Consider the following 45051-nt stretch of genomic DNA (forward strand, 5'->3'; position numbering starts at 1 on the left):
ATGCTGACATTACCGGTAATCTGCGTATCCACTTCAGCTGTAAATTCCTTGATCGTTCCATTGGCTGTAATTTTAACATCTGCAGCGTGGTTCACGACTTTATTAAAGTTACCATCCAGTTTGATTTCCTGACCTGCTAAAATATTTGCTGGGATCTCAACCGTTTCGAAACCTCCACCCGTGAGGTTCTTCGTAACGACTAAAGCACCACTCTCAAGTACGGTTAAAGAAACAGACGTACTACCTGTAGCCAAAATGCGTACTTGGCCATTGTATTTATTCACTACAAGTGCACCCTGCACAGTTACGTTATTGAAGATAATGGAGTGTTCCCCGCCGCCTTGAACGTGAACGTTACCTTTAATCTTCACATTATCCAAAGTAACTTCGCCTTCCCCAACCCCTTGGGTCACGTACAGATCCCCGGAGATGGTCATATCCTTTAGAGTCACATCTGGCGTATTGACTACCACGTTTCCTTGCACATCTTGTGTGTAGGTCCCCTTTGTGGTAATTAGGGTTTGAATAAGGTGATCAAACAGCGTGACCGCTTCCGCACGGGTAAGACTGGCTTGTGGACCGAATGAACCATCTGGACGGCCACCAATGACGGATGCTGAAACCAGACTTTGTACGGATTCTTTTGCCCATTCAGCAATTTGATCACTATCACTAAACGTAACAGGATTTTGACTGTCACTTGTCTGGAAAGCTCCAGCTAGTAGTACTGACGCTTCCTGACGTGTAATCGTCTTGTCCGGTAACGCATTTCCGTTGACACCATTCAGTACGCCAGCTTTATTCAACTTAAGTATGGCGTCGGTATACCATTGCTCTGCATTTAAGTCTGAGAAATTATTACTACCTTGGTCTATGTATTTCATAATGTTATCAATCATCTTCGAGAATTCAGCTCTCGTTACAGGTGCGTTAGGTCTGAAATTACCGTTATACCCTTGAACAATTCCATAATCGTTCCACTCTTCAATGGCCTGCTGACCCCAGTGGCCTGAGATATCTTTTAACGTGCTTGTTGTTTCTTTAGTCAAACTAGTGGTTGTAGCACCGAAAACAGGTGCTGCACTTGTTAACATCATGGCAGCTGCTAGACCCGTGCTAACCATTTTCTTTGAAAATCTCTTCTTCATTCTACGTACTCCTTCTATCTGAATTTAAGTCAAGCTAGTATGTACTCCTCCAATCTATATGTCATAGTCCATATGTCTTAGTTCTATTTGCCTCAATATACTATAATGTAGTCTAAAAGACATGTGTAACTTTCATATTAGACCTTTACTCAACTAAAAACAATAGAAATGCATTAATATTTTTCATTCTTTGTACTTTGTTTCCAATAGTTATTTTTTAAATTTAAATATAATCAGTAAGTGAATCTTTAGCGACTCTATCTTAATTTCGAATCAGCTGAAAAGTTTCAAGGTTTGCTAATTATAATTGAATTATAATTTATAATGAACTGCTTATCTTGAATAAAGAATCTTATAAAAATCAATATTTTTTGTAGTTTAAAGCTGTTACTCTCGATTTGGGAATAAACACAAAAATCCACAATACGTGCTGAACGCGCGTGTTGTGGATTTTTCTATGAAGATCGTTTAAGTCTTAGGTACTGTTGATTTGGAGGAGTATACATCATTATTAATATGTATTTCGATTATACTAAGATAATTCAGAAATGGAGAACGGCCAGTGAGTACTTTGCTCTGAACAACTATATTGGATTATCGGGGTATTCTTTCAAGTACCTAGATAATACATTTTGGGCAGTTGTATCTTGAGGAGTCTCATTTAGATACTTGTAACTCCAAATGATAAGTTGGTCGTTAAAACTATAATTAGTATCAAACCATTTTGTATAATCAAAGTGAACTTTTAATTTTCCTGACCTTTCTAAACTTAAAGTAAAAGAATACCATAAATCTTGACCTTCTATTTTAAAGTTTTCTCTAACTTCTTCTGCAAATAATAGAAGCTTTCTTTTCTTTAATTTGAATTCCCTCTCATTCACTTGATACATTAAAGGGATCTCAAGACTGTATACATACCTATTCGGGTCCTCTTCTGATTGGTAAAAAAAATAGGTGCCTCCACCATCTTCAGAGATTTGAGCATAGAAATGAAACTTACCCCAAACCTCCGGTATCATTTCATTGACAGTGTCAGCTATCTGCCGGTATACATTATTAAGTGTTTTTTTCAATTAATGCTACCTCCTGAATCGCTTTAAATGCAGATCGCACTTCTTTTTTTGTTAGCAATGCTAGACAGAACTTTTAATAGCAAACTAGAATATTAATGAAACTTGGCTACGTGGTAGGATTCAATCTATTAATTCATAATAATAAACCCAAATATCACGGTCGTTATTGCTCCTCCATAACAAGTATAAGCTAAAGAACGCCAGAGGGGACCTCTGGATCCGGCTCTAAATCCAAGTACCGCAAAAGCTAAAGTGAAGCCCCAAAAAACTAAAGGTGCAAATCGTGAATGTGATATGGATACTCCCAGTACAGATCCGAGTACCAAAGATAACGGAAGAGCCCATAATAATTTTCTCTTTAACATTTAGTTAACCTCCGATAAGTTATTATATTACAGATTGGATGATTCTGAATTATAATAAGCACAGTAGTTTATTCCAAGAATTGAGAGTCTCGAGGTTTTTCATTGCCTATATACATAAGCCACTTCAATGATTATCAGTAAATAACGGTACAATATGTTTTACAATCAATTCAATTCTATTTTTCGCACGTGGCATAAAACGAGAGGCGATAGCAACCACCATATTATGCTTTGTAGATACAAAAATCGCGTTTCCACCATCGCCCAAAGCTGTATAACAACCTTCTTCCTTATTGCCAACAATCCACCATAGATATCCGTATGGTAACTCTCCCCATCGACTGTTTTCTTGGGTACTGTCTTTAATCCATTGAGAGGATAGAAGTTTCTTGCCGTTCCAATTCCCTCCGCTTAAGTATAGCTGACCGATTTTTGCCATATCCCGTGGTGATAAGGTAAGTCCCCAACCAGCAGTATTCGTGCCTTTGGGATCAACCACCCAACCTTGAACATGCCTATCCTTAAGAAGCGCAAAATACTCCTCTTTGCGATTTACATTCGTATTGTGAGGTGCTTTAATTCCAAGTGGGCTAAACAAATTCTCTGTGGCAAAATCAAGCACCGGTTGGTCTGTCGCATTTGTGAGTATTCCTGATAAAATCTGAATGCCGATGGTGGAATATTTAAACACTCCAATAGCGCTTTTACCGCCTAAGAAGTCCAGTGCAGCTTTTGTCCAATCCTTGCTTGTATAAACCTTTGTGTATGGCTCCGACTTGTACTTGTGTGGTGCTGTCATTGTGAGAATGTGTTTTATTGTGACATGCTGTATCGTTTTTTCACCGCGCTTGATCTTGTAATCAGGAAAAAATTCCAATACTTTTTGGTCTATGCTTTCGATATAGCCTTTATCTATGGCAATACCAATCAGTGTAGAAACAACACTCTTTGTCACGGATGCAATATGAATAGTATCTTCAGCGGTGTGGCCGTCGAAATAACCTTCATATACCTTTTCTCCGGCCTGCATTACGACAATACCAGTGATATTAGCATAGCCTGCTTTGATAATACTTTCGAAATCTGTAATTCCTACACTCATAGTTTTTCTCCTCTCAAATAATACATCCATGTCTAAGAAGAGCATATTATGAACTAAAATTTATTGCGATAGTCGCATCATCAATATTACGAGGAAATTCACTAAAGGACTGGATGAACGAAATTCTTGACTCTTCGTGTATTATTATTTCAGCAACGTTCAGTTAAGCCACAAAGAAAAGAGGACCAGAACTAAATGGCCCTCAGTAATAAGGTAAGAATATGATTCGTTCTCCAATAGTAAGAATTCTACACAGTCTATAAATCTGAAGAATGATCTATGTTTTCCAGCAATATTCGCTCTTTCCGGATCCAGTATGTCTTACTTTCCAATTGTTGCTTACGAGCAACCACGTCCCATTGCAGAACTAGCTTTGACTGCATCTTTAAATTTGTGAGTACCAAACAATGGTACTGTGACTGCACCAAGAAGCGAAGTCCTTTCCAAAAAACCTAGATGACTAAACTAGGTTAATGGCATCGTTACAACAGCTTGAGTTACACCCCCTACTGGAAAGGATCAGATATCTTTTCCCATTGGCCTGTAAATACGTCAACTTTGATCATAAATTTATGATTGGAACGTATAACCTCCCCCAATACGTGTCCATCACCTAGAAAGCCAGTAATCCAATCTTTGCTTGCTGGCTTCAGACCAGCGGCCTCAAGTATAGGCTTTCCCAGTCTGTAGAGTTCGGTCATATATTTTGTACCGTTGCTAATCTGAAAAAGGTCAGGTGCATCTACGTTAGCAAGACTTTTAAGCGGACTACCCGAAGTGGTATCATGTACCGTGCCTGTCATCGGGTTAATACTTATCATCATGGACTCGCCGTCTCTCGAATGATTGGGGTAACTAGTGACATATTGATTATCTTTACGATCAACAATCCAGTCTCCCTCGGGTAACCATTGATCCAGCATAGATCTCACATCCGCTTCGCTGAATGGAGGCTGAAGAAATCCGCTATAAAATAAAGTGAAGTTTTCAATGGTGAGATCGCTATTATAATCGACTACAACCCTCACTGGAAATTCACTCATCGAAGCCTGACCAGCTAGACTGGCTCTCAAACGTCCATTCTGAATCTCATAAGATACGATAGATCCGAAACTAACCCGCTCTCCCCATGATCCGATATCGTAGTCATACACTTTACTCAGATGCTTACCGTCCAATTCCGTATCTATATAAGTCTTACCCGTTTGGTGCTTTATGGATGAGTTTAGTTTGTTGTTTAACCTTTGCACTGGATCCTCGACATTCAGTTCCTCAAGAGAGTTTGGATCCAAGATGTGGACCTCATTGATAGCAACCCCGGTACCCGTTCCAGCATTCATACGGATAACAATTTCTTTGGTACCATCTGCATTCACATCGATTTCTTCAATGATAGGAGGACGTGAAGTATCCACCACGGTATTCCATAGAAACGATTTCTTCAATTTCCCTCGCATGTCTACGGTAATATTTCTTAGCAGTTTGTCTTCTTTTATTGATGAGATAGATATAACAATCCCATTTTTTTCGTTGAGTATTAAGCTCTTACTATCCTTTTTCTGTTTTTTGTTTGCATTCTTACTAATCCCTGACTCTTCTCCGTTAGGAGCGTCATTCGATTTAGAGTTAGACAATGTACAACCGCTACATAGCAAAGTAAAAGCGACTCCTAGTATTGTTGCTTTTACTATATTTTGTTTTATTATGAACGTAATGATCATCAACTCCCTTGTATAGATGCTGTAGGCCCTATCTTCAGTATTGCCTATAGTACAGAACGCAATAGGTAAAATAATGGTTGTTGAATTTTTCTTAGTAGATCAATTAAGAAACGATCTATACATATGTAGTAGGGCTTAAGAAGTCCTCGCAAATTGCCAAATACCACTAATGATGCTATCACTCTAAATGCGACTTTGATTTTGGTTCCTCAATAAATAAACTTTTATTATGACAACAAGCTAAGTCTGGTTACTTATAGTTTCTGTTCTGATATTGAATTCAGGTTCATATCTTTTAGGTGATGGAGTTGTTTTAAAACATGTTAAAACTTTTTCTAAACACCATCAATTAAGACCATAATTTAATATCTTTCTTTAACACTATAGGTCAAAACCTTTAGTTAATACCTTTTTAGGACCCTCCCAAAACCCCTTAAAACCCTTGTTACATAAGGATTCTTGCATAAGCATAATTTTGCAAAAAGATAAGAAATCCAATGTTACACTCCACTCAAACTTAAACCCACGACCGAGTACTATCTATCAACGACTACATAAACTATATCCCTATGCTAGTAAACGATACACCCTTTCAATTATACAATGTCAACAAAGAATATCTCTTTATCCAAGCTAATGAACACGTTATCCACAGACATTTTAGGGAGTTAATCTTAAATCAGATGAAATCTTAAGGATGGACAAATATACAAATTAAAATTCTTTTATGGGTTTTCAACCTGCTTTCAATTTATGACATGACAAATAGCAGTCACTCTACTGTCTATAGTAGCCACTGCATCAAAAGTTAAATGAGTAGAATAAAGAGCAATTCAAAGAAGCCTAACTTATCTTTAAAATTAGACAGCTTTACTCTTTTGATTCAAAATATACTTTTCAATTTCAAGTTTAATCTCCAGAATAGGCGCTGGTAATGTTTTTATTTGATAATGACGTTCAACAAACCATTCTGGGTTTTGTCTAAAACGAATGAGCCAGCAGTGATGTATGCGACGAAGCTTATCCCAAATTTCGCGCTGTTGTTCCTCAGCTCCCTCTATCAGTTCTTGATTTATCTCCAAGAGCGCATCATTAGCAAACAGCTGGGTTTCTGCCATTTGTTTCTTCTGGTGTACCACTTCAAGATCCATTGATAACTGTACCGCATAATTTAGCTCGGCTGATTCCATTACTGATCGGAAATAAGCACTGATTTCATCTAATTCATTTTTCTCATCTGTAACGATATACTCTGAATCCTCTCGGTAAATCATATTCAAGAAGGTTTGAGAGCGCATTTTATTGAGTTGAATGTTAAACAGAGCTGTATCAAAGATTTCAGTAGCATATTCATATCCAAATTTCGCATAGTAGTCTTCCATCACTTTGGCGATCTGCCACACTGCTTTACGTGATAAAAATTCACAACAAAAACGATGCTTCTTCAGCTGTTTAAAAACCCACAGCTCTGCACCCTCGGAGTAGATCTCCCCCATATCAATCCATTTTTGATGAACATGGAGTACTTGAAAGTTTTCGGTATGTATTTTAATGTTCAGATACTTGGAAGCCTTGATAAGAACGTTTCTCGCTTCCTTAGGCGTGCGAATATTAAGAAGGCCGGTTGGACCATAAAGATCATTAAGATAACCCCAGCGAAAGTTACCTGGGATGTAAATCAATTCTTTACCGACGTAATGAAGAACAAAACGTTGGACATTACGATCCTCTGCGAGGAATTCATCGCAAGTGAAAAATGCAAAGTTTTTCGCATAGAGGTTTTCTTTTGAAACCTCTGCTTGATCTTGAACAAAGACATATTGATTAAAGAACAGAGTTCCAGCGTCATTATAATGAATAACGCCCTCAAACTCTAATTTTTGAAGTAGGATTCGAATACGATACGTGGAGGTGCTCATTCGCTTAGCAAGTGCGGTTAAGGAAAGTGGAACTTCCCCGCCATATGCACAAACGGTACCGAGCAGCAATTTCAGTTTGAATAACAAACGAGTATCATTTTGGAGTGTGCGTGCGTCAAATAAATCAGGATGATGTTTCATGTTCTGCCGCTCCTTAAATCCAACCCGAAAATGGCATAGGAAATAAAGGGTTTTGGCTTTTTTTTCTGAAAAAGACATGCTATAATTGAGCCATATCAGTTAAAGAAGCAACACCAAGACCCGATCTCTCGAATTCTACTAAATGCCAGGTCGCCAAACTTAGCCATTTAGTAGAACCTGTGGTTGGGTTCTTTTTTGTTTTTATTTCGACGGTACATATCGAGTTTTCTTTATGTATTACACGGATCTTCTAAGCTTTAAGCCATTATAGCATTGAAAAATTTGATGGTAAATAGAGGTAGGTTGAGCGGAGATTTGGGGAATTTATGAAATATCCTATGAAATATAAGGCCCTAAAATAGAGCGGAGATTTGGAGAATAAATTCTAATCCCCTGTTCTGACAGTGTTTTTTCAGGATGATTGAATAGAGAAGTTTTTTTACTGTATTTACAGCGGAAATTTGGGGGAATTAATTTGAATTTCTAATATAGATGATCACATTTATATGCATAATGATAATACTAAGCGGAGATTTGGGGAATTATTAGTGGTTTTTCACTCTGACAACTCGTTTTCTTCCCCAAAACTATTAAAAATAAACATAGATTTATGAGATTTTCATAAGTTGAGCGGAGATTTTGATAAGAAATTTTAATCTAGCGGAGATATGGGGGATTTTCTCGATTATAGCGGAGATTTGGAGTACTTTTCGTTCTAATCTAAAAATTCCCCCACGTTTTGAGCGGAAATTTGGGGGAGAAATTGATAAGTAGTTCTGGAGAAGGTATAGATCCACTCTACTATTTTGCATTGCCCAAGACTGTACAAGCTGAAGATAGTTCGCCGCATGATCAGGAACTGTCCTCTATACTTAACAACATCCAGAATCCTCTAGTAAGCGATTCGACAAATCATTTAGACTAACTAGCGTCTCTTCAATTTCCTTGAATTCCACAGACTGACGCAACACCGTTACATCGACCGTGGAGGCCCTAGAGAGAATCGTCTCTACCTTCTCCCTTATGTGGCCAATGCGCAGTTCGGCTTGCTGTACCGCGTTCACACTATCGCCGGCCAGTTTGTGCACTTCGTTGGCTTCAACTTGGAACGCTCTGCCTGCACGTGTTACTTCAATATCAGCATGCAAACAAATCAACAGTAATGAAGTTGAGATTTCTATGATCGAAAAATATACAGGACAAAGCTACGAACAGTCACCACCACTCCCATTTAAAGTTCCCCGGGTACTTTTCGCTTTTGTAGATAACCACAAAAACGTTTTTACACATAAATGACACTAGTTCTTGATTCTAACGGTAGCAGTGACTTGAGGAGGATACGACTTTATAATTGATCCTTCCATACTTAATTCAACAATATCACCTATTGCTATGGTGTCATTCACATACTGACTGCCTGTTTTTAACTAACGTTGACCATAGGGATCGTTCCAGAAATGCTGACGATCCTTTTTTGTATAACTTTATGAAGGCAGAAATAAAAAAGAAGCTCAGTAGGTATGTGTAATTATTCATGCCTCGCAAACGCCATATTATAATTTTTTTATGTACATTATTAAGGCTACTTATGTGCAATGCTGTCATTATGTACATTTTACGTTAAGACGTTTTCTCCAGGGCAGACAGGGCTTTGGATCAATCTTATATTTATGTACATTTGATTTTATAGAGATACCTTTAATTCAAATATATAATTCAGATGGCTAAATGGACCGTCAGCAGTTTCTCATAACGTTGGATTGATTAACATAAAAACACCTCCCCTCGATTATACCGTTGGCATTTCCGGTGAGAGGCGGTAAGTTTTGTAAACAAGATGAGTGGAAATCAAGAATATCAAGATGGTAACGTATAGTTATCCTAATATGGCTTCTAATAGAGAGGTAGCCAATGTATGAAAAAATCCAGAAAATTTATTTCATTAACTCCCAGTAGTTTAGCATCTGACTTGTCTTTATATTATTTTATGGTTTAGATACCTCTATTTCTTCATCATCAAGAATATTAGGAAAACTGAAGAAGAAATACATTTTACCATTTTCCTTAGTTGTAACATTTGGCAACTGTTTTTCATTATTTAAATGTATACTGATTGAGTCATAATCCCCTAAATTAACAACCCCACCCCAGACAGGAATTTGCCTTAAGTGATTATCCTTGTATGTTGGATTAAACGTTTTAAATAATTCAATGTCTGGAGAATCTATCTTTTGTGTATATAATCCTGTTTCATTATGATACATTGACCACAATTTAGAACCTTCTTCAGAACATACTTTTTATGATTTTTGGTGGCCATCAATCCAGGGATACACTAGTTTTGATACTTACGACTTATTGGTTTCCACCGCTTCAAAAATGAAATATGTTTGGGTTAAAAACGGAACTGTTTGGCAATTAAAGGTTTCTTCAAACAATGTGCAAACTATAGAGGTTCATACAGAAAGAGGATACAAAAACAATAAACTTACCTCTGCTACTTAAAAACTATTAATCAGAATGCTTGGGGTGAGCTATATAACCAAATTGAAACTCTAGCTGTTTCAGAAGGAAATACTCAACTTAAAGACCCTGTCAGATCTCTTATTTATAGAAATGATGCCAAACAAGAAGTATTAACTGTATTCCCCTTATTATGCTAGTGGTCCACTTGAGCTGTTTCCTTAAAACATATAAAGAAGACCAATTAGGTCTTCTTTTTTTATATACTATGAGGTATAAATTTAAATAAAACAGTCGCATTTAATGAATTAACCTACTAAAAATAAACTGCTACTCTTGTTTTTAATTGTCTTAACGTCGGCCCGTTCAAGCATCTTTTGAACTGAACTCTTGGTTATATCCATCTCCAATGCAAACTTATCGAAGACTGAAGCACAATCCATATCGAAGTATGTATGCTTGTTTCTCTCTCTTGCTCAGTGTGACCAGCGCATCATCTATCTGGAACCGTTCATGGTCTGATAAAGTTGTAGGGCTTCCGCAAGCTGGCTTTTGCGTATGATTGCATTCGAAGTGGATCAACCAACAGTGTAAGTTGATTTTACTAGCCTGCTTTTTCGTTGTACAAGAGCAGTCGCTCACATTAATCAGCTGCTTTCTTGGTATTATTGAGCTATCGTTCCCCATTATTGTCTGCTAGCCGGTTCGTTGATAACAGCTAATCGATAAGTAAAAGACTTTGATATAAATGCTGAAAGTTGGGAATATGTTCACTTGTGTTCCTTTCATATTTGTACGTCCTTCCATTGACATATTTCTAGTAGAAAAATTCTAAAGTCCCAAAATCCAAATAAAACTCAGTAACATAGGTGTAACGAATGGTACTGAGAAATTTATAGTCATTTAGTGGAATTAAAAAAAACTTACTTTCTTGCCTTAGGAATACCTACTACTAAGCTAAGGATAACAAACAAGTGGTCTGTCAGGGCAGGAGGCTCGTTTTCGATTTATATCCACTCAATAATAAGCTCACTCCATTATAGAGTGCTTGATCGTAAAGCATACTTACAATACATTTATTTTAGATAACTCTTAAACTATCCTACCCGTTAGCTTAACTTGATTATCTACTTGAACTAGCGTTAAGCGCTCTAATTGAACTTGCTTCAACTTCCGTGCACTATAAAAAAACAGGATCAGCTTGATTAGAGCTATTAGCTGATTTTTCTATATATAACAGATCGCTTTATAAATAAATTCATAAAAAAATAGAGTTAGTATACTAACTCTATTCAGCGAAATATTAAAAAGGTAGGCTCAGTTGCTCTGGATCATTCATGAAATGATTGATTTGTTGATCCCCTAGCAAATCCTCAGCCTCGTAAGGTTTGACAGGAAGAAAAGTAATGTGGAAAACATCTTTCTTTCGTACATAAGACTCAACAGTGACTCCGTGGTTAACAAAGTCATTTAAGCATTCTTCGATAAAAGTCAGATTAATATCTTTTCTTTTACTACGAAACTGTATCTTGTGAATAAAATAGGTGTAATCGAATTCAGCAGTATATCCTGATTGCCGCAAGTAGCATAAAAATCTCTCCTTCTGCAAAGGGAAAATTAAATGCTCCGACATCCGATTTTCGAAATGAATTAACTTATCACTGTAAGCTCGAACGACCTGGCCCATCATGTAGTTTTGGTGAATGTCCTCTGCGATCGTGATCTCTGCCATCTCACCATCACCAAATTCAGTAATGTGAAGCCGGTCAAAAATCCCAAATACTAAGGTTTCATTTTCCGTAAGTACGTTGAATTTAACATTAGCAAGTTTAGTCAAACGACTCTTTACCGAAAGATAGTTACTTTTGTTATCCGATCCGTGGGTCCTTCTTACCAAATCCCCGATCGTTACATAAATTTTTCGTTCTTCAAAAAATAGTTTACGATCTCGCATCGATAGCACAGCTCTAAACAGTTTTGAATCCGTTTCATCAATGGCACGCAAAATTTGATCCTCATTAATAATTTCTTGATTCACGAGTGTTAGTAGTGAATAGTTTTCATCGGGCTGATATTCACTGATATAGTGTAATTTATTATCAATAACTACACTCTTTTTGGTTAATTTCATCCGTGACCATCCAGGATTTACAGCGGCATGGTCCGTATAAACCAAGGGTTGATCAATAATGATTTTGTTAATGTTCCCGTCGAAGTTTTTAATAAGAATATCTGCGATGGTTACAATCGTATCTGATTTTAAAGCTTTCTTGATTTGTAATGGGGTCTTATCTTTGATATATAGGAAGTCGATAAGTCTAGAAGTTTTATCATTTGCCCAGGTGGTAACCTCTTCAACACGTTTTGCATTTAATTCCTCTAGCGTATCCACTTCATAGATCTTTTTAAACTGATCCATGCCATACATCTCAATAAGTTCATTTGCAAGATCAAGTTCCTTTACAACTTCAACTCGCTTGTTTTTTACTTTAGATATATTAGAAAGCTCTTGAAGAGACTTTAGCCAGCGTTTCTTGGTTTTTTGCAGTTCTTTAAAGGTATTTCTTCTTACTTCATGGATGTTGGCAGGTGTAAGCTCAGTAGAAATGATGTCATGTAGAAAATCTCTAATGTTTCCTTCATTTAATTTATTGTAGAGCTCTTCACATCTCAGGCCTAACTCATCCACAACTTGATTGATAAAATATTGGGGTACATGTTCCTCCATCAAAGCGGTTCACCTCCAGCATTATCATAACATAATGATCTTAATAATAACTCTTAAAATGTGTGGTAGTCGATAGAGCTTTACTCGAAATCCGTAAAAGCTTGAAAAGTAAACATATAATATTTTCTACTATAGATGTTTACAGTTATTTTTCAGCGTAAAGATTTTATTGGCTAAAAACAGTTTATCATTCTCTGAGGTTTTTCGAACCCGTAAGTGAATTCGATATGCTTGGTGATGTACACCATGTGAATATCCTCCCCCATTGTACCCGTATTGACGATCGCTCTATTACTTCCGGTCTGATATTTTTTAAAACTTAATACCATATCAGTGTGTTCTCCAAAGGAAACTGATTTGTGCACAGACAACAGCAAGAATTCCATTTACCCGATACCAATATTTTAATTAATATACTATAATAATAGTATATATGTATGATGACACAATCTACTGATAACGATGGAGTAACTACTCGATGATTAGAGGTGCTGCCTACAAGTTATTTGAATTATACTATCACAGGATTAATTTAGATTAAGTGAAGTAACTACTTCTCTTCAATGTTGCCTTTCTAGGCGTCAACTAAAGGAGATTTTCTATGTATGAGAAAAACCTAAAGGGCTCCCCTCATAAGCTGTTATACTACCGTTACCGACCCACGGGTGCTGAGGAATCAAGAATCAGGGTTGTGAATGATGAGGAGCAAGCTTATATCAAGAAGGAACTCGAGAAGATCTACATACCCGAAGAAGAAATAAGAAAGTTCTCTTTAGACAAGCATGGTCAACCTATTCCACACGTGGATGGTCATATGACGATTATTAGTAATTACATATGGGATTATTGGGGACATTTTTTCAGTGCTGAAGGCGTGGCCTTATATGGACATCTCAAGCGATTCTGTTACGGTGACAAAGATTATTGCTGGCCAGATTTGAAACTGATTTCCCAGAAGATGAATAAGAGTCGCAATACGGTTAAAAAGGTACTTGGAGTCCTAGAAAAGTATGGTTTTGTCGTCGTCTTCAATGTCCAAAATGCCGACAAGAACAACTTGGAGGAAAGTCCACTGTATAAAGTCCGTAAGAAGGTTCCTTTCCTGCCTGTTGAGTTATATGAAAAGCTACCAACAGAGCTGAGACTGGATCACGATCGATACATGCAGAGAATTGTTGAGAATTTAGATGAGGTCATACATCTTGATCCTTCTGTCGATTTTACAGAGGTATATGACAATGTAATCCGCAAAGGGACTGTAGTACGAAAAGAAAAAACAGTCCAGAAGCTACAAAAAGAAACTCAAGCGAAAATCAAGTCACTTGAGATGGAAATAACGGATCTGGATAGAAGTCTTTGGAATGAAGTTCTTATCATTTTGCAAGCGAAAATGACAAAACCCTCTTTCGATACCTGGTTTAAACATTCATTTTGTATTAAACGTGGTCGCACTGTGACTGTCTATTCTCCAACCCATTTTGCTTCGGAATGGCTGAGCAATCGAATGAATTCCTTAATTCGCGATGGATTACTTCAGGTTGACCCACACGTAGAGCAAATCCAATATGATTATCTTCATCAATAATGGCCTCATCATAATAAGCACATAGGACATGCCTGCAGAGGAATTTTGCAGGCTTTTTGTATGCTTTTTCTTGAGAGATTTTGACCTGGATGGAGCGAATATGCATAAAAATACTCGTAACCATTACTTCTTCTTATCAACCAAGTCTGACCATGGACTGCCTGCATAGTGTCCATTAGTTAACTAAGGCTGCTTCTACATCTGTGACACCCAGTATCTCTAATTATGAGAGGCAGCATATAAAATGATGAGAAGCTACTTTTCAAAGAATAGATCGCTGTCTTTCAATTTTTGAGAAGCAGCGTATCTCAACAATTGACAAGCGATAGATGAATAGAATTGCTGTCTCTCATATTTTGAGAGACAGTATCTCAAAAAAAGATAGTCCTGTGGGTATCTCAAAAATTGAAGCACGCCTCTTTTCATTCTGAGACACTATGTCTCAAAACTCGAGATACCCCTTCTCAAAGATTGAAGGTCCCCCTCTCAAAAGCTGAGAATAAATAATAACAATCTTTAATCTTTAGAAATAAGATCAAATAAGAAAGTAAATGGAAGAACAGATTCATCACAAAAAAAAGCACAGCTGGGTAGCTGCGCTTTTTATTATTTTTTACTTTTTTGAATTGTTAAATTCATTAAGCAGTTCATCTAACTCTTGCGAAATCTTCAGTGCTTCTTTAGACTGCAAACCATAACGTAAGCTTTCTTTGTACAGTTCTATTCGCTTCAGCTCTATTTTCTCTTGTATAGCGGTATCCTTATCCACGATGTGACCTCCCATTGAATATGATGTATCGGTTGTTCCGATCCCATAGTTATCTATTCCAATGTTGGTCATCATGAAGAATGCCTGAACGATGTAGTGCTTGCCACCAGTTACGGAAAGCATCATTAATGTTTTGACGTTCTTCATGTGTTGGATAAGGCCCACCGAATCCTGTACCTGAGACTAAATAGGAATTGGTCATCCTTTTCTCACTCAGTTCGTCTTCAATCCAAGATTCAAAGGCTCTGGCAAAGAGCTCATGCTCTCTTCGCCAGTAAGGACCGCGTTCTTTTGCATCAAGTAGAAAGTTGCTTTCATCTGTAGGAATACCGAATGTAGCGGGAACCTCCATCCCTGCACGTTTCAACATATTACAATACATTAAGCCGATATCATTCCACATACGTGGTTTGATCCGATAGTTACTCTGTTTAAGGGCCATCATCGTAGCGTCTATATTGTAATTATGCTGTTTCAGAAGTTCAGCTACCCTGGCTCGGTATCCGTGTTGCTCCCTGGGGAGAGGATCTGGAACAACAACTTGTTTCAATCCTTCTCCCTCTTTGATCTCATTCATGAGCTCTTGAAAGGCTCTCCCGACATCATGAGGTAAATGGGAACCAGGCACATTTCCGGAGAGCGAAAGCCTTCTTCCATTGGTATATCGATGCGAAACGGAGTATAGATTGAAATCCAATGCATGTGCCCATTCATGACAAAGCGATCCCCCACCTCTTATTTTGGTAATGTTCATGATATTGTTGTCCGGCTCGTAATGAGCCGAGGCAGCGCCAGAACCTCGTGCACCAAACGCAAGTCCTAATAGTCCATAGAATGATGCGGCTTTTAGAGGTAAGTCCAGGATTGTTACAAGATCCGTAAGTGCATGGCCACAGCACAAGACATGATATCTTCCAGCGACATCTTGCACCCACTGACCAAATTGAATTCCCCGGAACCCAAATAGCTCCACCAAATCTTCTGGGCGTCTAACACCAGATTCTTGATTCGATTGCCGGACAACTTCTTCAGGTACAAGTCTTTCCCATTTTACTTTCGTCTCTCTACGCTGCGTTCGTTTCTCTCCCCCTGATTTTAGCCATTTCCAGTCCCTCCCCTGATCAGTGTGAAACGCCTTTTGAATGAGAGATATGTATGCAGGACGCGTACTCCGGGTACCAAGGATCCATGTTTTAAACCGGTCACCTAAAGCTAACCAGAACCGATAATTATCTAGTTCAGGTTTCTCTTGAATTTGGTGTGCGTAGGTTGCAAGCTTAGCTTGGTACACAGATTCGGTTATCTGTTCGATGGCTTCCGTAAGTCTTTCCTTATCTTTGGCATCCGATAGAAGGGCTCGTAATGTCCCAACCGCCTTAATGAAGTCTGTACGCTGCTGAGGTGTATCCTCTGGACGCTGGCAGACTTTCGCCCAAATGAGTTTAATGGCGTAAGCGGCCTCGGAACAAAACCCCTCTGATTTGAGATCTTTTACATCCCAATCTTTTAACAATTCATTTTTATTTATTTTTTGGTATGCAATGGTAGGATCCTCTTCGATCGTTGCCCAGTCTAAGCCGGACTGCTGATTCAGATGTTTTTTAGCACCTTTCAATTCTTCTCCTACGTCATGTACATAGATCTTCCTTGAAGTCTTCTTGGATCCCTTATGTGTAGAGCCAATAGACCGTTTAGCAACCTTAGGGGTGCCGATACCTTGAGATGTAGAATAGTCGAATAGTGAATACTGAGTCATTAAAATTACCTCCACGTTCTCCCGCACTTGGCGGGAATATTTTTCTCCGCCAGTGACTGGGTAACATGGTTTTCTCGAGATTACATGATTTCATCCTCTTAGTTTTGAACGCAAAAAAGGAGACTAAACATACGTATCTCGTATGTGTTAAGTCTCCTGAAATGGTCCATGTTAAGCTAATTTCAAATTAGCAACTCCGTCTTTGTCACATGAAGTGACAAAGAAAATGAATGTTCTTCGTAATATATTCAGTATACCGTAGAGCAGGATGATTGTAAAATTATTGAATCTTTGTGCTGCCGATATAGGTAATACATTATGCATGTATTTTGATGCGTTCCTTTACCGTGAACACAATGACTAAACATCGATTCATCTCGATGCATATGTCACTTCAATAGTCGTATTGCTCAACAATCGCACCCTTTTTCATGAGCCTCATAATAACATACTATGAATTTTTATAGTTATTGATTACAGGGGAAGTTTGTTAGAATTTCCTATTTGAAGGTGTGGATTTTGGAAAAGGACCTAAAAAGCTGCTAAATTGTTTGTCTAGAATTACTAACTAAGGAAGTGACTTATGAGAGAATAGAAACTTGCTTTAATTGGTGTAATTTTTGGAAGCGTAATTGTTGCAGCAGCATTTGCTATTTTTCAAAAAACTGTTCTTGAAGAGCTTAACAATGTTGATAATGCAACTGCTATACTAAATTAGTTTCTGTAGTAAATCAACGTTAAAGCCAAGTACTGTATGTTCATTCCCATTTTCCTCTTGCACTACAGTAAACGGAAAGCCCTGTATGGAATTGATAAGATTTGTATCTACAATCTTGGTAGAACTTACCTCGGTATAATGAATTTCATGATCCTGTAACCATGTTTTCATCCGGGTACAATATACACAGTTAGGCATAGTATAAACAGTTACTTTTTTCATCTTTTTATCCTCCTATAGAAATTATTATAAAACAAAGGGAGTACCCGGATTTGAACCGAGGATTGAGGTTTTGCAGACCTTTGCCTTACCGCTTGGCTATACTCCCATAATCATGTCCAACTATATTATTACAGTGTTAAAGATCCATCTAATTACAACCTTATTTAGAGTTTTTTATATAATTCAATCGTCCGAAATCCATTTCTAAATGCACACTTATGAAGGTGTATGAACCTATTTTTGAGATTCAGTTATTTTAGAGGACAGCGCGGATACAATACATTTTTTTTAATTTCATCACTTGGTAATTAATGAAGAATCAACAATAATTGTTACGAGGATTCCAGAGAGCAATATTAGAAAAGCCAAAAAGCCTATCTTAAGGAATAGGCTTTGTACCCTTTGTTAACAGCAATTATCTATAATAATTAATCTGATTTATTTTTCCAATTATTTTCGCCACTTATTATTTCGTTTAGTATACTCAGTACATCACCATTAGAAGATCATACGGAATGCTGTTCTTTGTTCTCCGCTACAAATTCTAAAAAGCCTGGTACTTTCTCAATATCATATTTATATATTGCTTCAATAATCTTCAAATTAATTTCTTGTTTTAAATCATTTCGATTTTGCAAATGAGTTTGATATAAACTTTTTTGGAGTTTTGGTTTAAATTTCACGATGATTGTTTCAATAGCCTGTGTATCATTTTGCCTTGCTTGCTTTAATAAATTCATTAGACAATCCATACTAACATCCTCCCTTTTCTTGCTCAATATACTTTCTAATCTTTTGTAAAGCTTTTGTACGCAGTTTAGAGACGGACTGTTGAGAAACATTGTTTTTTTGAGCAATCTGAGTATCTGATAATTCCATGATATAAGATTTAACCAGAACCTCTTTTTCTTTCTTCGTAAGTTGTTGTATAGCTTCAAACAACACGGGATCTGAAAACAATTCCTCAAGATGAACTTCCTTCTCCTCATTCCTAACTGAATGATGTTCTAATAAATGTGAGTTTTCCTGATCGTCTAATATGAGTGTAGATCTTTTGCTAATCTTTCTTTCTTTCCTATCAAAGTCAATAGAGGCAAAACGGATTAGCGATAAAATGTATGAGGTAAACCTAATTTCAAAATAAAAAGCGCGAAAACAATCATCAAGTTTTATCATATTCGCTGAAGTGGGAGAATTTATGTAGTCAATGATCATTTGTTTGTTTTTTTCATTATCCATAAAATCTTTTATGATTGGATTCTTTTTATGTTTTTCAATTAATTTTTCCAATTTATTCATATAATTTCCTCCTTAAATGAACTTTATATATAAAAGTGGTGTATCTCTATGGATTAACAACCATAAATAAGAAAAATGGGAACTTATGTTCTTATTATATTACGAACAGGCAATAAAAAAAACCTCCCAATTTGGAAGGTTTTAGGTTACTAAGCTATCAAATTAAAAAATCATTGGACTTAATCTTTGGAATAATATTCGCTAGGAGTTACTTATTACATTGTTCAGGGTTGAAATTACAAGTACAAATGTTTACTCCTAATTCAGCATAACACTCGGTTTCGATATTCTTTAGATGGCGAGCATAATTTTCACAGATCTTCTGGTAAAATTCCAAGTCAACGGGGTCAGTAATGTTGACAATCTTATTGCTAAGTGTCAATAGTTCTAATTTAAAAGAATGATGTCTATCTCTCCAGTGACGCAGACTCTTCTCCATATAAAAACCTCCTCACTATTTACAAATATAAAGTGAAGAGTACAATCTATTTCACAACCTAATGAACCAGCTTTCTCATCGTCTATTAATTATGTATAAGATCCTTATCCAAATAATGAACCTATCTGATTGAAGTCTAGCTCTAGCAAGTTCTGGTAACTCTTCCTAAGATAGTTGAGGTGCTATCGGAAAAGACCTATGGCAGTTTCTCGAAGTAAATATAGTCACCATTAATTAATGGCATTGAACTGAACTTCCAGGGAAATCCCATGGATGGTGGGTCCCCTCGGAAGTTCAACAGTAACTCCACCTACTTAGAAGCAGGTATATCACAAGAGCATCTGAAATGGCAGGACTTTGAAAAGATATTAGAACAGAAATTTTGTAATCCCAAGCTTTATGCCGGTCTCATCTATATTCTGTCTTAATGAAACATTCTGTTGTAATTGTTAATTGCGCTAAAGGAACCTTGAAAAGTTCTTCTTTAATACCATCCCAAAGAATACGCTTACTAAAATCCTATTTAAAAATCAATTTAACCGAATAAAGTTACTCTTTATTCCAAAATACAGAAGCAGCCCCACTACTACAAAAGTGACTGCAAGGAATAATCCTCCAAAGATAATGACTTTGTCAGTTGTATTCCACTTTTTCCCCATATAATCCACTCCTTTTTTTGGATTTTCAGGAATCTTTAGAAGTTAATTATAACATATGTCCTGTTTTTTTTCTTGATACTACGGTTGTGATTGATAATTTCAATGACACTATAGTTTTCGAACCAAGTGATTAAAGCATTTGGTCAAAAAACAAATGAGGTGATAAAAAATGAAAATCATCAACAACCTGCAACAAACTCCTGAACGAGCCGAATCTCTGTTTCTCGACCTGTTAAAGGCTAGCCAGTTCGAAAAAGTCAATGAACAGGCCAAAGTGAACCTTCGAAATGAACAACCTATCGAGAAAGTATCGTATGAGATGACACTAGTATATGAGGATCAACCATCTGTAGAGCTTGAGATTTTGTTTGTAAAATACAATGAGAAAACAGTGTTGTCCTTTGAACGAGTCATTAAAGGCACTTCCAATCGTTCACTTGTAGTAACTGGCTACTTCGTTGAAGGCACTAAGCTTCAACAAATTGAAGTGAAAAACAATAATGAACTTCTTGTTACAGAGAGTCCTGCTAGTGAAAACATTTTCTCCTTTATGAACTTGATTCCTGATAATTCGGATATGAAAGTGCAAGATCTATTTGATGGATGTTTGGTTTTCCGTGATGATTACAACAAATCTCACGTGTATAAGCACTGTGGTAAAGCATGTGGCGACGGATCCCCGATTGGTGGCGGTACACCAATTAACAGTCTTGATTACTGCTGCCGAGCACATGATCGCTGTTACTCCAACTTTGGTTTTGATGATTGCGGTTGCGACGATGAGCTTGAAAGTTGCGCAAGAACAGCAACTGATTCCCCAGGTTGGCGCTCTGTCTATATGTGGGCAGGAAGCAAAAGTTGTAAATAATGATTTATTTAATCAAAAATACGCTGAATACTTCAGCGTATTTTTGGCGTGATTTCACTAACGATTTCGACTGCTTCATCGTAGTGTTTCTTTCTCAACAAAATGCTAACATATAATACATTGTGGTGAATGTTTAATTTTACTGAAACATAATCATTATTCACAGAGTGTGCCCAACATAACCAACTCTAGATTCGAAGTGCATATGCTAAATTGTTTTATCGTGTACCAGCCTCCTCTGTCGCTTCAAACTTGGACACGACGGTCAGCATCGCTCATGATATTTCAAACTCATTGTGTGAGGAAAACACCCTTTACTAGTCTATTCCCCTTTTGTTCAAAGTATAAATATCTGATCCAACGTAAACACGGTTTCAGGTGCGGTAATGCCAAGGCCCGTCTTTCTACAGGCCTTGTAAGATTCAGGAGCCCAGAGCCAGCATAATAGCAAAGCTCGAATATCTATAACATAGTTTTTTGAGCACATGCTAATTTGATTTAATGATTGTCATAAATTTCTTGTGACTTTAGCATTTAAAAGTTTACCGTTATCACTAGATTAGAACAGGCCAAACAAAAAGGGCGCAGAATATCTGCGTCCTTTTTGACTCTTTCTACACTGTTAACAACCACAACGTTCAAAAATACTGGTGCCGTTGGGAAGGATTTTAAATATCCCTGAACAGCTCTCATTGTGTTGACAACAACTCCGCTCAGAAAAACATGTAATTTCTGCCTGAGATTTCACGATTTTTTCTTTTGGCTTTTTATCCATTTTTCTTACCTCCATAATATATTTGAATGTTACACCTAATAAAGTGTCTAAAGTGATATTAATAACAACCTTATGAATGTTGTTGACCAAAGCATCATCAATTTTATAGAAAAGCCAATTTATGTTATAATTAAGCAATAAATGTTGGAGGTTCCCTCAATAATGCATATTTTTCGTGTACTATTTCATTTATTATTGATTTCTTCTTTTATCTTCTTAATAGGTTGTAATACTCATGAAGAAAATGCTGCAATTAAAGCAGCCAGAGGATATAAAACAACGGAGTTTAATTTAGACGTTCTTGATGCTTCTAGTCCAGAACGCATTGAGAAACAGATGCAATCAACAGAATCATACTTAACAGAAGAGTACTACTATGAGCAGTATGACAGTAAAAATATTTCTTTACCATTACAAATCGCAGAAAAAGAGAAAGCGTTGCTCTCAACAAAAGATTTAAAGTTTAATGTCAAAAATAACAATGGTAAAAGGATTATCATAAATTATTCTTTTAAACTTTCGATCCAGAACAAAGAAACTTCAGAAAATAAACATATTGATATAGAAGGTTTATTAACTCTTGAAGAATCAAAAGGCAATTGGTTAATCCAAAAAGACGATTATAATATAGATGAACTAAAGATGTTACTCTCGGATAAATAAGAGCCACTATTACGTGTGTAAGCTACTGTCTAACATTAAATAGTTTTTTCTATCCCTGACGTGTAGCAGACTAAAGTAGGCCAATTTGCCTCGGAGATTAGAAGTAAAGCGAATATGTTCGAGTATAAATTTTATTGTATCTTATTATTGGTATGTTTAATGGTGATTTAAAAGCGGGTGGTTATATCTCAAGACAAGTGATACAACAGCACCTGTACACAGGATAAGACTCATCAATAGTTAAAATAGAATAAGGACCCGCAATTAGCAGGTCCTTTAAAGGGGTTGACTAAAGTGAAGAATGTGATTCATACCGAAGATAGCTCTATGGAATACGTTATTATCGTCCTGCTATCTTTTATTACGTTTCGAAAAATTCCGAAAGTTGAGAAAATTAGAGTTAAGCTAAAGAAAAAGAGAAGTAGTAAGGTTTAAACTAGGATTCCTCCATCGACTGGGAAACAGTCAGCGTCGCATCTTCTAATATTTGTAGTGCAAAGGTTAATGCATGTTCTGAGATTTTTCAGACCCGCTGCGCATCCTGCATAGCACACCCAGTTCAGCTCTGGGTCATTTGTACAATTGTATTCTCTCCATTCTTGGCCAGGAGGACAGGTTGCCATTGCATTTATGACATTATCCTTCTTAAATTGTATTTCTTCTTTAGAATATTCGTTTTCTTCTCCTGTAATCAGATTTTTCTCAATATATCTACTGCTCTCTTCTTTGTAAGTTTTTAAAGTAGCTTCAACTATGAGATTATTTTGATTAAAGATAAGAATAAATAAATCATTTAGCACAGGGGATGTTAACAAAGATACCTTATATTCTTCCAGATCATATGATTGCCGGATGTTAAAAGGACCTTTGTATCCGCTTGGGACTGCACCCCTTTTGTGAGACAGGGATAAAACACCTTGCAAGTTTAAGCAGCCAGTCTCCGGAAATCCATCGGAGACTGGTTATTTAGTTTTGTTTGAATCCGAATTGAGTTATAGTAAGTAATGTAGTTTCGAACTGTTTGTTAAACGATGGCCGTCGTTGTAGACATCAGATCTTCGAGGTAGAACGTTTCAGACTTTAGTGTGGAATGAAACGACTCTATGGGGGCATTATCAGCGGGCGTTCCTTTACGGGACTTGCTCATGGTAATGCCCTTTTCCTTTACAACAGCCTGGTAATTCTGAGATGTGTGTACGCTACCTTGGTCGCTATGGAGCAGCATATTGCTTCGCTCTGGAAGTTGGTTCAGTGTATCCAGAACCAAACATGTGTCCTGCTTGTCCGCTATACTGTAAGCGACAATCTCTCCGTTGTACAGATCCAAAATGCTTGAAAGGTACAACATTTTGTTACCAAACGGCAAATACGTAATGTCCGTCACCCATTTTTGCAATGGAGCTTCTGCATGAAATTTTCGTTTAAGTAGATGGTCCGCCGGTTGTGCCGGTTGCCCAGTTGTTTTTCGCTTCTTGGTCCTCACTCGGCATTGTAATCCCTCGCCCTGCATGATTCGCTGAACTCGCTTGTGGTTAATTGGACCCTCTGACCGAAGCAAGGCAGTGATCTTTCGATACCCATACCGAAATTTGTGTTGGGTGCAAAGTTGGACGACTTTCTCCACTGTTGGATTTGGACGCTTACTCTCAACGGCTGCCTTCCAGCGGTAGTAGGTCGCACGAGCAATCCCAAGCCATGCACAAGCCTCAGATATAGTTACTTCTTCTCGAATGGATTCAACCCAGGCGATGACGACCTCAGCTTCCACCTCCGTTCCAATTCCTTGTACTTTTTTAGCAGTTCTAATTGTTGCTTCAAGAAACGGTTTTCTGCTTTCACCTTTTCGAGCTCTGTGGAGTGCTCTGGGCCTTTTCCATAGCTATATTGCTTGCCTACGGGTTGCTCCAGGCGATGAACTTCTCCTTTTCGATACCACCTCATCCACGTTTTCAGTTGTGACTTATTCCGTATTCCCAGCTTCTCCATAACTTCTTTCACGGGTACCCCTGCCAATCTCATTTCTATGGCTTTCATTTTTAGTTCCACGGGATAACTCACTCTAGTTGCCAATGCAAAAAACACCTCCAAGATGATCTCCTTATCTTACGACAAGGTTTCATTCACTTGAAGGTGTTTTAATTTGTCTCACGTTATGGGGTCAGTCCCGCTTCTCTCTAGGAACTCAATGGCATTTTGTTCCATTTCTTTGGTCAGTTCTGTTTTTTTACGCTCTCATTTGTCATATTATTACTTCCTTTCGGTGTTTTGGTATGTGTTTTGTTCGAAATGTTTCTCTACATTTTGATTAGTCATACTTTGTGGAGCAACTTTGATGAGATCAAAATCTTGTATAGTAACATTCAGTTGATTCACCGATCTATCAAGTCGATCCAACTTTTCTCCAAGGGTTTGTAAAATGTAACGTATTAGTATGAAACATAGAGAAACGGGAAAACCAACATTTGCAATTAGTGAAACTATCTCCTCCGCATTCATTCATATCCTCCCTTCAAGAGGGCACTTTCTAAAACAGTCATTCTACTTCATAGCTATTCCCCCTGAATTAGGAATCAGGGGATACCCGGATTCGAACCGGGGCTCAAGGTTTTGCAGACCTTTGCCTTACCGCTTGGCTATACCCCCATGCTTATTTTCTATAATTAAAAGTGTTAGCTCTCCCCCAAAAAACAACCTTTTACACTGTTGCTTTTGTTCGTATTGTCTAAAAATGCGTTGAATTTCTTGTAATCTAACGAAAGTGCTCTAATGTTTTGATCTGTAACAGTAGTTTGTTCTATAAGAACCTTGAACAACTCTTTTTCTGATATTGGTTTACCGGATTCCTTTTCTAACGTCTGTAAAAGCAAGGCTGCTACACCAGCTACATGCGGTGCAGCCATAGAGGTTCCCGTTAGCTGAGCATACAGCCCATTCGGGACCGTCGAATAAATGTCTGTACCCGGGGCATACAAGTCTACTTCATCATTTGAATTACTAAATGCAGCTACTATTTTCTCATCATTTATGGCTCCTACAGCAACGACTTCTGGATAATAAGCCGGATAGAGTATCTCTTCAGTATCCAAATTTCCATCGCCATAGTTTCCTGATGAGGTCACCACTAAAATATCATTTTTTATCGCTATCCTTATTGCTAAATGCAACAGAGGATCTGGTTCTGCTCCACCAAGTGACATGGTAATTATGCGAACTCGTTCTTGTTTCGTCCCTCGCCAGTGAATAGCGTAAAAAATAGCTCTGATCAAATTATTGTATGTCCCAGAACCACTACCCGAAATCACTTTTAGTATTAATAGATTTGCTTCGGGGGCTACACCCACAATTCCGTGCCCATCATATGAGCCTGCAATAATTCCAGCCACATGAGTACCGTGCTGTAAATTGTCTTCATAAATTGAAGTATCTCCGTTGTAATCTGAAGTGAAATTGAATCCTCCGACAATTCGATCTTTTAGATCAGGATGATCGGATTGACAACCACTATCCAATACCGCAACTACAATGCCACTACCTGTTATTCCTTTACTCCAAAATGATGGAGCCCCTATAGAAGAAACTCCTTTCGGAATCTCATCATAATAATTAGAATAATTTTTGATATTGTATTTATCTAATACCAGTTCTGTCATTTAATCGCCTCCTACCTAATTTTGATTCTAGAACTTAAAAGCTATATCACATAAAGTGATGACGAAAAGAGTTATCACAACCTACTACTATAAAATTTCGGATCCACATAAAGTGAGTCTCTCTATTATTAGTAACAGTAGAATTGAATTGCAGCTTTTTCTAAGTAAATTTCTTATTAGGTTCTAGACGTACTCAACTAAATTTTTCGAACAACCAGCCCCTTAACAATTTTGATGTCTAGTAGAACAAAAGCAGCCGATCACATTGATTGGCTGCTTTCTTTGTTTTATAGCACTATCGTTTTCCATTGCCTAAACGGACTAAGGTTGTAAAATACTAAAAATGACTAGCGCTGCAGATTGTCTACAATTATAGGAAGTTGTTTTAGAGGAATGCCTAAGCTTCTTCCAGGTAACTCAAATTCAATAAATCGGATTTTCGTCATCACATCGTATTCACCAAGAACTCCATCCAGCAGTATATATGGCGGATTTCATTTCTTCACTATACTGTGGACTAAATAGAGTTATATCCAACATGGTACCTTCTGGAATGGTCTCATAATCAAATGTTACATTGTCAGCTTTAAGAAGATGATTTCCAAAATTCACTTGTATGTCTGTTTCCATGCTAGGTCGGAAAGCCGTTATTTTCCACCCCACCAGGATCGGTTATGACATCAACAACTTCGATCAGCACTTTCCATGAATCAGAGGTCTTATATTTTTCAAATGATCGCTCAACTAATGAAGCGACACAACGGATATCATCTCTAAATTGAATTCTTTTTTGTTTCCAATTTGCTTCGTAATCCTCTGGTGTTCCACTATTTATATACGGAATGTCCAAATCGAACTCTCTTAAAATGGGCATTTTTCTCCCCCACACTTCAATATAATGTACCGGATGCCTAACCGTTTCTTTGTCAAGTCGTTAAATTGCTAACCTCTACACCCGATCCGTTATTAAACGTAATATCACCAACACCATTTCTTCGCAGACAGAATTATCATATTCTTATTCAGAATTCAGACAGCTTTGAGTAAAGTTGTGGAGTGCCCATGTTAATAGTCTCTTTAAGCCAAAATGAGCAGACAGTTACCCTTTCTGCATTTCAATTAATTACGTATTCTTTCACAAAATTCTATTAACCTTTTTCGTTAGTCTGTTCCAGAGATAATCCACTTGCCATCCGTTTTCTCAAATACAAATAAGGCTTGCACTGACTCTTGTTTTGTATCATATTTTATGGTAGTTTCAACACTTCCAATGTTCTCCGACATGAAGTTGATTGATTCAAGTTGGATATGTTCGACTTTCATAGTAGTTAAAGTTTTCATATGATTGGGATTAAACAGCTTTAAATATTCCTCTTCGTTACCTTCGTTCCTATATTTTGTTGATAAATTAATAAGTTGAATCAGTTTTAATTCGTCATCCTCAAGACCATCCTCGTCAATATATACGTCTGGGTCTTCTTTGAATTTTTCATTTTCCTCTGTTTTTGTGGTTATGTTACCGCTGGATTGAACTGGATCTAGAGTCCTGCTCTCTTCAGATCCACAACCGACAATGAGAACAACACTTAAAGTGAGACTTGTAGCAAATAACATTTTCTTTAGATACATTCCAAGAACCTCCAATCCCAATTTGCCTTTCACTTATAAAATGGTCTTTGGTTAATTAATCAATATCGTAGATCTTCCATTCGCTATTCATTTTATGAAATACATACATTGTTGAACCTGGAGAAGCACCTTCTATTGTTACCGTAGCAGTGATAGTTCCCTGAGTTTCTGTAACTCCATCAATGCTGTCAATTTGTACTGCCACAAGTTTTTTAGGGTTCATTTGATTGATCGGTGTGTTTGGTTCATCACTAATAAGAGCCATATATGCTGCTTCATCGCCTTCATTTCTGTACTTAGTAAGTAAATTTAATAACTTCACTAACTTCTGCTCCTCACCTTCATACTTCAATTCATCAACAAATACTTGCTGCTCCTCTTTGACTTGATTCTTTACTTCGGTTTGTTTGGACTCTATATCTGTAGATTGAACTGAATCGGGGACCTCAGCCGTGTCCGATCCACATGCTGTCAGTAGGACAGTTAAACCAAAACTACTTGCTAATAGTGCCATTTTGATTTTCATCTCAAAATCCCCCAAATGAAGTAACCTTTATTACAATAAACGTCATTACACTCAATAAGTTACATTTCAATTATTTTAGATAAGTTTCCATGAACACAAGTTTTAGCTATCAAGTAATAAGATGTTCTGGAATCACATCGTAGCTTAAAAGGGCTTAGATAGCCGGGTCTCTTTCCGTGTTGTGTATCTTGACTGCACTCATTGGCATCCAGAAAACATTGATGAGGAAAATTATGTAGGTGATGAGCTAAAAATTGTACAGATTTTGAATCGCATGATGAAAGGTGTACTGGATTCTGATGCTGACGCGGTACGATCTTCATATGTAAAAGAACATGCGGCTCACAAGGAGGATTTCAGTCAAGTCTATGCTGCAGCTATTTCAACGGACGATCCGAGGTTTAACGTGCTTCAAGATGGAAACATTGAGGTATTTGTTAAACAAAAGAATGTGTATTTCAGTGATTCTCCCTTAACAGCTGATGAAACGGATTAGTTATACATAATGCAAAAAGAAGATTCTGACTGGCGGATTCTCTCAGTAACTAACTAATATCTTACAAAAAAGTCGTGTAGTCTTGATGACCACACGACTTTCTAAGGATTTCGCAATGCGTTTAATCCCTTCATTTCATAATAAGTATTGATGGATAGCTTCTATCTTCAAGTCAAAAAGTTATTTTCACAAAAAAACGGCACCTCCAATTGCTAGTTGGTGTCTAACAATAGGGGTGCAGTTCAGTTTCCATCAGCTGCTGTCTTTGTTATAAGCTATCGTTCCTGTCAAATGAATTATTTGAAGATTTCTACTTAATCTTGTCTTAAACACAGATACAATACGTCATTATGACCTCTCACGTGCTTTTGTAATGTATTTTTCATATAGAATACCAAAGATCATGAGTGGTAATAGTGCTGTCATTCCCAATATGACATTAGTTTGAAAGAAAGATTGGTGTATGAAATAAAATAAAACACTAAATACGATTGCAACCAACAGATAGAAGAGCATCAGACTAAAGGTATTTAATTTATTCTTTAACCCATCTCTTATCCACACGACTAGCGATGTGATTATTATGGATAGGCAAAAAACCGGTAAGCTAATCATAAATATATAGAATAGTCCAGTTGAAAATGTATTATCCATCCCGCCGTCAGTTTGCCGTTCAGTAAAAATCAGAATGGTGTACAAAACAGCGCCAATTAATGCAGTAAATACATTGGAAATCATAAATCTTCCTAGTTGTTGTAATCCTGGGTTTGTACTATTCAAATGATGCACCTACCATATATTGTTTGACTTCATTATATATGATTCTTTGTGGGCATTCATACTTTTACTGGAAAAAAACCTCTACATTTTTGTAGAGTTTTTTTTCACAGCATTTTTCATGTTACATTAATTAGACGTACCAATTTTTAGATATATTGATTATCACTTGTGAAACTGTTACTCCATGAACCGTTGACTTGTACACGAATTGCAGAAGATCCGGAGCCATATCTTTACATTTTTTTGTGTTGTTTATATTTTCAAAAAATGTGCTGAATTTCATGGAATACTACGAAAGCGCTCTGATGTTTTGTCTGTAAGAGTAGTTTAGGATGTTTTAGAGTCACATTATTAGCTTAAAAAAATTGAATAGCAGGTTCTCGTTCTATGTAGTGTATCGTGACTGCGCTCATTGGCATCCAGAAAAAATTGCTTTCATTCTTAGGGATGCCAAATGTAGCGGTAATCTCCATCCTTCCATTTTCAACATTATACACTAAAGTAAGCCGATATCTTTCCTATACGAGGTTAGATTCGATATGTACCTGTATTTGATCATAAAGAAAACTAAACAACCGTTCCGTGTATAGAGAATAGGAACGGTTGCTCAGTTTACTGATTTCTTTGCCGTGACTATCGAGCGACTTTTAAGGCCCTTCTGTTCTTCATTTACTTAGTATGTGTCTGCGTCAAAGGAAGTGAGAGATATGAATGTTATTTATCGAATAAACCTAAGACATCATAGTTAAAATATTCTACGTTCCTTCTTTGTGCGGGATCTTTAAATATTAATTCTTTTTCAGCTAAGGCGTTCAAAGTTCGTCTAGCTGTTGAAGGTGCAATTCTAGCATGTTCAGCCGCCTGTACTGCTGTAATATTTGGGTATCTAAATGTCAGTAGATATACAAGCTGTTCTGTATGTCCATCACATTTTTCTTTACCAGCTACTGCTATCTGCTCTGCTTGATCTAATAAGACATTTAACTTTTCAGCCATACGTTGGGCAGCATCCAAGAAAAAGTTCAGCCAGTTATACCATTTAGGATTATTACCACGCGTTTCATTTAGTAAGTGGTAATACTTGGCTCGCTGCTTCTCTAATTCCTCACTAACAAAGAATATAGGACTGGAAATTTGTTCAGACTGCATCATGTATATGGATATGATAATTCTGCCTAAGCGTCCATTTCCATCTAAAAACGGATGAATAGATTCAAATTGGGCATGAAGGATAGCAACTTTTATTAATGGATGAATGTTTTCATCTAAAATAAACTCCGTACCAGGCAAGTGGCTCACATCCATCTTTTCCCCATACGGATGTTTATTCAAATACATCTCCCAATTCATCAGATAATTTTCTATTTCACTTGCATCAACCGGTACATACACTGCATCTTCAAAACGTTTTGTTGGACCGATCCAGTTGGGTACCTTTCGAAATTCACCACGATTGGTATTCGCTCCTCTAGCCCCTTCCATTAATACATGATGAAGTTCTAGAATTAGACGAGTCGTTATTGGATAACCATTTTTAATTCTTTCTTGACCTATATACAAAGCTTTTCGATAATTTAGTACTTTAATATGTTCCTGTTTTAGTTCTGATTTATGCGATTCATTAACCATATCTGTAAAAGTAACCTGTGTACCTTCGATTCGTGTCGATTGAACAGATTCTTTCAAAGCAAGGGTATTTATCAGATCACTTCTAACAATGGAGTGTTTAAATTTCTCGTCTAACCGACTTATTGCCGACGAAACAGGAGCCAATTTCATAAATAACTCAGCTGCTTGTTCCATTCTAATACTAGTCGGCAATTTTTTGATCCCTTTAATAGGAGCCATAATATCCCCTCTTTCTTAAGTTCATTTTATCAAAAAATGAACTTAATATACTCATTATACACTTTTTAGCATCACTGTAGTCGAAAACATTACCTACTCTCTCTCCTTGTGGTCTTAATTACACCTTAACTTTGTTTGCTCTTATTCGCTCCTGTAGATTACAGCCCTTTACAGCCACACGACCACCTCACAAATCTCTTGAGTACGAAATCGGGTCAAAACATCATCCACGGTATGGTTAACGTAGCCCTTAAATCTTACGATAACGATATGAAGTATTTTCATATGACAGCCTCCATAGTTCTTTACAACCAAGAAAGAGCCCCGGTTCATCGAGACTCTCCTTAAGGTTCATGCTAACTCCGAGACAAAGGCCGATCACCGTATAAGACCGTAGCTTTTTACGTCGCGCAGCCTGATATTGTAATCTCATTATTTGAATGGTGTTCATGCTCATTGTTTATCGCCCAAACCGAGGAGGCATCTGCCTCAAGTGCTCGGCAGAAGGGCTCCCTCCTCTGATTTAATGTATTTTTAAACGTCGGAACGTAGCTGAAACGTGATTAGTTCGTCAAAACCTTCACCAGGTTGTTCTGAATCGTTACGGACGTTTCACGTCCTGTTTGCGGGTTCATGACATAAAGATTCTGAGTACCTTCTGTAAAAGCCGACTCTCCCTTTAGTCAATTCTGCTCCGTTCATTCCCGATAAAATAGTTACGAATTGTCCTATGGTTTTGCTCATCTATAAATCCTCCTAGTGAATGTTCTGTTGCCAGATGCATCTTCAGGATCGTCAGATCCAAAGTCTGTTGGTCGCTGAGAAATGGCATCCTAGTTTGTAAAGCCAGCAGATTGCTACAAACCTGTACGGGATGAATGTATCCATAAGCCTGTTCCCCGTTGGACCATTTATTCATGCACTGGATGATGTTGTCTTTGATATCCAAAGGTAGTTTACTCACATATGTAAGAATATTTCCTTGTTGAACCTCAGACATGGCCATCATGACCCACTCCTCCCTGTAAATTGCTCTTTATCCTACGAGATTAAAGCCAATCTGATCGTCTGGTTTTGCGTTTCCTTGTATATTTAATTCAATTCGCATTTGCTTCACGCTCCAATTCGCAGGTCATGGTTGATCATGGTTCCGATCGGGAGAATCCCTCGGAATGATTGGCCAACGGCGAAAATGACCATGTCTTCAGACCGAATACCAAGTTCAACTATCTGCTCATTAATCAAGGAAGACCATACTTGAAGTTCCGGTGTCGTCAATTTCAAGATATTCACCGGTATTCGTGGTGCTTCGTCGATATCTACCAGTCCATCACCGGTGAGGGTAAATACGTGCTGGCCATGTTGTTTAGCCAGAGTAAGATACTCCTCCATATGCCGTTCAAAATCGCCCATATTGACGACCAGACAGACCTTTTTCTGGATTCCACGCATTAGATGGCCTCCTTTACTGCTGGCGCCCTGAATGTGTATGAGCCGATAATGCGAGGGACTTTCTTATTCCTGAATAACAAGTTCAATTGGTGCTCCAATTGAGAGATTGTTTTCTCCGGAACCTCTTTACGTTTACTGACGATTACGAGTTGCTCATTACGGATAACAACATCAAAATCGAAGCAAAGTTCCGTGTCCTCTTCCTCACACTGGACGATGGCTAGACCACCAACGAGGTTCTCTACGCTCAGTTTGATATCGATTCTTTTAATGATCACAAGGATCCCTCCCGTTTTTAGGCAATAAAAAAGGACACTGCCTCAGGCAGTATCCTTTAATCTCCAGACTCAATTGACGTTCTACAAAGCAGCGTTTCGTGGCAAGAAATCCTGAAGTGAAAAATTCCTCGCAATATCCTTCAGGGATACGGTTACGTTACCGACGATGTTATGCGTAGTCAGCATTCTAGCATAACCAGCCATCAACGCACTATCGGCAAGAGGCACCTCTTCTTCACAATCACATTTTGTTACTGGTACATCCGTAACAATTAATGTCCCACCGTTAAATGGGCGCTCGCTTGTTATTGTCATATGTATAATCTCCTTTTTACACCGGTCACATTGAGAGCTCATTTGTGCATCCCTCCTATGACCTTTATTTTATCATGAGACTTCATTTTCTCCAAAGGTTTTACAGGGAGTGTAGATGTTCTAAGGTTCTGGTATGTACTTCGTGTATCTTGGATTGTTGTTCACAGGATAAACGGTTTTTACGATGAAGCGTTTATCTGTTTTCATCAACATAATGATGACAATCCAATCTCCGGATGTAGCCGGTCCCATCACGGTTCGCTCAGGCTCAGGATTTCTTCCCTTTTCCCCTGAATCAAAACCTTCAACGATTTTCCCATGGGCAATTGCCCATACAATATCAAGTTCGTCATAGATCCGGTTAGGAAAATCCGGATTGTTTAAACGATCATGGATATAGTGTGGAGAAATCGTAGTGATGTACCCATCAATTTTGTTAACACCTTTAAGAATTCGTTCCATTTCATCCAACCAGAATTTTTGCATGTGGTTCAATGCTGTAGCCCCCTAGGTAATATTTTTAAACGCAAAAAAGCCCTGGATGTTAAAAAGGGCATGGCTCGAAAAGTCATACTCTCATTTACTCCAAGGCAGTTTTCTATGAGTTGTCTGGTAGACAACATGCTCCATCTACAGCCGATGCTTCAGCCGAGAAAATGAATCGTTAATCGTAATATTCACAGTATAAAGGAAGTAGAAACACTGGACAATAGGGATTGAGTACTACTTAAAAGTATGATGGAGAATTTACCACTAAAACGGACAGTGAATCTTGCCCAAGTAGAAATTAAAAAGTTATGTAGATAAACTACCATTGCTCACAGACGGCGTAAAAAGTACGTTGAAATATTATCTAAGCTATCAAGTACTTATGCGGACATTGGACATTATGGTAGACTTTACTGGTACAGCAGAGGATGGTCTTTCCAATGCTCTGCAATCAGTTGTGTACCGGCATGGTTAAGTGATGCGGCAGTAAGAGCAATGGTATTCTTGCTGCTGTAAAACATCAATACTTAAGGGGGGCTAACCGTGTACATTCTCTCAATGATCATACTTATAATTACAGGTTTGGTGTCCGTAATAGATATTTTATTTGGGATAAAAGAATCGGGTGAAGGCATTAGAATATTTGTCAACGTTTCACAAGCCCTGTTTTTCTTATCAATACTATTCTTTATAATTAAAATGCCTACCCGAAAGAAGTGAGTGTCAAAAAGGAAAACTGTTAATCAGGTCTCCTTTTTTTTCTGTGCGTTAACATACAAATTCCTGGCTTAGCTTGGGTACCTTCCGATACTTCAATCCTAATTCAGCGGCTAAAACACTAATTGCTTCATTCTTTACTTTCGAAAATATACAACCTCTCTGACGAAGATCGTTTCTCCATTGGATAACTGAGCAGAAGGTCCTTTTTCGTTAGATTAGCCTCATTCTCCGCTTCATAGATAGCGATTCTCTTTGTTTGCGAGTTCTCCTACGGGATCCCGTGTACATCTCCAAATACTAAAAATAGACGAAATCGTATATAATAAAGTTCGAATTAGTTTATTACCTTTGTTTTGGAGGAATGTAAGATGTCTATCGTAGAAGATATGCGTAACAAGATTAGCAATCTTGAAGGTACCATTGAAGAATATAAACGGATTAGTGAAAAGCTACCCACTGAGATCAACTATATTGTACAAAACTTGTTGAATCACCAGTTAAATGATCTACGTTTCAGACTCGAGCGATTTACCTTCTTAAAAACGGAGAAGCAGTGTACAGAGTGCAATAATTGGATTAAAGAGTCTGAGGAACCGGTCCAGTTAAACTATCAATATAACAAAACCCGGCCTATTCATATGACCCTGTGCACAAATTGTATGTCAGCAATCGACAAGGTTATGGTCACCAATGAAGCGGAGCCCAAGTGGGGATTACGTCCAGGAACCATTAAACAAGATCGCCATCTAGGAAAGTTAAAAGTGTTTGAAGAGATGGGTTTAATAAAAAGCACGGGGAGGTACATCAAAATTCATGAGATTGTTATGCGTGCTTACTATGAACCCAAATTATTAGAGCGTGGACGAAAGAGTAAAAAACGTGCCAACAAAGATGTTCAAGATACGAATACGGTGCAAGAAGTAGAGCGCGAAAATAGCTGACTTACTAAATAAGAAATAGAACTCAATCCTATAGGGCAGCTCATAGCAGCCCTATAGGAATTGTTACACCATTCCACTAACTGACTGTTAGCGGAATTAAGAAGCCGATATGGTTGTTCGGCAGCGTGATTGTTTTTGTTAAGCTGTCGTTTCCCGATAGCTCAATGAAGAACGAACCTAGCGAGTTAGTCTTTTGGGATGTTCTCAAGTGTTTTACTTCGTTTGCATCCGTCCCTGCTCAATTATACCCACCCAAAACTTGCCACTTTCATCAAACAACGGGTTAAGCTTTACACCTACTCCCCCTCTGTTTAAACTGGAGTGAAGGACATCCCCGAGGTGTCAGGTCATTGACACTGGGAATAACCTTTTTCACACTAATAACCGCTCGTTATTATACTTCTATTAAGGTTATATCACATTTTTTTGGAATTTGATGCAGTCTACAATTCATCTCTCCGATCAATATCCATCCGTTCAGCCACTTCCGGCTCATCTTCTGTATACCAGGCCAAACGTAATCTTTTGCCATCTTCATCGATGAGAAATTCAAGCTCCGTTGCTGTCTGTTCTTCAAAATAACGTGTTGTTGTTAATGGCAGCAACGATAAAACCATCCCATTACTCAGCTTCATATACAGCTTATCCCGTTCTATATATATTTCTACTTCATGGGAATCTCCCGTATCGTTGGTAAACCTGTACTTCCCAAGCTGGGCCTCAACGTTTTTCGACTCTAGCGGAATAATTTTCTTAATCTCCAGGGGGCTCGGTACATCGTATGCTTCTCCGGCCATAATCTGTTCGATACTCTTCACCAATTGTTGCGTGTAAGCATGATCGCGCTCACCATTTTGCAACATGATCAGCGTGAAATCTCGATCTATATATCGTTTGAACCATGTAGAGTATCCCGGCCAACCTCCTGTGTGGTGCACGATGCTCCCCAACCGATCGTCATGCTCAACCAGCCACCCCATCCCATAGTGGAAGATCTCACCATTATTCATCGACACTGGCGCAAACATCTGCTGACGAAGCGTTGAACTGACGAACTCATCATCATACAAAGCCCGATCCAGTCGTAATAAATCACCGACTGTACTGTTAACCATCCCGTCCCCTTGTAAGCCATCTAAATATCTTACATAATTCAGTTCAGGTACGTCATCAGGCAGTACATATCCGCCATGTCCAATTCGATACACGTATCCCCAGGCGTAGTCTTCTGGTACAAGGCCTGGCTCCACCCGCCGATTATACACTTTCGTTCGCGCCATCCCGAGCGGCTGAAAGATCTGCTCATTCAAAAAGTCCCCATAACGCTGACCGCTAATTCTCTCGATCAGGATGGCCAACACAATATAGCCCGTATTGCTATACATCCAGCTCTCGTTGGGGGCAAAAAGTGGATCGGGCTGATGCTCAATCAGCATATGCAACACATCCTCATTACGAGCATAATGTGCAGGATCCCACAAGTTTGCAAATAACTCCATGTAATCAGGCAAACCCGAGGTATGGCTTAACAAATGCCGTATCGTGATCCCTGGGTATGGGAGTTCGGGTATCCAGTTAGCGATGGGATCATCCCAGTGCAATTTCGCCAGTTGATGCAAACGGACAATACCTAGACCCGTAATTGGTTTGGATACAGAGGCCAGTTCAAACATGGAGTCCGTCGTCAAATGGCGTGAGCTACCGACATTGTATTCCGCTGTCCCTATCGCTTCACATAACAATTTTTCCCCTTGAACAGCTACAAGAACCACGCCGTTGAAACTCCCCTGCTGTTTGACTTCTTCGAATAATGCGTGGATTTGTTGTTCCATCTTTTTTTTCACTCTGTTTCACCTCAGACTGTAATAATTTTGCGTTTTTCAGATAAAACGCACCGAAAAATTTCCATTATGCCATTGAACAACCGTCAGATGTACATTCATTGCTTTTAAGTTTCAGTTTCCCTTGTTCAATCAACCTATATTTAGAAAAATAATGTTCCATTGCTTTTTCCAGCCAGATGCTTTCCCTTTCATTGAATGGCATCTCTACTAAATGATCAAGTTCGTTATAATGTTCCTCATCCAGCTTTCTGAAATTGTCAATTGCCTTCTGGTCAATATAAGTCATAACCCAGCCCACATATCCACCAATCACGGTCTCGGCTTCATGGGAATCACTCGGACCTTCTGATAACCGTTTGACATCTCGAAAGAAACGTATCGTTTCAGCGTCCATTTTCTTTACTGCCTCCGCTGACCGATCAAACAGAGTTTGTTCCGTAAACTCGGATAAATGGTTCCCCACCCACTCGCGTTGTAAATCTTCCAGATTCATATTGCGTATCAGACTAAAAAGCAGTGAATGTTCCAAGTGACCCTCAGCCTGAACGATTGCAGTCATACGACCTATCAGTTCAAGAGATTCTTCTATCCTACCAAGCTTTACTTTGAGTTCCTGCTGTTGCATTTTTAACATCTCAACCAGAGTTTGATCATATTTAGCGAGTTTGAGTAGTTCATCGATTTGGGTTAGAGTAAAGCCAAGCGACTTCAAAGTTAATATTTTTTGTAGCTCCACCATGTCCTCGGTCTTATATACTCGATGCCCGCTTTCCTGTCTTTGAGGTTTTAAAAGCCCCCTTTCTTCATAATAATGCAGTGTTCTTACCGGGATGCCCGTCAGTTTAGAAAATTCACCAATGAAATACGTTTCCTTCATTTGACTGCCTCCGTTCATCCTCATTGTAATACCTACAGGTACTGTAGACGCAAGATTTAACGAACAAAACATTCGAGGCACAGGTTCATCGTTAAATGATTTAGCTGGAAACGAAATGGTTGGTAGATAACTAGGTTAAGCTTCCTAAGTTTTTATACTTCCTAACAACGGTGCACCCAGGCATGAATCCAGCTAGCAAGTGTCCATTAATTACAACATGCTTTAGTATCGTTAAACTAGTATTACTTCCATGCCGGTAATTGTAATCCCTTTTATCCGACTGCGAAAACGTTACCGCAACATGTTCCTTACATACCGAGTTTGCGCACTCGTGGTTTCTTGCCAAAGTTAAGCTGACAATTCCTTTGTGGAGTGGTTCTTGAAAGTAAATAGTTGTGCCTGAATAGTTGTATCATTCATGTACTGTTCTAAGGTTGTTGTAGTAAAGGTGACTTAGACAAACCAAAGAAAGAAATACAAGAAATAAACGAATTCGTTTATTTCTTGTATTTGAAGGGGAATTAAATGTCCAATGTAGGAGATATGTGGCAAAAGAGTAGAGGAATTGAGAGAACTGTTGAGAAATATAAGAACCTATTAAAAAAACAAGAGTCAACTAGTCTATCAAACCGCTTTATAATATTTCTTCATAAAAGACGTAGACCTCCTGGCCCACGTTTTGTTAAATGATGAAATCTAAGAATACAGGGGTGTTCAACAATCCGGACTTCGTCTAATTCCTCATCTTGACCTTTGACTGTATGCTTGGCTGCATGAATATGATTCTTGTCCTCATCCACCACAAGCTGCTGACAAACTCCACGGAATGACTGTTTATGCTTCGGGCTTGGTCCATGCTTGATCACACCTGCAGGTCTCATTTCGTCTGAGACATCGGGGCCGCATCAAGCCATCCGAATTCAGCTATTTGTATCCAGTAATGAATACATCAGCGTAAGACCAGTTGAGCACCTTCTGCCATTCTTTGAACCTCAGCTGATGTACGGACTGTCCTTACGATTACCAGCTACCCCCTCTATCCCCCTCGGTTCTATCGGGGTGTACCGGTCCTCTCCTGTGCTTTCGATATGCGGTACAATCCTAAAACTTGGTGTAGGCAATAGGAGATGGTGTAGGACAGCCGTTCGATCCATGAGTGGCAAATTATTGTAGGTTCTGACCTATGTACTGCCGGATATCGAATTTAGCGAACGTGATCGGTAGTGTCGTGGTGAGCTGTTGGACCTTTGAAGTTGCCGCGTACTAAGCCGGCTCATTCCAGCTTCAAAGTCATGTAAGTCCGTCCTTTTGTTCTTGCATTCACGAACCCTCACCGACTTAAGCGAACGTAGTGAGCGGCCGCGATGCGGTTAATCGGTGCAGGGTTTGTCCGCCTGGCTCAGCTTCTCTGAAATCCCTCGGGCGGACCGAGGGCCGTAAGGCCCGAAGCGTGAATGCGGTGTTATCAGATGTTGGAGCCCTATTCAAGTTCGCTAAAAAACTATATTTTTTCAGGTTCTATAGGTTCTATCACTTTGAATAAGAATGACCTGTCATTTATGTATTCTGTAATATAGGCCAGAGCATATTTTTGTTCCTCGATTAAACTAGGTATTTCTCTAGTATCAGACGAGTGATGACAATAGTTTTCAATCATAAACATGATGAAAAAACATTCTAGGTCGCGAATGTAATCCTTGCCAAGTTTGACTACGCTCTCATATCCTTGAATAAGTAACCATCGATGTTTAGGATAAAGCTCCAACAATGCAGCTGCCATATCATACAAATAGTATCCAAACCCGCATCTTCCAAAATCAATTGGGTATGGGAGTCCGTTGTTGAATACAACGTTTCCGGAATGCAAATCCGCATGAATTAGACCGTAATTTCGAACATCTCGTTGCATGCTGGCCAATTGATCAATGATCTTATCTATGGCTTTTTGATATAGCTTCCATGATCCGCCCGATAGAAATCGTGGATAATAACGCTCTAATTTGGTTATTTCTTCCCTGAAACTAGAAATCCCCCAATGAGGTCGAACAAAATTATGTGATGCATCTAAACTTGCTGAAGTTTCATGCATTTTCCCAATCATAACCCCAATGCTGAACACATGACTATCTGTGAACTCTCCACTCCAACGCTCTCCCTCGACCCATTTCATTATTGTGACACAAGGTTTCCGATACCCATCCTCTGTTTCACATTCCAAAACATAAGAGCCATTGCAACTCATAATCCCTTCAGGTACTAAGTCACCTATTTTCCTTAATTCATTAAGAAAAATAAGTTCAGAAATGATCTCTTCTTTGTTTACTCTTTCTGAATGAATGCGAAGTAAATAATTACCCGTTGTATTGGTCTCTATTTTGTATGTAATGGTACCTGACAATTGAATAAAACGAATACAATTCCATTCAATTTCATACTGTCGAATTGCCCATAGAGCAACATTTCTTGCTCGTGAGAGCAAACTTTGTCTTGTTTCGTCTGTATCAAAGTGGAAAAAAGGTTTCAAGACTTCACCTTCCCTGTCTTTAATATTCTCGCCCCCAATTTCTGATAACATCTTATTCGCGAACTTCGTAAACAATTCCATATGTAGGGTATTCGCGTTGTTTGTCCATAAACATACTCATCGTAATGCTTTCCCTTGGTAAAAATCATTTCTCTGAGTATCCCTTCTTGGACAAATCCAAGATGCTCCTGCCAAGCACGTGACCCATCATTGAAGGAATACACATATGCGTTTACCTTACAATAACGTAATTCCTCAAAGTAATAACGGAGCAATATCCTTATAGCCTCGGAAGCATACCCTTTTCGCCAATGTTTACGAAATAGAGCTACCCCGTATTTAAAGGTGCCATTACGTGTATCACAACTGCTTGCGGTGATACTGCCAACGAGAGTTCCATCGAGTGTTTCAATTGCAAGAAATACATTATCACCTTTTGATGCATTGGAGACTGTGCGTTCCGCCCAATCCTTTGTCCCATCCTCGGACCTCGGAAAATAAATAGAATCGGATAGTCTTGCACCTTCCGAATCTTGATCATTTTCATGGAATTCCTTCCAATCTGATGTTATCACAGGGCGCAATCTAACTATTCTGCCTGTCCAAATGTTTGTAGCCATTCTTTTCTCACCCTTATCACCAAATTGCACCACTCACTCTCAGAGGAAATCTACTTAATTAAACTCCCGTTAGCGAAATAGCGGCTTTGTTGCTGTAATCGTCCAGCAACGAGCTTGTGTAGTACAAAAGCACCTTATCAGGTAAATTGATAAGCTCCAGCCCAAGCACCAACAATACATCCGACTCATGCAAGATTATTAAAGCGGAAAATAAGTTTATGTCCATCGAAGGTTTCCCCGAATTCCTCCATGTAATTGCCATTCGTATATTTAGAAACCGTTTTTCTCCAAAACCTTTGTCCAACAACGTTTTTGGCTGAAGGGTTAGTAAACAGCTCCCAATTCCCTCTGAATTGTTGAAACACCATAGTTGCCGCCAGTTCAGCAATCCCTTGACCTCTTAACGATTGGATTAAAAAGAAATCATTTACAAAATAATCAATTCCTTTATTACAGTACGGAGGGGTCGCTACTCGAATAAACCCCGCTGGTATCCCATTTGCCGAAATTAAATAGGGAAATAGGATGCCAGGCGGCTTCTCCCACCAAATATTTTGAACCTCATACTGCTCACTTAATGTTCTGCAGTCGTCATTCTCCTCATAGATTCCATGTGCATTTGGAAGTCTGTCATAATGGCCGGATAGGTCATATAGGTACAACGGTAGCAGGTTTTTAATCACATATGCATTATTTTTGTCCGTTAATTGTACGTCAACTTTCATTGCACTTCTCCTTTAATTGGGTATGGATTTTCTCGAAATTTTACGCAACATATTGTGATATCGCAATAGAAATATTCTTATAGCTAAACAATACTGCCGGTTTGCATAATAAAAGGGAGCAGCTGCTAACTGGCAAGTTGCTCCGTGCTATGTAGTTCAACGAATATCGGATAACCTTGTTTATTACAAAACCTATGAATAAGGAACAACCTCTCTAATTACTCACTTTTTCAGAACTCGTGCTGAAGCGAAAGACTAGCATTTCTCCAACATCAGGATGATGACCAAGTTCTTCGGAGTATTTCCCGTTGATACATGTGTTAAGTGTTCTACGCCAGAAACGTTTCGCACGTTCGTTTCGTTCGGTGGGATTTGTTTGCACTTCCCATTGCCCTGGCATCTTTCCAATAATCTGTCGCACCGCTTCTTTTCCAACACCCTTTCCTCGATAATTACGTAATAGAAAGAACTCATTCATGTAATAATCGATATAGTGAGGACATGGTATGAAAGGGGAAGTAGCCACAAAAGCAAGCCCCGCAGGTATATCATCCACTGTGATAAGATAAGGGAATAATACGTTCGGGTGTTCCCACCAAATATCAAACACGACGCGATTCTGTTCAATCAAAGTTCGGGTATCATCATTCTCAAACACCCCATAACGATTGGTCTTGCGTTCCCATACTTCAGACAAATCATGCAGATAAAGAGGATAAATATTATTGATAATGAACTTCTCCCCCATACCGCATAGTCTAGCGGTAACATTTAACTTATTTACTTCATGATTAATGCAATCCATTTTGCAACTCCTCCGATTCCGATACTCAATCAACGATATCACTGATACCATAATTCTTGTCTAGCATCAGTATAAGGTGAATATCGCATCCTTTATAGGCAGAGTATTTATCTATTCATTTTTTACATAAAAAAAGCCCGTGTTGGTTTTATCCAACATGAGCCTTTTGTTATGCCTGCGTTTTATAAACAATCTTCTTAATGCTGTCATGGGATAGACAGTAGGAACTCGCGAGTTGATCCACATTCATACCCTGCCTGAAAAGCTTCCGAATTTCTGCATTTCGGTTCAAAAGAAATTCATGTTGCCCTGAATCATGTCCCCACTTTTTTCTACATCCTTTGGGTACGGGGATATATAAAGTCTTGCCTTGTATATAATTTTGTATTTCACGAAGTAAATTTTCTGGTAAAACCTCACTTGCTGAAACATATTTCATTAGCTTCGCCCCTTCATCTAATATCGATGGTAAGTTGCAAAGCCTACATGAGGAACGGTTTCTTGCCGTTAATTCCTTGTTATACGGTACGAATAATAAGCTCCATGCAAACAACCGCGTTAATGTCATATAGACTTTGCATGGAGCAAGTCTCGAAACTTTGCATCGGTAAATTTTCACAAAGCATAGATTCACTAACACACTTCATATCGATATCCCTCTCTCTGATGATATTTACTTAATTATTTCTTCATCACCATGATGAATTCCTTCTGAAGAAAGGATTAAACCATTAAACTAAACTGCCCGTTAGTTGAACATCACATTCCCCCTTCTGAGAAGTAGAGTATTCAACTATTTCTTGAGAAAAGTAGCCATCATTATTAAGCGGTTCTTATAAGGACATATTTGAACCTATATATGCCGTTTACCTATAGTTGTAAGTCTTTTATTGTGAAAGTGGCTTAGATACACTAAAGAAATGCAATAAATATACTAATTGATTTATAACCTTAAACGATTTAGTTTATTTATTGCATTTGGAGAAAGATATGATGTCCATTGTAGGAGATATTCATAAGAGGGGGGTCTTTTAATCTACAAATATCGGGGTTCCCCCGACAATCCGAACTTTGTCCAATATCTTGACCTTGGGCTGTATTCTTGAATGCAGTAAGTGAATCTGTCCTCATCCATGCGAGCAGCAGACAAGCTCCACGAAATGCCAGCCTACACTTCGGGTTTGGTCTGTTCTTAATCACCCCTGCAAGGTTTCATTTTCTCTAATGCATTGGGTCTATTGAGTCGCATACCTATCCCAAGCATCTACTTGAGATCATCATTGCTGATGGTGGTTTCTCAGATGGAATAAAGAGCAGGTAGAAGCCTTCCAATACAGAAAACAGTACCTAGAATACCGCGGAGAGCAAAAGGCCGGAATAGCCGAGTGGCTCGGATTGTACGTGATATGGAACAGAGAGCTGAATTATTGAAGAATTACACAAAAGCTACTGACATAGCTCTTTTGACGAGGGATGGAACCGCGGAGGGCATCTACTATTGACATAAAGCTTGTTAGCAGCAATAGGCTTGTGCATTGTAACATCTTGATCCCTAACGCGCCTTAGTCCGTGTGCTCAGCACAGTTTAAGGCGCGTTAGGGCACATATGTATAGAGCAAGTATGTAAATTGATTATCAGCTAACAGGTCTATAGCTACATAATAAAGTAAGTTAAGGCTAAAAGAATTTCCAAGTATGCCACTTAAATTATCCACGTATTTCTCCATGAACTATATGCTACGCTACTATCAGACCAATTTGTTGATTTTCCTTATTTGTACGAAAAACGCAGACCTCGCGGCCTACGTTCTTTTTATAAAATGAAATCTAAAAACACGGGGGTTCTCAACAACCCGGACTTTGTCCAATTCCTCATTTTGACCTTGGCCTGTAACCTTGGCTGTAAGTAAACATGATTCTTGTCCTCTTCCACCACGAGCTGCTGACAAACTCCACGGAATGCCTGTTTATGCTTCGGGGTCGGTCCATGCTCAATCACACCTGCAGGTCTTAATTTCCCTGATGCATCAGGAGCTGCAACAAGCCACCGGGAATATATAATGTTTATCTCCTAAAATAAATGTGATATATTAGATGCTGTCTAAATATTTTAAATATC

Annotated in this window: 38 protein-coding genes, 2 tRNA genes and 1 pseudogene (1 of these 41 only partly in view); 5 read left to right on the forward strand and 36 right to left on the reverse strand. The window is 38.3% G+C overall.

Annotation, left to right across the window (positions count from 1 at the left end):
• From AB3N00_RS24910 to AB3N00_RS24945, 8 genes are all read right to left on the reverse strand, one after another.
• On the reverse strand, positions 1–1148 hold the beginning of the coding sequence (locus AB3N00_RS24910) for an S-layer homology domain-containing protein (protein ID WP_413036970.1). It extends 2875 nt beyond the left edge of the window; the window shows 1148 of its 4023 coding nt (coding positions 1–1148); its start codon is at positions 1146–1148; its stop codon lies beyond the left edge, outside the window.
• Positions 1149–1732: 584 nt separating this feature from the next.
• The gene (locus AB3N00_RS24915; protein ID WP_413036971.1) at positions 1733–2221 is read right to left on the reverse strand and encodes an immunity protein YezG family protein; all 489 of its coding nucleotides are present in this window, start codon (positions 2219–2221) and stop codon (positions 1733–1735) included.
• A 489-nt stretch (positions 2222–2710) separates the two neighbouring features.
• Positions 2711–3688: a serine hydrolase domain-containing protein gene (locus AB3N00_RS24920; protein ID WP_413036972.1), complete on the reverse strand. Its 978-nt coding sequence runs from the start codon at positions 3686–3688 to the stop codon at positions 2711–2713.
• 506 nt (positions 3689–4194) lie between these two features.
• Positions 4195–5409, reverse strand: coding sequence for a hypothetical protein (locus tag AB3N00_RS24925; protein WP_413036973.1), 1215 nt, complete (start codon positions 5407–5409; stop codon positions 4195–4197).
• Between the two features lie 860 nt (positions 5410–6269).
• Positions 6270–7469, reverse strand: coding sequence for a hypothetical protein (locus AB3N00_RS24930; RefSeq protein ID WP_413036974.1), 1200 nt, complete (start codon positions 7467–7469; stop codon positions 6270–6272).
• 872 nt (positions 7470–8341) lie between these two features.
• Complete coding sequence (locus AB3N00_RS24935) at positions 8342–8626, reverse strand: hypothetical protein (protein WP_413036975.1); 285 nt, start codon at positions 8624–8626, stop codon at positions 8342–8344.
• Positions 8627–9454: 828 nt separating this feature from the next.
• Positions 9455–9733 (reverse strand): hypothetical protein, encoded by a 279-nt coding sequence (locus tag AB3N00_RS24940; protein WP_413036976.1) that lies wholly within the window; start codon positions 9731–9733, stop codon positions 9455–9457.
• 1502 nt (positions 9734–11235) lie between these two features.
• Positions 11236–12660 carry a hypothetical protein gene (locus tag AB3N00_RS24945; protein ID WP_413036977.1) on the reverse strand — a complete coding sequence of 475 codons (1425 nt, stop codon included), beginning with the start codon at positions 12658–12660 and terminating at the stop codon, positions 11236–11238.
• 601 nt (positions 12661–13261) lie between these two features.
• Here AB3N00_RS24945 and AB3N00_RS24950 point away from each other — a divergent pair.
• Positions 13262–14245: a DnaA N-terminal domain-containing protein gene (locus tag AB3N00_RS24950; RefSeq protein WP_413036978.1), complete on the forward strand. Its 984-nt coding sequence runs from the start codon at positions 13262–13264 to the stop codon at positions 14243–14245.
• A gap of 613 nt (positions 14246–14858) precedes the next feature.
• On the opposite strand, the gene AB3N00_RS24955 is transcribed toward AB3N00_RS24950, so the two are convergent.
• The 6 genes from AB3N00_RS24955 to AB3N00_RS24980 all read right to left on the reverse strand — a co-directional run bounded on the left by AB3N00_RS24955 (position 14859) and on the right by AB3N00_RS24980 (position 19009).
• Positions 14859–15014 (reverse strand): Spo0E family sporulation regulatory protein-aspartic acid phosphatase, encoded by a 156-nt coding sequence (locus AB3N00_RS24955; RefSeq protein ID WP_413036979.1) that lies wholly within the window; start codon positions 15012–15014, stop codon positions 14859–14861.
• 49 nt (positions 15015–15063) lie between these two features.
• Positions 15064–16770, reverse strand: coding sequence for an LPD1 domain-containing protein (locus tag AB3N00_RS24960; protein WP_413036980.1), 1707 nt, complete (start codon positions 16768–16770; stop codon positions 15064–15066).
• A 709-nt stretch (positions 16771–17479) separates the two neighbouring features.
• Positions 17480–17710 carry a glutaredoxin family protein gene (locus tag AB3N00_RS24965; RefSeq protein WP_413036981.1) on the reverse strand — a complete coding sequence of 77 codons (231 nt, stop codon included), beginning with the start codon at positions 17708–17710 and terminating at the stop codon, positions 17480–17482.
• A gap of 35 nt (positions 17711–17745) precedes the next feature.
• Positions 17746–17816, reverse strand: a tRNA-Cys gene (locus tag AB3N00_RS24970).
• 400 nt (positions 17817–18216) lie between these two features.
• Positions 18217–18450 carry a helix-turn-helix domain-containing protein gene (locus AB3N00_RS24975; RefSeq protein ID WP_413036982.1) on the reverse strand — a complete coding sequence of 78 codons (234 nt, stop codon included), beginning with the start codon at positions 18448–18450 and terminating at the stop codon, positions 18217–18219.
• 13 nt (positions 18451–18463) lie between these two features.
• Positions 18464–19009 carry a sigma-70 family RNA polymerase sigma factor gene (locus AB3N00_RS24980; RefSeq protein WP_413036983.1) on the reverse strand — a complete coding sequence of 182 codons (546 nt, stop codon included), beginning with the start codon at positions 19007–19009 and terminating at the stop codon, positions 18464–18466.
• A 1267-nt stretch (positions 19010–20276) separates the two neighbouring features.
• Between AB3N00_RS24980 and AB3N00_RS24985 the strand changes: the two genes are divergently transcribed.
• Both AB3N00_RS24985 and AB3N00_RS24990 read left to right on the forward strand, forming a co-directional pair.
• A complete protein-coding gene (locus AB3N00_RS24985; RefSeq protein WP_413036984.1) occupies positions 20277–20975 on the forward strand; it encodes a hypothetical protein in 699 nt (232 codons plus the stop codon).
• 937 nt (positions 20976–21912) lie between these two features.
• Entirely contained in the window at positions 21913–22413 is a 501-nt protein-coding gene (locus AB3N00_RS24990; protein WP_413036985.1) for a hypothetical protein, read from the forward strand.
• A gap of 431 nt (positions 22414–22844) precedes the next feature.
• Here the strand turns inward: AB3N00_RS24990 and AB3N00_RS24995 are convergent, their stop codons facing one another.
• From AB3N00_RS24995 to AB3N00_RS25030, 8 genes and pseudogenes are all read right to left on the reverse strand, one after another.
• Entirely contained in the window at positions 22845–23336 is a 492-nt protein-coding gene (locus tag AB3N00_RS24995; RefSeq protein ID WP_413036986.1) for a hypothetical protein, read from the reverse strand.
• Positions 23337–23338: 2 nt separating this feature from the next.
• Positions 23339–24483: pseudogene (locus AB3N00_RS25000) on the reverse strand (IS3 family transposase).
• Positions 24484–24985: 502 nt separating this feature from the next.
• Positions 24986–25056, reverse strand: a tRNA-Cys gene (locus tag AB3N00_RS25005).
• 26 nt (positions 25057–25082) lie between these two features.
• A complete protein-coding gene (locus AB3N00_RS25010; RefSeq protein ID WP_413036987.1) occupies positions 25083–26063 on the reverse strand; it encodes a S8 family peptidase in 981 nt (326 codons plus the stop codon).
• Between the two features lie 456 nt (positions 26064–26519).
• The gene (locus AB3N00_RS25015) at positions 26520–26693 is read right to left on the reverse strand and encodes a hypothetical protein (protein WP_413036988.1); all 174 of its coding nucleotides are present in this window, start codon (positions 26691–26693) and stop codon (positions 26520–26522) included.
• Between the two features lies 1 nt (position 26694).
• The gene (locus AB3N00_RS25020; RefSeq protein WP_413036989.1) at positions 26695–26937 is read right to left on the reverse strand and encodes a hypothetical protein; all 243 of its coding nucleotides are present in this window, start codon (positions 26935–26937) and stop codon (positions 26695–26697) included.
• Positions 26938–27224: 287 nt separating this feature from the next.
• A complete protein-coding gene (locus AB3N00_RS25025; protein WP_413036990.1) occupies positions 27225–27692 on the reverse strand; it encodes a hypothetical protein in 468 nt (155 codons plus the stop codon).
• A gap of 55 nt (positions 27693–27747) precedes the next feature.
• Positions 27748–28218 carry a hypothetical protein gene (locus AB3N00_RS25030; RefSeq protein ID WP_413036991.1) on the reverse strand — a complete coding sequence of 157 codons (471 nt, stop codon included), beginning with the start codon at positions 28216–28218 and terminating at the stop codon, positions 27748–27750.
• 181 nt (positions 28219–28399) lie between these two features.
• Between AB3N00_RS25030 and AB3N00_RS25035 the strand changes: the two genes are divergently transcribed.
• Positions 28400–28714 carry a hypothetical protein gene (locus AB3N00_RS25035; protein WP_413036992.1) on the forward strand — a complete coding sequence of 105 codons (315 nt, stop codon included), beginning with the start codon at positions 28400–28402 and terminating at the stop codon, positions 28712–28714.
• Between the two features lie 1494 nt (positions 28715–30208).
• Here the strand turns inward: AB3N00_RS25035 and AB3N00_RS25040 are convergent.
• From AB3N00_RS25040 to AB3N00_RS25065, 6 genes are all read right to left on the reverse strand, one after another.
• Complete coding sequence (locus AB3N00_RS25040) at positions 30209–31342, reverse strand: Fic family protein (protein WP_413036993.1); 1134 nt, start codon at positions 31340–31342, stop codon at positions 30209–30211.
• Between the two features lie 679 nt (positions 31343–32021).
• Positions 32022–32351, reverse strand: a complete 330-nt coding sequence (locus AB3N00_RS25045) for a hypothetical protein (protein ID WP_413036994.1) — start codon at positions 32349–32351, stop codon at positions 32022–32024.
• A 104-nt stretch (positions 32352–32455) separates the two neighbouring features.
• Complete coding sequence (locus AB3N00_RS25050) at positions 32456–32794, reverse strand: hypothetical protein (RefSeq protein ID WP_413036995.1); 339 nt, start codon at positions 32792–32794, stop codon at positions 32456–32458.
• Positions 32794–33072 (reverse strand): hypothetical protein, encoded by a 279-nt coding sequence (locus AB3N00_RS25055; RefSeq protein WP_413036996.1) that lies wholly within the window; start codon positions 33070–33072, stop codon positions 32794–32796. The genes AB3N00_RS25050 and AB3N00_RS25055 overlap by 1 nt, the downstream gene beginning before the upstream one ends.
• Positions 33073–33153: 81 nt before the next feature.
• Entirely contained in the window at positions 33154–33387 is a 234-nt protein-coding gene (locus AB3N00_RS25060) for a hypothetical protein (RefSeq protein ID WP_413036997.1), read from the reverse strand.
• Between the two features lie 120 nt (positions 33388–33507).
• On the reverse strand, positions 33508–33882 hold the full coding sequence (locus AB3N00_RS25065; protein ID WP_413036998.1) for a DUF4258 domain-containing protein: 375 nt from the start codon (positions 33880–33882) through the stop codon (positions 33508–33510).
• Positions 33883–34964: 1082 nt separating this feature from the next.
• Between AB3N00_RS25065 and AB3N00_RS25070 the strand changes: the two genes are divergently transcribed.
• On the forward strand, positions 34965–35537 hold the full coding sequence (locus tag AB3N00_RS25070; RefSeq protein ID WP_413036999.1) for a hypothetical protein: 573 nt from the start codon (positions 34965–34967) through the stop codon (positions 35535–35537).
• A gap of 443 nt (positions 35538–35980) precedes the next feature.
• Here AB3N00_RS25070 and AB3N00_RS25075 read toward each other — a convergent pair whose 3' ends face one another.
• The 8 genes from AB3N00_RS25075 to AB3N00_RS25110 all read right to left on the reverse strand — a co-directional run bounded on the left by AB3N00_RS25075 (position 35981) and on the right by AB3N00_RS25110 (position 45000).
• Positions 35981–37381 carry a serine hydrolase gene (locus tag AB3N00_RS25075; RefSeq protein WP_413037000.1) on the reverse strand — a complete coding sequence of 467 codons (1401 nt, stop codon included), beginning with the start codon at positions 37379–37381 and terminating at the stop codon, positions 35981–35983.
• 64 nt (positions 37382–37445) lie between these two features.
• Complete coding sequence (locus tag AB3N00_RS25080) at positions 37446–38258, reverse strand: MerR family transcriptional regulator (RefSeq protein WP_413037001.1); 813 nt, start codon at positions 38256–38258, stop codon at positions 37446–37448.
• Positions 38259–39759: 1501 nt separating this feature from the next.
• The gene (locus AB3N00_RS25085) at positions 39760–40833 is read right to left on the reverse strand and encodes a phosphotransferase enzyme family protein (RefSeq protein WP_413037002.1); all 1074 of its coding nucleotides are present in this window, start codon (positions 40831–40833) and stop codon (positions 39760–39762) included.
• A complete protein-coding gene (locus tag AB3N00_RS25090; RefSeq protein ID WP_413037003.1) occupies positions 40779–41402 on the reverse strand; it encodes a GNAT family N-acetyltransferase in 624 nt (207 codons plus the stop codon). The genes AB3N00_RS25085 and AB3N00_RS25090 overlap by 55 nt, the downstream gene beginning before the upstream one ends.
• Before the next feature lie 185 nt (positions 41403–41587).
• Positions 41588–42127, reverse strand: a complete 540-nt coding sequence (locus tag AB3N00_RS25095) for a GNAT family N-acetyltransferase (protein WP_110821544.1) — start codon at positions 42125–42127, stop codon at positions 41588–41590.
• A gap of 214 nt (positions 42128–42341) precedes the next feature.
• Positions 42342–42932: a GNAT family N-acetyltransferase gene (locus AB3N00_RS25100; protein ID WP_413037004.1), complete on the reverse strand. Its 591-nt coding sequence runs from the start codon at positions 42930–42932 to the stop codon at positions 42342–42344.
• Positions 42933–43101: 169 nt separating this feature from the next.
• Positions 43102–43371, reverse strand: a complete 270-nt coding sequence (locus tag AB3N00_RS25105; protein ID WP_413037005.1) for a CD3324 family protein — start codon at positions 43369–43371, stop codon at positions 43102–43104.
• Between the two features lie 1374 nt (positions 43372–44745).
• The gene (locus tag AB3N00_RS25110; RefSeq protein WP_413037013.1) at positions 44746–45000 is read right to left on the reverse strand and encodes a hypothetical protein; all 255 of its coding nucleotides are present in this window, start codon (positions 44998–45000) and stop codon (positions 44746–44748) included.
• Positions 45001–45051: the final 51 nt, after the last annotated feature.

This window comes from Paenibacillus xylanilyticus, assembly GCF_047246825.1.
In the GTDB taxonomy this organism is placed as follows: Bacteria; Bacillota; Bacilli; order Paenibacillales; family Paenibacillaceae; genus Paenibacillus; species Paenibacillus xylanilyticus_B.

Excerpts from the sequence above, each read along its gene's own strand:
- AB3N00_RS25010 (WP_413036987.1), bottom strand. The coding sequence starts at position 26,063 with ATGACAGAACTGGTATTAGATAAATACAATATCAAAAATTATTCTAAT.
- AB3N00_RS24990 (WP_413036985.1), top strand. The coding sequence starts at position 21,913 with ATGCATATTTTTCGTGTACTATTTCATTTATTATTGATTTCTTCTTTT.
- AB3N00_RS25045 (WP_413036994.1), bottom strand. The coding sequence starts at position 32,351 with ATGATGGCCATGTCTGAGGTTCAACAAGGAAATATTCTTACATATGTG.
- AB3N00_RS25105 (WP_413037005.1), bottom strand. The coding sequence starts at position 43,371 with ATGAAATATGTTTCAGCAAGTGAGGTTTTACCAGAAAATTTACTTCGT.
- AB3N00_RS24985 (WP_413036984.1), top strand. The coding sequence starts at position 20,277 with ATGAAAATCATCAACAACCTGCAACAAACTCCTGAACGAGCCGAATCT.
- AB3N00_RS24950 (WP_413036978.1), top strand. The coding sequence starts at position 13,262 with ATGTATGAGAAAAACCTAAAGGGCTCCCCTCATAAGCTGTTATACTAC.
- AB3N00_RS24965 (WP_413036981.1), bottom strand. The coding sequence starts at position 17,710 with ATGAAAAAAGTAACTGTTTATACTATGCCTAACTGTGTATATTGTACC.
- AB3N00_RS25050 (WP_413036995.1), bottom strand. The coding sequence starts at position 32,794 with ATGCGTGGAATCCAGAAAAAGGTCTGTCTGGTCGTCAATATGGGCGAT.
- AB3N00_RS25100 (WP_413037004.1), bottom strand. The coding sequence starts at position 42,932 with ATGGATTGCATTAATCATGAAGTAAATAAGTTAAATGTTACCGCTAGA.
- AB3N00_RS25090 (WP_413037003.1), bottom strand. The coding sequence starts at position 41,402 with ATGGCTACAAACATTTGGACAGGCAGAATAGTTAGATTGCGCCCTGTG.
- AB3N00_RS24960 (WP_413036980.1), bottom strand. The coding sequence starts at position 16,770 with ATGACTCAGTATTCACTATTCGACTATTCTACATCTCAAGGTATCGGC.
- AB3N00_RS24975 (WP_413036982.1), bottom strand. The coding sequence starts at position 18,450 with ATGAATTTATTAAAGCAAGCAAGGCAAAATGATACACAGGCTATTGAA.
- AB3N00_RS25020 (WP_413036989.1), bottom strand. The coding sequence starts at position 26,937 with ATGCCCATTTTAAGAGAGTTCGATTTGGACATTCCGTATATAAATAGT.
- AB3N00_RS24920 (WP_413036972.1), bottom strand. The coding sequence starts at position 3,688 with ATGAGTGTAGGAATTACAGATTTCGAAAGTATTATCAAAGCAGGCTAT.
- AB3N00_RS25095 (WP_110821544.1), bottom strand. The coding sequence starts at position 42,127 with ATGAAAGTTGACGTACAATTAACGGACAAAAATAATGCATATGTGATT.
- AB3N00_RS25060 (WP_413036997.1), bottom strand. The coding sequence starts at position 33,387 with ATGACAATAACAAGCGAGCGCCCATTTAACGGTGGGACATTAATTGTT.
- AB3N00_RS24930 (WP_413036974.1), bottom strand. The coding sequence starts at position 7,469 with ATGAAACATCATCCTGATTTATTTGACGCACGCACACTCCAAAATGAT.
- AB3N00_RS25070 (WP_413036999.1), top strand. The coding sequence starts at position 34,965 with ATGTCTATCGTAGAAGATATGCGTAACAAGATTAGCAATCTTGAAGGT.
- AB3N00_RS24945 (WP_413036977.1), bottom strand. The coding sequence starts at position 12,660 with ATGGAGGAACATGTACCCCAATATTTTATCAATCAAGTTGTGGATGAG.
- AB3N00_RS25030 (WP_413036991.1), bottom strand. The coding sequence starts at position 28,218 with ATGAAAATCAAAATGGCACTATTAGCAAGTAGTTTTGGTTTAACTGTC.
- AB3N00_RS25025 (WP_413036990.1), bottom strand. The coding sequence starts at position 27,692 with ATGTATCTAAAGAAAATGTTATTTGCTACAAGTCTCACTTTAAGTGTT.
- AB3N00_RS25015 (WP_413036988.1), bottom strand. The coding sequence starts at position 26,693 with ATGGAAACAGACATACAAGTGAATTTTGGAAATCATCTTCTTAAAGCT.
- AB3N00_RS25080 (WP_413037001.1), bottom strand. The coding sequence starts at position 38,258 with ATGAAGGAAACGTATTTCATTGGTGAATTTTCTAAACTGACGGGCATC.
- AB3N00_RS25040 (WP_413036993.1), bottom strand. The coding sequence starts at position 31,342 with ATGGCTCCTATTAAAGGGATCAAAAAATTGCCGACTAGTATTAGAATG.
- AB3N00_RS25085 (WP_413037002.1), bottom strand. The coding sequence starts at position 40,833 with ATGTTATCAGAAATTGGGGGCGAGAATATTAAAGACAGGGAAGGTGAA.
- AB3N00_RS24980 (WP_413036983.1), bottom strand. The coding sequence starts at position 19,009 with ATGAATAAATTGGAAAAATTAATTGAAAAACATAAAAAGAATCCAATC.
- AB3N00_RS24925 (WP_413036973.1), bottom strand. The coding sequence starts at position 5,409 with ATGATCATTACGTTCATAATAAAACAAAATATAGTAAAAGCAACAATA.
- AB3N00_RS24940 (WP_413036976.1), bottom strand. The coding sequence starts at position 9,733 with ATGTATCATAATGAAACAGGATTATATACACAAAAGATAGATTCTCCA.